At 58.9% G+C, this 57671-nt stretch carries 52 protein-coding genes and 1 tRNA gene (1 of these 53 cut by a window edge); 33 read left to right on the top strand and 20 right to left on the bottom strand.

The features are described from left to right. Window positions 1-117: 117 nt before the first annotated feature. Window positions 118-627, bottom strand: coding sequence for a Spy/CpxP family protein refolding chaperone (locus ASU33_RS03150; RefSeq protein WP_059068024.1), 510 nt, complete (start codon window positions 625-627; stop codon window positions 118-120). Between the two features lie 210 nt (window positions 628-837). On the opposite strand from ASU33_RS03150, the gene ASU33_RS03155 reads away from it, so the two are divergent. Beyond that, the gene (locus tag ASU33_RS03155; protein ID WP_059068026.1) at window positions 838-2391 is read left to right on the top strand and encodes an amino acid permease; all 1554 of its coding nucleotides are present in this window, start codon (window positions 838-840) and stop codon (window positions 2389-2391) included. 62 nt (window positions 2392-2453) lie between these two features. On the opposite strand, the gene ASU33_RS03160 is transcribed toward ASU33_RS03155, so the two are convergent. Continuing rightward, window positions 2454-2666, bottom strand: coding sequence for a hypervirulence associated TUDOR domain-containing protein (locus ASU33_RS03160; protein WP_059068028.1), 213 nt, complete (start codon window positions 2664-2666; stop codon window positions 2454-2456). 148 nt (window positions 2667-2814) lie between these two features. Here ASU33_RS03160 and ASU33_RS03165 point away from each other — a divergent pair, with 148 nt between their 5' ends. The 6 genes from ASU33_RS03165 (at window position 2815) to ASU33_RS03190 (ending at window position 12198) form a co-directional block, all read left to right on the top strand. After that, window positions 2815-5865, top strand: coding sequence for an amidohydrolase family protein (locus tag ASU33_RS03165; protein ID WP_059068030.1), 3051 nt, complete (start codon window positions 2815-2817; stop codon window positions 5863-5865). 58 nt (window positions 5866-5923) lie between these two features. Next, window positions 5924-7240, top strand: a complete 1317-nt coding sequence (locus ASU33_RS03170; RefSeq protein ID WP_059068033.1) for an amidohydrolase family protein — start codon at window positions 5924-5926, stop codon at window positions 7238-7240. Between the two features lie 357 nt (window positions 7241-7597). Continuing rightward, a complete protein-coding gene (locus ASU33_RS03175) occupies window positions 7598-8299 on the top strand; it encodes a response regulator (protein ID WP_059068035.1) in 702 nt (233 codons plus the stop codon). Window positions 8300-8687: 388 nt separating this feature from the next. Further along, window positions 8688-8888: a hypothetical protein gene (locus ASU33_RS03180; RefSeq protein WP_059068037.1), complete on the top strand. Its 201-nt coding sequence runs from the start codon at window positions 8688-8690 to the stop codon at window positions 8886-8888. Window positions 8889-9036: 148 nt separating this feature from the next. After that, on the top strand, window positions 9037-11100 hold the full coding sequence (locus ASU33_RS03185) for an RICIN domain-containing protein (RefSeq protein WP_078062826.1): 2064 nt from the start codon (window positions 9037-9039) through the stop codon (window positions 11098-11100). A 180-nt stretch (window positions 11101-11280) separates the two neighbouring features. Next, the gene (locus ASU33_RS03190; protein WP_059068042.1) at window positions 11281-12198 is read left to right on the top strand and encodes a DUF6929 family protein; all 918 of its coding nucleotides are present in this window, start codon (window positions 11281-11283) and stop codon (window positions 12196-12198) included. A 41-nt stretch (window positions 12199-12239) separates the two neighbouring features. Here ASU33_RS03190 and ASU33_RS03195 read toward each other — a convergent pair whose 3' ends face one another. The 7 genes from ASU33_RS03195 to ASU33_RS03225 all read right to left on the bottom strand — a co-directional run bounded on the left by ASU33_RS03195 (window position 12240) and on the right by ASU33_RS03225 (window position 17497). Continuing rightward, the gene (locus ASU33_RS03195; RefSeq protein WP_059068044.1) at window positions 12240-12461 is read right to left on the bottom strand and encodes a hypothetical protein; all 222 of its coding nucleotides are present in this window, start codon (window positions 12459-12461) and stop codon (window positions 12240-12242) included. A 63-nt stretch (window positions 12462-12524) separates the two neighbouring features. Beyond that, window positions 12525-14030 carry a M28 family metallopeptidase gene (locus ASU33_RS03200; protein WP_059068046.1) on the bottom strand — a complete coding sequence of 502 codons (1506 nt, stop codon included), beginning with the start codon at window positions 14028-14030 and terminating at the stop codon, window positions 12525-12527. Window positions 14031-14173: 143 nt separating this feature from the next. Beyond that, window positions 14174-15502 (bottom strand): carboxylesterase family protein, encoded by a 1329-nt coding sequence (locus ASU33_RS03205; protein WP_059068049.1) that lies wholly within the window; start codon window positions 15500-15502, stop codon window positions 14174-14176. Window positions 15503-15616: 114 nt separating this feature from the next. Continuing rightward, window positions 15617-15698, bottom strand: a tRNA-Leu gene (locus ASU33_RS03210). 18 nt (window positions 15699-15716) lie between these two features. Further along, window positions 15717-16253 carry an iron-sulfur cluster co-chaperone HscB C-terminal domain-containing protein gene (locus tag ASU33_RS03215; RefSeq protein ID WP_059068051.1) on the bottom strand — a complete coding sequence of 179 codons (537 nt, stop codon included), beginning with the start codon at window positions 16251-16253 and terminating at the stop codon, window positions 15717-15719. Window positions 16254-16351: 98 nt separating this feature from the next. Beyond that, on the bottom strand, window positions 16352-16678 hold the full coding sequence (locus ASU33_RS03220; RefSeq protein WP_059068054.1) for a putative quinol monooxygenase: 327 nt from the start codon (window positions 16676-16678) through the stop codon (window positions 16352-16354). 45 nt (window positions 16679-16723) lie between these two features. Continuing rightward, window positions 16724-17497, bottom strand: coding sequence for an SAM hydrolase/SAM-dependent halogenase family protein (locus tag ASU33_RS03225; protein ID WP_059068056.1), 774 nt, complete (start codon window positions 17495-17497; stop codon window positions 16724-16726). Between the two features lie 148 nt (window positions 17498-17645). Between ASU33_RS03225 and ASU33_RS03230 the strand changes: the two genes are divergently transcribed. The 12 genes from ASU33_RS03230 to ASU33_RS03285 all read left to right on the top strand — a co-directional run bounded on the left by ASU33_RS03230 (window position 17646) and on the right by ASU33_RS03285 (window position 30067). After that, window positions 17646-18725: a PhoH family protein gene (locus tag ASU33_RS03230; protein WP_078062828.1), complete on the top strand. Its 1080-nt coding sequence runs from the start codon at window positions 17646-17648 to the stop codon at window positions 18723-18725. A 79-nt stretch (window positions 18726-18804) separates the two neighbouring features. Continuing rightward, window positions 18805-19257: a GNAT family N-acetyltransferase gene (locus tag ASU33_RS03235; protein ID WP_059068058.1), complete on the top strand. Its 453-nt coding sequence runs from the start codon at window positions 18805-18807 to the stop codon at window positions 19255-19257. A gap of 101 nt (window positions 19258-19358) precedes the next feature. Further along, window positions 19359-21632: a ComEC/Rec2 family competence protein gene (locus ASU33_RS03240; protein ID WP_059068059.1), complete on the top strand. Its 2274-nt coding sequence runs from the start codon at window positions 19359-19361 to the stop codon at window positions 21630-21632. Between the two features lie 224 nt (window positions 21633-21856). Beyond that, a complete protein-coding gene (locus tag ASU33_RS03245) occupies window positions 21857-22666 on the top strand; it encodes an enoyl-CoA hydratase/isomerase family protein (protein WP_078062829.1) in 810 nt (269 codons plus the stop codon). Window positions 22667-22875: 209 nt separating this feature from the next. Continuing rightward, a complete protein-coding gene (locus tag ASU33_RS03250) occupies window positions 22876-23373 on the top strand; it encodes a sterol desaturase family protein (RefSeq protein ID WP_059068061.1) in 498 nt (165 codons plus the stop codon). A gap of 29 nt (window positions 23374-23402) precedes the next feature. Continuing rightward, a complete protein-coding gene (locus tag ASU33_RS03255) occupies window positions 23403-24320 on the top strand; it encodes a MerR family transcriptional regulator (protein ID WP_160328122.1) in 918 nt (305 codons plus the stop codon). Between the two features lie 235 nt (window positions 24321-24555). Further along, a complete protein-coding gene (locus ASU33_RS03260; protein WP_059068066.1) occupies window positions 24556-25071 on the top strand; it encodes an RNA polymerase sigma factor in 516 nt (171 codons plus the stop codon). A 171-nt stretch (window positions 25072-25242) separates the two neighbouring features. Further along, window positions 25243-26745 carry a bifunctional phytoene desaturase/3,4-desaturase gene (crtID, locus tag ASU33_RS03265; protein WP_350308174.1) on the top strand — a complete coding sequence of 501 codons (1503 nt, stop codon included), beginning with the start codon at window positions 25243-25245 and terminating at the stop codon, window positions 26743-26745. 101 nt (window positions 26746-26846) lie between these two features. Then, window positions 26847-27728 carry a phytoene/squalene synthase family protein gene (locus ASU33_RS03270; protein ID WP_059068068.1) on the top strand — a complete coding sequence of 294 codons (882 nt, stop codon included), beginning with the start codon at window positions 26847-26849 and terminating at the stop codon, window positions 27726-27728. Between the two features lie 66 nt (window positions 27729-27794). Continuing rightward, window positions 27795-28292 carry a hypothetical protein gene (locus ASU33_RS03275; protein WP_149867009.1) on the top strand — a complete coding sequence of 166 codons (498 nt, stop codon included), beginning with the start codon at window positions 27795-27797 and terminating at the stop codon, window positions 28290-28292. A 104-nt stretch (window positions 28293-28396) separates the two neighbouring features. Next, the gene (locus ASU33_RS03280; protein ID WP_059068072.1) at window positions 28397-29245 is read left to right on the top strand and encodes a 4-hydroxy-3-methylbut-2-enyl diphosphate reductase; all 849 of its coding nucleotides are present in this window, start codon (window positions 28397-28399) and stop codon (window positions 29243-29245) included. Between the two features lie 72 nt (window positions 29246-29317). Next, a complete protein-coding gene (locus ASU33_RS03285) occupies window positions 29318-30067 on the top strand; it encodes a fatty acid desaturase (RefSeq protein WP_078062831.1) in 750 nt (249 codons plus the stop codon). A gap of 45 nt (window positions 30068-30112) precedes the next feature. Here ASU33_RS03285 and ASU33_RS03290 read toward each other — a convergent pair whose 3' ends face one another. Continuing rightward, entirely contained in the window at window positions 30113-30853 is a 741-nt protein-coding gene (locus ASU33_RS03290) for a LytR/AlgR family response regulator transcription factor (RefSeq protein WP_059068074.1), read from the bottom strand. Window positions 30854-31111: 258 nt separating this feature from the next. Between ASU33_RS03290 and ASU33_RS03295 the strand changes: the two genes are divergently transcribed. Continuing rightward, on the top strand, window positions 31112-31681 hold the full coding sequence (locus tag ASU33_RS03295) for a hypothetical protein (RefSeq protein ID WP_059068076.1): 570 nt from the start codon (window positions 31112-31114) through the stop codon (window positions 31679-31681). Between the two features lie 73 nt (window positions 31682-31754). On the opposite strand, the gene ASU33_RS03300 is transcribed toward ASU33_RS03295, so the two are convergent. From ASU33_RS03300 to ASU33_RS03310, 3 genes are all read right to left on the bottom strand, one after another. Beyond that, window positions 31755-32138: a heavy-metal-associated domain-containing protein gene (locus tag ASU33_RS03300; protein ID WP_059068078.1), complete on the bottom strand. Its 384-nt coding sequence runs from the start codon at window positions 32136-32138 to the stop codon at window positions 31755-31757. A 52-nt stretch (window positions 32139-32190) separates the two neighbouring features. After that, window positions 32191-34539, bottom strand: coding sequence for a TonB-dependent receptor (locus ASU33_RS03305; RefSeq protein ID WP_059068081.1), 2349 nt, complete (start codon window positions 34537-34539; stop codon window positions 32191-32193). A 101-nt stretch (window positions 34540-34640) separates the two neighbouring features. Further along, window positions 34641-35102, bottom strand: a complete 462-nt coding sequence (locus ASU33_RS03310; RefSeq protein WP_059068083.1) for an HYC_CC_PP family protein — start codon at window positions 35100-35102, stop codon at window positions 34641-34643. A 318-nt stretch (window positions 35103-35420) separates the two neighbouring features. Here ASU33_RS03310 and mraZ point away from each other — a divergent pair, with 318 nt between their 5' ends. The 13 genes from mraZ to ftsZ all read left to right on the top strand — a co-directional run bounded on the left by mraZ (window position 35421) and on the right by ftsZ (window position 51947). Next, the gene (mraZ, locus tag ASU33_RS03315) at window positions 35421-35894 is read left to right on the top strand and encodes a division/cell wall cluster transcriptional repressor MraZ (RefSeq protein ID WP_059068086.1); all 474 of its coding nucleotides are present in this window, start codon (window positions 35421-35423) and stop codon (window positions 35892-35894) included. Between the two features lie 2 nt (window positions 35895-35896). Then, a complete protein-coding gene (gene rsmH / locus ASU33_RS03320) occupies window positions 35897-36853 on the top strand; it encodes a 16S rRNA (cytosine(1402)-N(4))-methyltransferase RsmH (RefSeq protein WP_059068088.1) in 957 nt (318 codons plus the stop codon). A gap of 6 nt (window positions 36854-36859) precedes the next feature. Then, the gene (locus ASU33_RS21740) at window positions 36860-37486 is read left to right on the top strand and encodes an FtsL-like putative cell division protein (protein WP_286130397.1); all 627 of its coding nucleotides are present in this window, start codon (window positions 36860-36862) and stop codon (window positions 37484-37486) included. Window positions 37487-37495: 9 nt separating this feature from the next. Then, the gene (locus ASU33_RS03330) at window positions 37496-39796 is read left to right on the top strand and encodes a penicillin-binding protein (protein ID WP_078062832.1); all 2301 of its coding nucleotides are present in this window, start codon (window positions 37496-37498) and stop codon (window positions 39794-39796) included. A gap of 58 nt (window positions 39797-39854) precedes the next feature. Continuing rightward, on the top strand, window positions 39855-41345 hold the full coding sequence (locus tag ASU33_RS03335; protein WP_078062833.1) for a UDP-N-acetylmuramoyl-L-alanyl-D-glutamate--2,6-diaminopimelate ligase: 1491 nt from the start codon (window positions 39855-39857) through the stop codon (window positions 41343-41345). A gap of 155 nt (window positions 41346-41500) precedes the next feature. After that, window positions 41501-42721, top strand: a complete 1221-nt coding sequence (mraY, locus tag ASU33_RS03340) for a phospho-N-acetylmuramoyl-pentapeptide-transferase (RefSeq protein WP_059068369.1) — start codon at window positions 41501-41503, stop codon at window positions 42719-42721. Between the two features lie 4 nt (window positions 42722-42725). Next, the gene (gene murD / locus ASU33_RS03345) at window positions 42726-44111 is read left to right on the top strand and encodes a UDP-N-acetylmuramoyl-L-alanine--D-glutamate ligase (protein ID WP_059068092.1); all 1386 of its coding nucleotides are present in this window, start codon (window positions 42726-42728) and stop codon (window positions 44109-44111) included. Window positions 44112-44181: 70 nt separating this feature from the next. Further along, a complete protein-coding gene (locus ASU33_RS03350; RefSeq protein WP_059068093.1) occupies window positions 44182-45363 on the top strand; it encodes an FtsW/RodA/SpoVE family cell cycle protein in 1182 nt (393 codons plus the stop codon). 53 nt (window positions 45364-45416) lie between these two features. After that, window positions 45417-46571: an undecaprenyldiphospho-muramoylpentapeptide beta-N-acetylglucosaminyltransferase gene (murG, locus tag ASU33_RS03355; protein WP_059068096.1), complete on the top strand. Its 1155-nt coding sequence runs from the start codon at window positions 45417-45419 to the stop codon at window positions 46569-46571. Then, entirely contained in the window at window positions 46568-48013 is a 1446-nt protein-coding gene (murC, locus tag ASU33_RS03360; RefSeq protein WP_059068098.1) for a UDP-N-acetylmuramate--L-alanine ligase, read from the top strand. The genes murG and murC overlap by 4 nt, the downstream gene beginning before the upstream one ends. Before the next feature lie 40 nt (window positions 48014-48053). Continuing rightward, entirely contained in the window at window positions 48054-48761 is a 708-nt protein-coding gene (locus tag ASU33_RS03365; RefSeq protein WP_286130398.1) for a cell division protein FtsQ/DivIB, read from the top strand. An 83-nt stretch (window positions 48762-48844) separates the two neighbouring features. Then, entirely contained in the window at window positions 48845-50224 is a 1380-nt protein-coding gene (gene ftsA / locus ASU33_RS03370; protein WP_059068100.1) for a cell division protein FtsA, read from the top strand. A 133-nt stretch (window positions 50225-50357) separates the two neighbouring features. After that, on the top strand, window positions 50358-51947 hold the full coding sequence (gene ftsZ / locus ASU33_RS03375) for a cell division protein FtsZ (protein ID WP_059068102.1): 1590 nt from the start codon (window positions 50358-50360) through the stop codon (window positions 51945-51947). A gap of 95 nt (window positions 51948-52042) precedes the next feature. On the opposite strand, the gene ASU33_RS03380 is transcribed toward ftsZ, so the two are convergent. The 7 genes from ASU33_RS03380 to ASU33_RS03410 all read right to left on the bottom strand — a co-directional run. Next, a complete protein-coding gene (locus ASU33_RS03380) occupies window positions 52043-53149 on the bottom strand; it encodes a cytochrome-c peroxidase (protein WP_286130399.1) in 1107 nt (368 codons plus the stop codon). Between the two features lie 197 nt (window positions 53150-53346). After that, window positions 53347-54339: a hypothetical protein gene (locus ASU33_RS03385; RefSeq protein ID WP_059068106.1), complete on the bottom strand. Its 993-nt coding sequence runs from the start codon at window positions 54337-54339 to the stop codon at window positions 53347-53349. Window positions 54340-54357: 18 nt separating this feature from the next. Beyond that, complete coding sequence (locus tag ASU33_RS03390) at window positions 54358-55413, bottom strand: cytochrome-c peroxidase (protein WP_059068109.1); 1056 nt, start codon at window positions 55411-55413, stop codon at window positions 54358-54360. Window positions 55414-55426: 13 nt separating this feature from the next. Beyond that, window positions 55427-56200 carry an MbnP family protein gene (locus ASU33_RS03395; protein ID WP_059068111.1) on the bottom strand — a complete coding sequence of 258 codons (774 nt, stop codon included), beginning with the start codon at window positions 56198-56200 and terminating at the stop codon, window positions 55427-55429. A gap of 113 nt (window positions 56201-56313) precedes the next feature. Further along, window positions 56314-56688, bottom strand: coding sequence for a hypothetical protein (locus ASU33_RS03400; RefSeq protein ID WP_059068113.1), 375 nt, complete (start codon window positions 56686-56688; stop codon window positions 56314-56316). A 73-nt stretch (window positions 56689-56761) separates the two neighbouring features. Continuing rightward, window positions 56762-57376: an NADPH-dependent FMN reductase gene (locus tag ASU33_RS03405; RefSeq protein ID WP_286130400.1), complete on the bottom strand. Its 615-nt coding sequence runs from the start codon at window positions 57374-57376 to the stop codon at window positions 56762-56764. Between the two features lie 62 nt (window positions 57377-57438). Next, window positions 57439-57671, bottom strand: the final stretch of a protein-coding gene (locus ASU33_RS03410; protein WP_059068375.1) for a succinate dehydrogenase/fumarate reductase iron-sulfur subunit. The gene runs 523 nt beyond the window's last position; only the last 233 of its 756 coding nucleotides appear in the window; its start codon lies off the right edge, out of view; its stop codon occupies window positions 57439-57441.

Consider the following 57671-nt stretch of genomic DNA (forward strand, 5'->3'; position numbering starts at 1 on the left):
GCACCTAGGTGGCGCAATGGCAGAGGTGGCCGCCGATGAGCTGGGTGCGCAAGCAAAAAAGCCGCTCCTAAGATAGGAGCGGCTTTTTGAGGAAGTGGAGATGGGTGGAGCAGTGCCTTAGCTGGCTTTCACCTTGGCCTTATCCTTTTCGCCTTTCACCTTGAGCTTGTCGCCCTTGGCTTTCACTTTGGCTTCTTTCATTTCCTCGCGGCGCTCCATGCGGTTTTCCAGTTGGTCTTCGCGCTTGGCTTGGTACTGCGCAAACTGCTCGGGCGTGAGTACGCCGCGCAATTGCTCATCGGTGCGGGTGCGGGTTTCCTGCATTTTCTGACCTAGGGCCTGGCGCTCGGTGCTGCCGGGCGTCATTTGGCCGCGCAGGGTTTCCATTTCGTTGGCTTGCGCCAGGAAGATGGTGCGTACCTTGGTTTGCTGATCGGCCGTGAGGCTGAGCTGCTTAGTGAGGCGCTGGGTTTGCAGATCGGCGCGCTGCTCGGGCGAAAAGCGGCCTTGGCCACGGCCCATGCCTGGTCCTTGTTGCGCCGAAGCCGGCGCGGTAGCAGTATTTTGGGCTTGAGCGGTGGTAAAGCCGAGGGTAGCAACCGTCAGCAGCAGAAGCATCTTTTTCATGGAAGGAGTGTCTGTAATGAAATCTGCTTGCTTAGAGGGCAAACAGGCTAGGTGGTTTAATCGACCCCAAGTAACCTAGGGCAACTTCCGGGCCAAGCTAGCAGCAAGCCGGATTCTGCCTATATTCGGGCCCCGACGTGTCCGTTTGCGGCCCGGTGCGGTATTCCACGACCAACTTCTCTCTAATATTCTCCCCATTCACTCTCACTAATGGCAAACATTTTCGCCAAAAAACCGCTCGCTCAGCTGTTGGGCGAAGCCAATGCCTCCGGCGAAGGCGCTCTTAAGCGCACCCTGGGCGCGGCTAACCTGGTGGCACTCGGCGTCGGGGCTATCATCGGGGCTGGCCTGTTTGTGCGTACCGCTGCAGCGGCCGCGCAGGCTTCGGGCCCGGGCGTTACCCTAGCATTCATCGTGGCCGCCATTGGTTGCGCATTTGCAGGCCTGTGCTACGCCGAGTTTGCGGCGATGATTCCGATTGCCGGTTCGGCCTACACCTACGCCTACACCACCATGGGCGAGTTTGTGGCTTGGGTTATCGGTTGGGCACTGATTATGGAATACGCCCTAGGTGCGGCCACCGTATCCATTGCCTGGAGCGAATACCTGAACAAGCTCTTACAGGTTTTTGGGACGGAAGTCCCGTACAGCCTGAGCCACTCGCCGTTTGAAGGCGGTATCATCAACCTGCCGGCATTGGCGATTGTAGTGGTGCTGAGCCTGCTGCTCATCAAAGGCACGCAAGAGTCGGCAACCCTGAACGCGTTTCTGGTGGTGCTGAAGGTTGCGGTGGTTCTGGTGTTCATTGCAGTGGGTTGGCAGTACATCAACCCCGCTAACCACACGCCCTACCTGATTCCCGAAAATGCCGAACCCGTAATTAGCGGTGGCAAAATTGTGCGCGAATACACCGAGTGGAACAAGCACGGCCTGGGCGGTATCCTGGGCGGCGCGGCCATCGTGTTCTTTGCTTTCATTGGTTTCGACGCCGTTTCGACGGCTGCACAGGAGGCCAAGAACCCCAAGCGCGACATGCCCATTGGCATCCTTGGCTCGCTGGCTGTCTGCACCATTCTTTACATCCTATTTGGCCACGTGCTTACGGGTGTTGCCAACTGGCGCGAGTTTGCCGACCCGGCCAAGGGCGGCGAGGCATCGGTAACGTATGCCATCGAAACCTACATGACGGACTTCAAGTGGCTGGGCACGGCCGTTACGGGCGCCATTCTGTTTGGCTTTACCTCGGTAATCCTGGTAATGCTCATGGGCCAGTCGCGCGTGTTTTTCTCCATGGCCAACGACGGCCTGATGCCGAAAGCTTTTTCCGAACTGCACCCCAAGTTCCGCACGCCCTACAAGTCTAACCTAGCGCTGCTGGTATTTGTGGGTGCGTTTGCTGCCTTCGTGCCCGGTTCGCTTGCCGGCGACCTTACCTCGTTCGGTACGCTGCTGGCTTTCGTGCTGGTATCGGCTGGTGTGTGGCTGATGCGCCGCTCCAACCCCGAGCAGCCCCGTCCGTTCCGGGCGCCGCTATCCTCGGCTGCGTTTCCGCTGGTGCCTTTCCTGGGTGCGGCTATCTGCCTAGGCATGATTGTGGCCCTGGATTCCAATACCCTGAAGCTAGCTTTGGGCTGGATGATCCTCGGCTTTATCGTGTACTTCATCTACGGCAAGCGCAACTCGAAGCTGCAGCAAGGTATTGTGGTAGTACCCACCGAAATGGAGGAACAAGCCTTCATTGAGCCCGATCCCAAAAACGCCTAGGTTCTTTTCCTAGTCACTTACGAAAAGCCCTGCCGATAACCCGGCGGGGCTTTTTTGTTTGGCTACTTACCGGCCGGCTGCACTTCGCTTTTCAGCTTAAGCACCCGGTCGCCGTTTTCTTGCACAATCAAAAAAGCCGGGTTGTCGGGAGTGCCTTTGCGGGTTATTTCGGAGCCCTTAAAGGTGCGGGAAACCGGTTCTTTGAAGGTTTGCTCGATTTTGCCGGTTGCTGTACCGGTGCCGTATTTCCAGGAAACGCGGGTGCCTTTGCGCATAATTGTCGGGATGAAAGTGAGTTGGCAATGATGTACTTACGCACGGGGCCAAAACTCGGCTTTGCGCGGCTGCAACCCTTGTAATCACAGCAGTTTCTTTGGCTACCTTTAGTGGGTTCACTCACCTCTTTTCCACCGCTTTTTTCGCATGCGAAACCATTTACGCCTGCTGGGCTTGGTGTTCGGGCTGGCAGCAGTTAGTCCGGTCTGGGCGCAGGTAACGTACCCGCGCAACGGCGTGTACGACGAACGCCCCGGCCTCTTTGCCTTCACGCACGCCACCATCTTTACCGACTACAAAACCCGCCTCGACGACGCCACGCTCGTTATCCGCGACGGGAAAGTAGAGGCGGTGGGCAAAAACCTGAAAGTGCCCGCCGGTGCGGTAGTGCAGGACATGCGCGGCCGCCATATCTACCCGGCTTTTGTGGAGGCTTACTCCAACTACGGCCTGCCCGAAGTAAAGCCCGCCGATAACCGTGGCCGCCGTGCGCAGGGGCCGCAGTTCGAAAGCACCAAAGCCGGTGCCTACGACTGGAATCAGGCCGTGCACCCCGAGGTAAACGCCGCCGAGCTGTTTAAGGTGAACGACGAGCAGGCCGAGCAGCTGCGCAAGCTGGGCTTTGGGACTGTGCTCACGCACCAAAACGACGGCATTGCGCGCGGTACGGGCGCACTAGTGGCCCTGAGTTCAGGCCGCAAAGAAGCCGAAGTGCTGCTGCTCGACCGGGCTGCTGCCGCATACTCGTTCGATAAAGGCACCAGCACGCAGGATTACCCTTCGTCGCTCATGGGCAGCATTGCCCTGCTGCGCCAAACCTACCTCGACGCCGACTGGAACCAGCGCAACCCGCAAAAAGAGCAAAACCTCTCGCTGCGGGCCCTAAACGAACAGCGCCGCCTGCCCCAAATTTTTGAGGTGCGTGATAAACAAAGCCTGCTGCGTGCCGACCGCGTGGGCGACGAGTTCGGTCAGCAATACATCGTTAAAGGCCGCGGCGACGAGTACCAGCGCATTGAGGATATAAAAGCCACCAAGGCGCCGCTGATCCTCACGCTGAACTTCCCTGATGCCTACCAGGTAGATGACATTTACGATGCCACGCGCATCGCCCTCGAAGACCTGAAGCACTGGGAAATGGCCCCGGCCAACGCGGCGCTGCTGCAGAAAGCCGGCGTGCGTTTCGCCCTGTCGTCGGCCGACCTGAAGGACAAAAAGAAGTTCTGGACGAACTTGCGCACGGCCGTGCGCTACGGCTTGCCCGAAGAAGAAGCCCTGCGTGCCCTCACGGCCACCCCCGCCGAGCTGCTGAAAGTGCAGGATAGGGTAGGGGCCTTGAAGCCCGGCATGGAAGCTAACTTCCTAGTGACCTCAGCGCGCTTGTTTGCCGACGACAACGTGCTGCTCGACAATTGGGTGCAAGGCCGCCGCTACAAGCTGAGCGAGGTGCCCACCGATTACCGCGGTGTGTACGCGCTACAGATCGGCCAGCAGCCCGAGGTACGCATGCTGGTAGCCGGCAAGCCCGAAGCGCCCGAGCTGAAAGTTGCCTTGGCACCTAAGGATACCGTACGCGGCAGCCTGAGCGTAACCGGCGACCTGGCAACCATTGTGTTCAGCCAGAAGGGCAAAGCCAAAGGCCAAACCGTGCGCCTAAGTGGCTACTACACCGCCGAGGGGCGCGTGTTTCAGGGCGAAGGCCAGATGCCCGATGCCAGCCAGGTGAAATGGACCGCCCGCCGCCTCGAGGAAGCCAGCCGCGCCGCCAAGCGCGACTCGACCAAAGCCCCCGAAGCTCCGCAATTGGGCGGTATGATGTACCCCTTTGTGGCGTACGGTCGCACCGAGGTGCCTAAGCAGGAGGTGGTATTAATCAAAAACGCCACCGTTTGGACCAACGAAAAGGACGGCCGCTTGGAGGGTGCCGACGTGCTCCTGAAAGACGGTAAGATTGCCAAAGTGGGCAAGGGCTTGGTAGCGCCCAGCGGTGCCCGCACCATCGACGGCACCGGCAAACACCTCACGCCCGGCATCATTGATGAACACTCGCACATTGCCATTAGCGAAGGCGTAAACGAAGGCACCCAATCGGTTACCTCCGAGGTGCGCGTGAGCGACGTGGTAGATGCCGAGGACGTAGACGTGTACCGCGACCTGGCCGGTGGGGTAGTAGCGGCGCAGTTGCTGCACGGCTCGGCCAACGCCATTGGCGGCCAATCGGCCGTAATTAAGCTGCGCTGGGGCATGCCCGGTGAGCAGTATAAAATTCAGGGCACGCCGGGCTTCATCAAGTTTGCCCTAGGTGAAAACGTGAAGCAAGCCAACTGGGGCGACCTGAACGTAACGCGCTTCCCCCAATCGCGCATGGGCGTGGAGCAGGTGTTCGTGGATGCCTTTACCCGCGCCAAGGAATACCAGCAGGAGTGGGCCGCCTTCAACAAACTCGGCAAGGGCAAGCAAAAGAAGGTTGGCGCCCCGCGCCGCGACCTGGAGCTGGATGCCTTGGTTGAAATCCTGGAAGGCAAGCGCAACATCACTTGCCACAGCTATGTGCAGAGCGAGATTAACATGCTCCTAAACGTGGCCGAGCGCATGGGTTTCAAAGTGAATACCTTCACGCACATTCTGGAGGGCTACAAAGTGGCCGACAAGATGAAGGCGCACGGGGCTACGGCTTCCACGTTCTCCGACTGGTGGGCCTACAAAAACGAGGTGCGCGATGCCATTCCGTACAACGCCGCTATCATGACGAAGGTGGGCCTGAACGTGTGCATTAACTCCGACGACGCCGAGATGTCGCGCCGCCTCAACCAAGAAGCTGCTAAAACCATTAAATACGGCGGGCTTTCGGAGGAAGAAGCCTTGAAGCTGGTTACGCTGAACCCCGCCCGCGCCCTGAAGCTCGACAAGCAGATGGGCTCGATTAAGGAAGGCAAAGATGCCGACGTGGTGCTCTGGACGGCCAACCCGCTGAGCATTTACGCCAAAGCCGAGCGCACCTTCGTGGATGGCCGGCAGATGTTTGATCTGGAAAGCGACCTGCAACTGCGCCAGCTGATGAAGCAAGAACGCCAGCGCCTGGTGCAGAAGATGATTGATGCCAAGAAAGGCGGTGCGCCCACTCAGATGGGCGTGCAGCGCCAAACCGGCCACTTTCACTGCGACACGGTAGGCGAAGACAAAGACCTGGATCAGTAAGCCCTGGAAGGCGCTCCAGCTCGTGCGGCGCTACCTCAACTTATCAGACAAACAAGCCATGCGCTTTACGCATAAACTCTTTACCCTAGGCGTTGCCCTAGGTGCCACTGCAACTTCAGCCCTGGCGCAGGTGCCCACGCCGGCACCGCCGCAAGCCAAGCCCGTGCTGCTGGTGGGCGGCACGCTGCACGTAGGCAACGGCACCGTAGTGAACGATGCCGCCGTAGCTTTCGATAAAGGCCGCATTACCTACGTAGGTGCCCAAAACGGCTTTGCTGCCGACAAGGCCGCCTACGAGGTAGTGGATGTGAAAGGCCAGCACATTTACCCCGGCCTGATTTTGCCGAACACCACCCTAGGTCTGACGGAAGTGGACGCCGTGCGCGCTACCGTCGACTCGCGCGAGGTGGGCGTGTTCAACCCTAACGTGCGCGCCCTGATTGCCTACAACACCGACTCCGACATCATCCCGACGCTGCGCACCAACGGCGTGCTGCTGGCCCAGGTAACCCCCAGGGGCGGCATGATTTCGGGGCAAAGCTCGGTGGTGCAGCTCGATGCCTGGAACTGGCAGGACGCCGCCGTGAAGGCCGATGACGGCTTGCACCTGAACTGGCCCGGCATGGTGCTGAAGCTCAGTGCTACCGAAGATGCCCAAGCCGTGCAAAAACGCCAGGACACGCGCGAGCAGCAACTCCGCGACCTGGAAAGCCTGTTGAGCGAAGCGGCCGCCTACCAGCAACTACCCAAAGGCCGCAAAGAAAACCTGCGCCTTACGGCCCTGGGTGGCTTGTTCGACGGCTCCAAGACGCTGTTCATCCACGTCGACTACGGCAAGGAGATTATCGAGGCGGTGCGCTTTGCCAAGCGCCTGGGCGTGCAAAAGGTGTCGGTAGTAGGCGCCCGCGACGCTTGGATGGCCCTCGACTTTCTGAAGCAGAACAACGTAGGCGTGGTGCTTTCGCGCATCCATGCCTTGCCGCGCCGCGCCGACGACGACTACGACTTGCCCTACAAGCTGCCGTACATTTTGCAGCAGGCCGGCATTCCGTTCTGCCTCGATTACCAAGGCGACATGGAAATACCCGGCTCGCGCAACTTGGCCTTTATTGCCGGCACGGCGGCCAATTTCGGCCTGAGCAAGGAGGAAGCCCTAACGGCCGTAACCCTGAGCCCCGCCCGTATGATGGGCCTCGATAAGGACTACGGCAGCCTGGAGCAAGGCAAGAGTGCCACCTTGGTGGTAAGCACCGGCGACCTGCTTGATATGCGTTCCAACAACGTAACGCGCGCTTATATCGACGGCCGGTCCTTTAGCCTCGAGAACAAGCAGCTGTACCTCAACCGCAAGTTTAGCGGCAAGTACGGTTTGTAGCGTAGCCCTCCCGCTCGACAGGTATGCCGAGCGGGAGGCTCGCTTGAGCTGAATATCTTCTGCTAATCATACCTGAGCTTGGATCGATCCGCAGCGGTAAGTATTTACCGCTGCGGATTGCGTATTTACCACCTAGGTGACGCGCAAAACTTGCTTGTATATTGTCAGGGTGCAATTGCACTGATAATTTACTGACAGTCAGGTATGGAGTCTGAAGGTCGCATTGCCCGCTATTACTTCCCTACTGTTGCCCTCCCGATTGTATCGTACTTTGCGGTGCTATCCTGCTGAGTCCGCAGCGCAACAAGCTTTCGTATAAATACCCGCATGTTTGGCAATAGCCTAGGTGACCCTTCCATGAGCAACAATTCCGGAGCCGTGAGCCAAGCCTCGACCAATGTTTTGCAGGTGCTCCTGGTCGACGACCACCCATTGGTAATCGAAGGCATAAAAGCCTTGCTGAAAGACATCCCGGATATACAGGTGGTAGCAACAGCCAGCGGGGGCGGCGACGCCCTGCTGCGTTTGCAGGAAAACCCCGCCATCCGGGTGGCAATTATCGATTTGAACATGCCCGGCATGACGGGTGTGGAGTTGATGCGTTCTATCCGGACGGCGCACCCCTCGGTGTGCAGTTTGGCCTTGTCGGTCTTTCACGATCATAGCTCCGTAACCGATGTCATGGAGGCGGGCGGCTCGGGCTACGTGCTCAAGAACACCACCAAGCCCGAACTCACCGATGCCATTCGGCAGGTGGCGGCGGGGCGTACCTTCTTCAGCCCCGAAGTGGGAGCAGCGCTGCTGCAGAACCTGCACCGCAACGGCAACAACCACAGCGAAGCTCGCGAGGAGCGCCCCGTGGAGCTAACCGCCCGCGAGATGGAGATACTGCAGTTGATTGCGCGCGAGTACCCCAATGCCTTAATTGCCGAGAAGCTGTTTATCAGCGAGCGAACGGTGGAGACGCACCGCAAAAACATCCTCACCAAAACCAACTCCAAGTCAGTGGTCGGGCTTATTCAGTACGCACTTAAGCACAAGCTCATCAACAATTCCTAGGTGCGCCTAGGGTCTTTTCGAAAGAGCGAGCGAACCTCCCGGCAGCAGTGCCGGGAGGTTTTTTGCTTTAAGCGAGCTTAAGTAGGATAAAAATAGTTTTTGATCCGAAACTCAACCATAGTCTATGAGGTGCCGTATTGCGTCTGCGAACACTGTCTAGGTATCTACAGCTTGTGTTGTATCCGAGCTGGTACTGAGTCAGTTGGTACGTGCTAATACGGATATTAAATTCCGTAATGCTACGGATGGTGTCGCAACAAAATATTCTGTTATCTTAGCATCGTTCAATTAATTAAAATTTAATTTATACTTGTAAACGACTTCTTGCTTAGCTTACGCTTCTTCACACCCAACCTCTTTTCCAACAACCTTAAACACGAGAACGAACATGGCTTCAAAGATCCTCTCCTTCATCTGCCACGTCCCCGGTGTAATCCCTGGCGCCTACCCGGCTGTTCCTACCTCGAGCAGCGCTCCGGCCAAAACCGCAGAGCGTCAGCCCGTCGACGCCAACAGCGGTGGACACTTCACGGCCATCTATGAGAATGACAAATTTGTGCGCTTCAAGTACATACACAACCAAGCATGAGAACACACTGACGCTATTTGCCTCTGGCAACTCCCACGCGCATCGCCCACTTGGCTAAGCTAGGTGGGCGATGTTGCTTTTGCCCCAAACACCATAGGCACGGATTTCGCCTAACTTGCACACCAGACCAAGTGTGCTGTTTAGCCTTATGCCGATTGCCTCTGTAATGTTGCGTAGCTGTGTGGTGCTGTTGTGGATGTGTGCAATGCTGGGCCACCGCCAAGCGGCTGCGCAAAACGCCCCAACGCCCACCGAGGGTACTTTTTACGGGGTAGTGGCCCGGGCCAGCGGACGGGCGCTCGAGGTAAAAGGTGCTTCGGCCGAAGCCGGGGCAAGCGTGGTGCAGTGGGAGTTTACCCAGGCCCAAAGCCAGCAGTGGCGCTTTGTGCGCATCAGCCCGGGCAGCGAGTGGTACCGCATTGAGGCGCGCCACAGCGGCAAGTGCCTCACCCTCGAACGCCCCGACGAAAACGCCCCCGTGGTGCAGCGCCCCTACACCGGTAGCCTGTATCAGCAATGGAAGCTGGTAGCGGCTGGCCCAGTGGGTTGCGCTCAAATCGTAAGCCGCGGCAACGATTTTTGCCTGGCTGTGCCCAATACCGATAAGCTGAACGGCACCGGCGTGGTGGGCCAGCGCGCCCAAACCAAAGCCACGCAGCAGTGGCGCATGTTTCCGTTGCGGCTGCAAGTGGCCGAAACCGCCCGCACCTTTGGTACGCCCGCGCCCCTAGGTGCCGCCATCAATACGCCGTCGAACGAGCTGCACCCGGTGCTCACGGCCGATGGCAAAACCATGTTTTTCGTGCGTACGCGCTTTGCTGGCAACACCGAAGGCAACACCGAATCGGGCGACGTATGGACAAGCCAAACCACCGACAACGGCCAGACCTGGAGCCAGGCTACCCGCCTCGATGCTCTTAACTCGCCGCAGCACAACGGGGTGCAAGCCGTATTAAGCGGCGGCAATGCCCTGCTGGTGCGCGGCTGGTACCAGTCCGACGGTACTTCCAAGGACGAGGGCGTTTCCAAAGCCCGGCGCATAGGCAATGCCTGGGGCAAAATGGAGTCGGTGGAAATCCTGAACTACTACACCACCGGCACCTCGTCGACGTTTTACATGACGCCCGACGAAAAAGTGCTGCTGATGAGCCTTGAGCGGGCCGATGGGCAAGGCGCCAACGACTTATACATCAGCCAGCCCGACCGCGATGGTGGCTGGACAGAGCCGCGCAGCCTGGGCGGAACGGTGAATTCGCCTGGTTTCGACTTTGCACCCTGGCTCGCGCCCGATGGCAAAACGCTGTACTTCGCCTCGTACGGCCACGCCGGTTACGGCAGCGCCGACATTTTCGTGTGCGAACGACTTGACGACACCTGGACGCGCTGGACGGAGCCCCGCAACCTAGGGCCCGTGGTAAACGGGCCTGGTTTCGATGCCTACTTTCAGCTGGGCCCCGATGGCAAATCGGCTTATTGGGCCGCGGCGCGTACCACCAACGGTCCCGCCGACATAGTACGCGCGGCCGCGGGCCTTACGCCCGCCCCCGATACGGTAGTGGCCCAGGCACCCGTAGCGGCCGTTGTGCCCGTAGCTACTGCCCCGCCGCGCGGCTTTGTGCAAGGCCGCGTGCTCGATGCCCGCACGCGCAAACCCGTGGTGGCCGAGGTAAAAGCCCAGCGCCTAGGTGGCGACATCGTATTCAATGCCACGGGCCGCACCGATGCTTCGGGCGGCAATTACCAGTTTAGCTTGCCCGCGGGCCGCTACCGCGTGGCCGCTACCGCAGGTGGTTTTCTTACCGTAACCGATACCATCACGGTTTCGGGGCCGCTGACGATGGATTTGCTCGTGATGCCTGCTGCCGTAGGCTCACGCCTTGAACTGCCCACCATCATTTTCGCCCAGGGCAAGGCCAACCTGCTGGGTACTTCGTACGCCGAGCTGAACCGCCTGGCTCGCACGCTGCAGGACAACACCTCGGTGGAAATCCGCCTTGAAGGCCACACCGATAATCAAGGCGACGCCAAGCTGAACGTGAAGCTTTCGGAAGAGCGCGTGGCCGAGGTAAAACGTTACCTCGTGACCCGGGGCGTGGCCGCCGAGCGCATCAGCACCGTCGGGTACGGCGGTACCAAGCCCCGCGCCAGCAACGAGCGCGAAGAAACCCGCCGCCTCAACCGTCGCGTGGAGTTCACCATTACCAAGCAGTAGGGTGCTGGTTGTCAGTGGCTAGTTGCCGGTTGTTGGGGCTGATGCAGTAGGTGGCTTGCACGAACAAACGCTGCCGGGCTGTGGAATTGCCAACGGCTCGGCTGCCGCTTGCGTAGCGGCATAAAGCCCCGCGTACCATCGAAGCGTTTGCACTAACCACTGCCATCTGATAACTCCCCCATGAAAGCCACCATTCAGCGCGAAGTGTCGTTGCCGAAGCTGCCTTCTGCCTCGGGTATTGAGGTAGTGGGCGACTTAGCGTACATCATCGGCGACGACGCCCCCTTTCTGTACTGCCTCAGTGCCCGCGACATGGTGGCCGGCAACCCGGTGCAGTTGTTCGAAACGGCGCATTTCAGCTCCGGCCGCATTCCCAAAGACCTCAAGCCCGACCTGGAATGCCTCACGGCTGTGGCGCTGCCCGATGGGCAAAAGGGCCTACTGGTGATGGGTTCAGGCGCTACCACCGCGCGCGAGGTAGGATTTTGGGTTACGCTCGGGGCCGGCACCCCGCCCGCGGCTACGGTGTATCCGCTTTCGCTTACGCCGTTGTACAACGCCTTAAAGCCCTTGCTGCCCAAAGGCATTGCGCTGAACCTGGAAGCCGCCGCAGCTACCGCCGACACGCTCTTTCTGATGCAGCGCAGCGTAGGCACCGATGCTGGCAACCTGGTGTTTCGCTGCTCCCTAGGCGCCGCCATGGATTTTGTGCAGCACCGCACTGCGCAGGTTCCGCGCATCGAGGTGCAGCGCTATGCCTTGCCGCACATCAACGGCAAACCGTCGGGTTTGTCGGGCGCTTCGGTGCACAAAAATTTGCTGTTCGTTTCGGCTTCAGTGGAAGATACCACCGACCCCGTGGCCGACGGCGAGGTGCTCGGCAGCTTCGTGGGCATCATCGACCCGAAGCAGCAGAGCCGCAATGCCGTGCCTACCCGCATGGCGCAGCTGGTGCAGCCCAACGGCAAACCTTACTTGGGCAAAGTTGAGAGCATAACCGTGCGGCGCGAACTCGCCCGCGGCCGCTACGAACTGCTGCTGGTTACCGACGATGACAAAGGCGGCTCCACAGCCGTGGAGGTAGAGCTAACCACCTAGGGTACTAGGCTGGCAACAGGCAAAATCACCTAGGCAGCCGGCTACTCGTCCAGTTTGGATGCAGGGGCCACCTTGCGCAACTGCCGGCCCAGCACCACTGCCGGGCCGCTGGCAAACCGCACTAGCATGGAGCCGTTGCGCCCGCGTATGCACTTGCCGCGGCTATCGAGCACGGGCTGGCACAATTGGCCGATGAGGCCCGAAGCCATGAGGCGGCTAAGCCGGTCGCCTAGGTAACGGTAGGTGGTGAGAGGTGCGCTCATGAATAGCAAAGCCCCCCATCAGCCTGAGGTGCCGATGCGGGGCCTGCTGTGTTTACTGCTGCACTAACGTTCCAGTTTCGCGCCTGGGTCAACGCTTGGGCGCTCCGGAGTGTTGCTGACGGCCCAGCCCGTGGCGTACATCCAGCGCGTCATGCGGGCGAGCTTGGTGATGTCGATGCGCGAGGCTTCGTCGCGGGGCGTGTGGTAATCGGGGTGGAGCAACGTGGTGAAGAACAAGCCCGGAATGCCCGCGCGCACGTAAGGCAAATGGTCGCTGCGGAAGTACCAGCCTTCGGGGTGCTTGGGGTCGTCCCAGGTGTTGTCGAGCTTGAACTTAGTGAACTGGTTGTTGGCTTGCAAGGCCATGTTCACCAAGGCCGTGGAGTTGCGGTGCGGCGGCACCGAGCCCAGCAAAGCTGCCGAGTCGGGCGCGTTGCGGCCAATCATATCGCCGTTCAGCACGGCTACAATCGAGTTTTTGGGCACCGTGGGGTGCTCGGCGTACCAGCGCGAACCCAGCAGGCCGCGCTCTTCGGCGCCGTGCCACACAAACAGCGCCGAGCGACGGCCGGGGTTCTGTTTCCAGGCCCGCCCAATGGCCAGCATGGCCACGCTCACGGTAGCGTTGTCGTCGGCGCCGTTCCAGATAGAGTCGCCCTGCAGGGCCGGGCCTACGCCGTCGTGGTCGTGGTGCCCGCTGAACAACACGTGCTCGGCCCGCAGAGCAGCGTCGGAGCCAGGCGCGCGGGCTATTACGTTGATGGATGGATAGATGTAGCTGTCGACTCCCAAACTCGCCTTAAGCGTGGCTTTCGAGCGAAGCCGCGCACCTAGGGCTTGGCGCACCAGCAGCAGGGGGGCAGCCGGTGGGGTAGCTGGAGTGGTGGTAGCCGGCAGGTTGTAGGTACCGTCTTCGTAGCGGAAGCCTACAAAGCCCAACTGCGGCTCGGCAGTAGCATCGGCCACCAGCACAATGCCCGCTACGCCCTTGCTGCGCAAAGCGGCACCCTGCTGACCTAGGGCCGATAAAATGTACCGAAAGCCCCACAGGCTCATCTTGGGTGCGGGCAGCGGTGTAGGCGGCAGCAGGTTCATGGCCACGATCTTGCCGCGTAAGTCACGCTTGGTGGTGTCGGCCATGGAATTCAGCCACACCACTGGTCCATCGAGGCGCGCCTCCACGGGGTTAGTCACCCAGGCATCCTGCCACAGCGCTATAACTTGCCCGTTGAGCTGCACCCGGCTATCGGCCGATACGGCCACTCGGCGCAACGGGTAAAACTGAAAGTAAGTACCATCGGCACCGGCAGGCTCGAGGCCGGCTTCGCGGGCGCGGTCGGCTACCCACACGGCCGCGCGTAGCTCGTCTTCGCGGCCGGCGCGGCGCCCGCGCAGGCTGTCGCTGGCCAGTTCAAACAAGTCGCGGCGCAGCTCGTCTTCGCGAATGGCACCAAACGCAGGTGGCTCGGTAGGCGAGGTACTAGCCTTGGAAGAGGCACCTGGCGGCCGTGTGCCGCAGGCCGTCAGCAAGCTGAGCGCGGCGGCTAGCAAGAGTAAAAAGTAGTTCATAGGGATGGTGAAGTGGATATGGGGTGTCATCAAAAGGTACCTTAGGTGCCTTAACAGGCATACAGTATAGCCATGCCTAGGCACCAGTGCTGCGTGCCAAGCTACTGCTATAAAGAGTACATAGGGAGCGACGCAGCAGGTTGTTACACGCGCTGTAGCTCTAGTACGCCGGGAACCTCCGTTTTGCTCGGCAGCTCACCGGTGCGGGCAAAGGTGGTCCAGAGCGCGCGCACTTGCCGGCCGGCTTCCGCAACTTCTTCCCACGGCACATCACCTAGCAGTGGCACCGCTTCCCACGTTTCGCGCGTGCCTAGCAGCAAGGGCAAATCGATGGTGTGCGCGGCACCGAACAGGCTGCCGCGGGGGCTGAAGGTTACGTTAAACAGGTACGCGCGGCCACCCGCTTGAGCATGCCGCCGCGCGAAGGCAGCGGCCGGAGCCACGTAGATACGCCGCGAGCCTTCCGCCACGAGTTGGCGAGTGAGGGTTCGGCCGAGCAGCGGCACCCGCTCAATCCGGCGAAACTTCGGATCGATAACGGCAAAAAAGCGCAGTTCCTCCGCCGTCGCCCCGATAAGCACATCGATGTTGGGTGCTGCCAACTGCCATGCTTGCGCTACAGACGCCTCGGGTGGTAGCGGGTAGGCACCGTACTGCGTGCCAAAGGGCATTCCGCTTTTCAGCCCAGCCCACCGTGCCGCCCGCCAAGCTTTTACCTCCATAGCCAACACCTCATCGGCGCTGGCAGTAGCTGCTATGGTGCCCACCGCCGCGGCCATGGCCTGCGTCATGCGGGAGCGGTTGGGAGCTAGACCAAGCGGCGCGCTGTGCAGTATTACGCGCCCGAACAACCCTGCGGCACCCTCCGCAACCATGAGGTGCGCGGCCGCGTCGCCGCCCGATGAGTGGCCCAGCAAGGTTACGCACGCCGGGTTGCCGCCAAAGCCGGCAATGTTGCGTTGCACCCAGCGTAGCGCCGCCATCAGGTCGAGCAGGCCTAGGTTCGCCGGAGTATCAGCCCGACCTAGGAAGCCAAACAAGCCTAGCCGATAGGTAACCGCTACCACCACCACGCGCTGTTCGCTAACGAGCGAAACGGGGTCGTAGAAGGCCAAGTCGCCGGCGCCGCTCACGTATGAGCCGCCGTGTATCCACACGATTACGGGTAGCTGCTCACCCGGGCGCGCATCGGCTGGTGCCGTAACGGTCAGCCGCAGGCAGTCTTCGCTGTAGGTGCGGCCGGCCAGTACCGGACCTAGGGCCTGGTTCAAAAGCGAATCGACTACCTGCGGGCACGCCGGCCCCGGGCTGGTGGCCTGGATAGGCGCAGCGGAAGCCGGCTCGTCAACTGGCGGCTGAAAACGAGTAGCCCGAGCATAGCGGATACCGCTGGCTCGCACCACCGCACCATCGTAATAGCCGACGATGGTGCCGGCTGGCGTATGAAAGTGAGCAGGAGAAAGCGTGGACATGCAGAAAGTGGCAGCAGAGCCAAGCTTTACGTTAGCCCGCGCAGCACGGACGAGCTAGGCCGAGGTATAGAAAAACAAAAAGCCCTTCGGCAGCAGTGCCGAAGGGCTTTTGAGTACCCAGAGCCGGGGTCGAACCGGCACACCTTGCGGTATTGGTGTTTGAGACCAACGCGTCTACCGATTCCGCCATCTGGGCTTGTCTCGTTCCCACGACTCAGGAACGGGTAGCAAACTTAGAGAGACTTTCGCGAATGCGCAAGAGGTAGCGGCGTTTCAAATAATAAGTACGCACCTGCTGCAAGGCCGCTGCGCGTTCCTCTGCGGGCAATCCAGTGTAGCCCTGGAGTACCGGCCGAATGGCGGTTTCTATTTCATTTTCAATTCGATCTACCTCGGTTTGTACCCGCGTGGCTACCTCGGTATCAGGCTCAAATTCCAGCTCCATCAGCTGCTCGTTGAGGTCCATAACTTCCATTAAAAAATCTGCCGGAAGCTCTTGTTTGCCTTCTTCGAGCAGGCCGTGGCGCTGCAAAATGTACTGCAGGCGCTGGTCGTAGCTCGAAAGGGTACGGTAGGCGTTGGTGTTTTGCGTGGAGAGCTCCAGCATTTGCTGCTGCTGCTCGGGCGCAGCCGTGGCATGAAAGTCGGGGTGATACTCGCGGCTGAGGGCGTAGTATTTTGTTTTAAGGGCCTTTTCGTCGGGCAAAAAGCTTTCGGGAAGACCGTAGAAGGCAAAGTAGTCGGGCTGCATAAGGCAAAGCGCACGGCTGCGGCCGCACGAAACGGTGAACGGAAGCCGGTAATGCACCAGCTGTGCCGGGCAACAACGGGCTCCTGGGTTTGGTTTGGCTACAGCACCGAATCGGGGGGTGGGAGCTGGGCGCTGTTGGCCGTTACCGGGTTTACGGAAAACGCGACGGGCGGGGCGGCGAACAGGCGCTTGGTAGCCGGCCACACCTCGCCAAACAGCGCAGATCGGCGGTAGGCATCGAGGTGCTCGGCCGAATCCCAGTGGCTGTGGGTGCAAAACACGTTGGGGGCGTCGGCATCTTGCCACAGCTCCATGTGGCGGCAGCCGGGTTGTTGCCGAATCCGGTCTTCGGAAGCCCGAAACACGTTCAGAAAATCGGTAACGGCTTCGGGCCGAAACGTCATGCGTACAATGCGAACCAGCATAGCTATTACTAGTTGATAAAGGTGGAGCAACCTAGGGCTTGTTAGCTACTCCTGTGCAAACCGCACATCCACCTGCGAATCGAAGTGCAAGCCGAGCAGTTCGGAGGCATTGCCCTGGTTTACGCCGATGCACAAAGCCCCCTCGCTGTTGAACACGCACACTGCGTCGCCGGGGTCGGCGGTTTGGTAGTGCGTGGCAATGTGGCGCACGGTTTCGCGGGCGAAGTGAATGGAGTAGGGGCGGTCGTGGCCGACGGCCTCAATGGCTGCGCGGGTGATGTTGGTAATGAGGTTGCCGTAGTGGTCGACGTGCACCACGTGGCCGGTAATGCGGTGATCTTGCAGGCGCAGCTGGCGGTTGAGCAGCTGGTACAGCTCGGTAGTGAGCGGCCCTAGGTCGGTGAGGGCGCCGCCTTTGGCTAGGTGCGCGGCCGCGGGCACCAGCACCTCGCGGGTGGGGGAGGCGGGCCACTCAGCTGGTTGCGGCAATTGCACCAGGTCGTCGGGGCGGCCGTCGGTGAGCAGCGTCAGGATGCCATTGTCGGCGGCTACAAAGTAGTGCCCGCGCCACGAGGCAGCCAGCCAACCGCGGCGGCCGGCGCCGTGGTCTTCAACACCAATCAGGTGTACCGTACCCTCGGGAAAATCAGCGAAAACCGAACCTAGCACGTGTACGGCTTGCGCGATGTTGAACGGCTCGATGGCGTGCGTAATGTCGAGCACGGGCACGGCCGGCGCTAGGCGCAGTAGCTGCGCTTTTACCGCGGCCACGTAATGGTCGCGGTAGCCAAAGTCCGAAAGGAACGTTATCAGGCCCATTGACCGTTTTTGAGAAGAATGCGTACTATTGTTTAAACCCACTGCGGAGGCGGCAAAAGTAGGCAATCGGCCCCGACTGACCGCTCAGCAAGTTGGCCGCTTTTCTTCTCTCTCCACTGCGCCATCGGCGTTTTCACATCTATCTAGCTTGGTCGAAAAAGTCATTACGCTTGAGAACGTTTCGCTAGTCGACTTCTTAGGCCCCGACAACCAAAATATCCGCCAGCTGGCGGCTGCCTTCCCCGGCAGTAAAATCATTTCGCGCGGAAACGAGATTAAGATTCAGGGCCAAACGGCCGTTATCCAGCGCATCAACGACATCCTATCGTCGCTGCTCGAGCATTACCACCAGTACGGCCAGGTAACGGACAAAACCGTGGCGCAGTACGTGGGCTCGTCGGATGAGGAACTGGAGGACGCCCGCCTTGCCTCGTCGCCCGACGTGATTTTGTTTGGCGCGAAAGGGGGCATCATCAAGGCCAAAACGGCCAACCAGCAGCGCTTGGTTGATGCCGTGAACAAAAACGACCTCGTGTTTGCCCTCGGGCCGGCCGGTACGGGCAAAACGTACATTTCGGTGGCCTTGGCCGTGCGTGCCCTCAAAAACAAAGAGGTCAAGAAAATCATCATTTCGCGCCCCGTGGTGGAAGCCGGTGAGAACCTAGGCTTTTTGCCCGGCGACATGAAGGAGAAAGTTGACCCCTACCTGCGCCCGATTTACGACGCGCTGGAGGACATGCTGCCGCCCGAGAAGTTTAAGTTCTACCTCGAGAACAAGACCATTGAGATTGCGCCGCTGGCGTACATGCGCGGCCGCACGCTCAACCACGCCTTTGTGCTGCTCGACGAAGCCCAGAACACCACGCCTTCGCAGCTGAAGATGTTTCTGACTCGTATGGGCCCGAACGCCAAAGTGATGGTGAACGGCGACCGTAGCCAAGTAGACTTGCCCACGAAGATTAAATCGGGCTTGTTCCAAGCTTTGGATATTCTGCAAGACGTGCCTGGTATTGGTTTCGTGGAAATGTCGGCCGAAGACGTAGTGCGCCACCGCTTGGTGAAGCAGATTGTAATGGCCTACGACAAGCACGACGCCGACCAGCAACGTGCGCAAGCCGAGCGCCCGGTGCGCCCCGCGCGCTACTACCAGCCCGGGCAGCGCCCCGCCGAAGCCGATGGCGACGACCGCCCGGTGCAGGAACTGCCCGTAAACCAAGAGCAGGCCTAGGTAACGCTGGCTAATATTATTCGACGGCGCGGTAGCTTTGCTGCCGCGCCGTTGTGCTTTTCTGAACCTTATCCTCGATATGATTACCGCCCACCGCATTACCGCTCCCGCCGAACTTCAGCAGGCCTTTGCTATTCGTGAAAAGGTGTTTGTGGAAGGTCAGAACGTGCCGCGCGAGCTGGAGCACGACGCGCACGACCAAGCCGGAGCCACGCACTATTTGGCCCAAGCAGCCGATGGCACACCCTGCGGCGCGGCCCGCTGGCGCCGCACCGAAGGCGGCGTGAAGCTCGAACGTTTTGCCGTGCTCGAGGAATACCGCAACCAGCAGGTAGGCAGTGCTATCCTGAAAGCCGTGCTACGCGATGTGCAGGCTATGCACCCCGAAGCCACGGTGTACCTGAACGCGCAACTGCGCGCAGTGCCTTTTTACGAGCGCCACGGCTTTGAGAAAGTAGGCGAGCAGTTTACCGAAGCCGACATTCAGCACTACAAAATGGAGTGGCGCAATGCCGCTGCCGCGGGGTTGTAATACGCAACCGAAGCCATCCTTAGCCACCTCAAGTGTGCCTCGTCCGTACAAACCTGCCTAGGCAAACCGTACGCGTGAGGCATTCTTAGTTAAAGGCAGCTATGGCAGTTCGCTCCACCACCATTTCGTGGGCTACGCACCCTGCGGTGCGGCTGGTATTGGCCCTGGTTTTGGGTATCGTCATCTGGTTTTACTGGGGCGCAAGCTTGCCGGAACTGCTGCCTTGGCTGGCTGCGGCCGAGGTATTGTACCTAGGTGCTAACCTGTGGGCGGCACGGGCCAGCACCCCCGGTGCGCACGATGCTGCGGGGCTGCTGGCCCTAGGCGTGGTGGTACTGGCCGGCACTACCATAGCGCAGCAAGCCACCGAAAGCCGCCGCTCCGAGCACCTCTATCACCAAGGTTCCATCGAGTTTTACCGCGCCGTGGTCGACGACTACACCGTGGTGCGGCCGAATACTTACGCCACCACGCTGCGCGTATCGGCCGTGCGGGTGGCGGGGCAGTGGCGGCATGCCTTAGGTGGCGTGCGGGTATCGGTGCCGCGCTACGAGGCCAACGCCCAGGAGCCTCGTTACGGGCAGGTGTGGCTAGTGCGCGGTGCCCCAACTCCGGCCAAAGCCCCGCTCAACCCCGGCGAGTTCGACTACCGGCGCTACCTCGGCTACCACCAAATCTACCATCAGCAGTTCGTGCACCCCGATCAGTACCGCGTGCTGGCCGTGCAGCCGCCCAACTGGTTGCGTTACTACAGCATGCAGGCCGCCAAACACCTGGAAGGTGTTTTCAGGCGCTACGTTACGGCTAAGCGCGAATTTGCCATTGCCGATGCCTTGGTGCTCGGCCTGAAAGACGAGGTCGACAGCGACACGAAGCAGGCTTATGCCAACACCGGCACCACGCACATTATGGCCGTTTCGGGGCTGCAGGTGGGCTTGCTGTTTGGCGTACTGCAGCTGATCCTAGGCCGGTTTTTCGGCAACACGCGCGGGTTTCGGGTATGGTCGGCAGGGGTGGGGTTGCTGGTCATTTGGGCCTACGCCTTCCTCACGGGATTATCGGCGTCGGTGCTGCGGGCGGCGGTAATGTTTTCGTTTGTGGCGGGCGCGCGGGCCGTAGGCCGGCAAAGCAATATGTACAACACGCTGGCGGTAGCTGCTTTTTGCTTGCTGCTCTACGACCCGTACCTTCTCGTTGATGTGGGTTTTCAGCTCTCGTTTCTGGCCGTGCTCAGCATTGTGTACCTGCAGCCGCGCATTGCTGCCTGGATAGACGCCCAGGAGTGGACCGCGCGCAAAATTCGACCGTGGCAACCGCGCTGGCAGCAAAAGCTCTTAGGTGCCGCGGGTTGGGCACTGGATGCGGTGTGGCAAGCGGTGGCGCTTTCGTTGGCGGCGCAGGTGGCTACGTTTCCGCTGGGTTTATTCTACTTCCATCAGTTCCCGCTCAGCTTCCTGCTCTCCAACCTAGTAGCGGTACCCTTGTCGTCGCTGGCACTTTACGTGGGCCTGGGGCTGCAAGCCGTGGCTTTTCTGGCTGAAGGCGCCGTGCGGCTAACGGGCTTGCAGGCGCTGCTGTGTCTGCCGCGCAGCTTAGGGTGGGTGTTCGAAAAGCTCATCTGGCTGTTCAATGAATACATTGTGTGGGTGGGCCAGGCTATGCCGGGCGCATTGGTGACGGGAATTCACCTCACGCCGCCCCAAACCTGGTTGCTGTATTTGCTTATTGCATTGCTGCTGGCCTTTGTGGCGTGGCGGCGTTTGGTGTGGCTAGGTGCCGCAGCGCTGGTGTTGCTGGTGTTCTCGGGCAGTAGGGTTACGGCGGCGCGGGCTGTGGCAACCGATAAGCGGCTCATTATTTATAGCATACCCAGGCGCTCAGCGTTGGGCTTGCACGATGGTGCCTCGGCCCTCATTATCACCCCCGATTCGATGCCGCTCAACCACACCGAGCAAACCTACCGGGTACTGCCGGGCCTCATCGAGCGTGGCAACCGGCAGGTGCGCTACGTGGCGGGGTGGCCGCCACAACTGGCCGTGCGCCACCTAGGGCAGGGTGGGCCCGTGTTGCTTAGCTGGCACGGCAAGCGCGTGGCCTACGTTAGCCAGCGCCTCTGGAAAGGGCAACAGCCGGTGCCCGTCGATATGGTAGTGCTGCGTCGCAACGCCCGCGTGTGGCCCGAGCAGTTGCTGGCTACCTTCGGACCAAGGGCCTTGGTGGTGTTCGATTCGTCGTGCCGCTCGTGGTATGTAGAGCGTCTGTCGGCGGCGCTGCAAAAGGTTGGCTTGCGCGTGCATGATGTAACAGCGCAAGGTGCTGTGGTACAGCGGGTAGCAAGTGCACCGATGAAAGAGCAAGTTGTACTATCCAACTAAGTTTGGCAGCACCCCGTCCAAACTCATTATTCCTTCGTACATTCTCTCAAAGCGACGCCCCGACATAGTCGATTTTGTTGTCGCATCATTTTTGTTAGGTTTGACCTGAGCCCGTTTGGGCCACCGCCGCGCACCGGGCCTGTATGGCTCCGCTCTTGGGTACCGTGCCTCAGAACAACGCGCCGCCAAGGCCTTCCACCACACCCCATACGCAACGACGACTCATGGAAGATATGGCTACCCAGGAGCTAGAGGCGTTACAGTACATTCGCTACGAGGCGAATGATGCCATTGGCTACATCACGCTCAATCGCCCCGAAAAACGCAACGCCCTCAGCTCGGAGCTCGTAACCGAGCTGAAGCATGCTTTTGAATACGCCGAAAACGACCCCCACTGCAAAGTGGTGGTGCTGCGTGCCGAGGGGCCAGCCTTCTGCGCCGGTGCCGACTTGGCCTACATTCAGGAGCTACAAAATTTTGGCTACACCGATAACCTGGCCGATTCGACGCATCTGATGCAGTTGTTTCACCAGATTTACACGCTCAAGAAAATTGTGATTGCGCAGGTGCAGGGCCATGCCTTGGCAGGCGGCTGCGGCTTGGCTACGCTCTGCGATTTTTCGTTTGCCGTACCCGAAGCCAAGTTCGGCTACACCGAGGTGAAAATTGGTTTCCTGCCAGCCATCGTGAGCGTTTTCTTGCTGCGCAAAATAGGGGAGGCCCGCACCAAGCAGTTGCTGCTTACGGGCGAGGTATTTTCGGCTGAGAAAGCGGCGGCGTACAACCTGATTAACGAAGTAGTGCCTGCCGAGCAGCTCGCCGACCACGTGCACCGTTTTGCTCGCAAGCTGTGCGTCGAAAACTCGGGGCAGAGCATGGAAATCACCAAAGAAATGATTGCCCGCATTCCGGAGCTCCCGCTCGAAGAAAGCTTGCGCTACGCCGCGCGGCTAAATGCTGAAGCGCGTGGTTCCGAAGATTGCCGCCGGGGCATTTCTGCTTTCCTCAACAAAGAAAAAATTACCTGGAACTAGCGCCTAGGTAATCACAGCTACGCGACGCGCGGCATTCTGCTTACGGGCACTCGGGTGTAATTAAGCCTACCACCCGCTTGCCAGCAGAACGCCGCGCGTCGTTGCTGTAGTGGCGGACCTGACATTGGCTTTGAATAGCATACTTTAATGCGGGTTTAATAACCTGGCAGATAAACCAAACAACAACTACCCTCAGCGGTTAGCATACCATGACTCCTTTGGCCGGCGCGGCTCTTGTGGCCCTTACCTTTTTGGGAATGGAATTCGTGGCGTGGTTCATGCACAAATTTGTGCTGCATGGCCCGCTGTGGTTTTTGCACCGCTCGCACCACGTACGGCACCCGCACCATTTTGAGCGCAACGACTTCTTTTTTCTGTTTTACGGCGGGCTGTCGATGCTTTTTATGGTGTACGGCGGCCCCGAAAAAGACTGGCGCTACTGGGTAGGCATGGGCATTGCCGTGTACGGCACGCTGTATTTCTTCGTGCACGATGTGCTCATACATCGGCGGTTGCCTTTCTGGAAACGCACCAACAACGCCTATTTGCGCGCCCTGAACATGGCACACAAAATGCACCACAAAACCACCGGCCGCGATGGTAGCGAGGAGTTTGGCTTGCTGTGGGTTTCGCCCAAATATTTTGCCTTAGCACGCCGCAAGTCGCAAGCCAATCGGCCTGCTGCCTCGCAAAGCCACACCACCTAACCTATTGTCATTTCTATTTCTTCTGTTCCGTGGGCCAGTTTTCAATTAAGGATCTGGAAAGCCTCTCCGGTATTAAGGCACATACCATCCGGATGTGGGAGCAGCGCTACGGGGTGCTGCGCCCCGAACGCACGGCTACCAACATTCGCACGTACTGCGATTCGGATCTGCGGCGGTTGCTGAACGTGGCCACACTGTGCGAAAGGGGGCACCGCATTTCGCAAGTGGCGAGCCTTTCGGAGCAGGAGCTGTGCCAAGCCGTAGCCGCTTGCTGCAGCGACCCGCACCTCTACAACCCACAAATTACCGCTCTGCTCACGGCCACCATGGATATGGACGAGCCCAAGCTAAGCCATGTAATTGCCAAGGCGGCCGAAGAAATTGGCTTCGAGCAAACGATGATGCACATCGTGTATCCGTTTTTGTACCGCATTGGGGTGCTGTGGCAAACTGGCAGCCTCAATCCGGCGCAGGAGCACCTGGCTTCGCACCTGTTGCGGCAAAAGTTGCTGGCCGCAGCCGACGCACTGCCGCCCGTTCAGGCCGAAAACGCTACGCGCTGGGTGCTGTTTTTGCCCGAAGGCGAGCTGCACGAGCTAGCGCTACTGTTTATGAACTACCTGCTGCGGGTGCGACAGCATCATGTGTTGTACCTAGGGCAAAACCTGCCTGTGCGCGAGCTGGGTGCCGTGTGCGGCTGCTACAAGCCCCATTATGTATCCTCGGTGCTGACTACTGTGCCCGAGCGCGACCGGCTGCCGCAGTTTCTGGAGGAGCTTAGCTCATTGTGCCCCAGCTCGGAGTTCGTGCTCTACGGCCCGGTACTGCAGTCCGAGGCCGAAATGCCCCCGCGCTTCCGACGCATGCAGCGCATGACGGATTTCATTGCGTTTGTTCAGCTACTCACTTTAACAGAGTCAGTAGCGGTAAACAGCACTGCCGAATAAAACACATCTTGTTCGTAACTGTTTTGTTTTCAGCTGGTTGCATTAAAGTGGTTTAATGCTGCTTGCTCATCTACTTACCTAAGGGGCGCGATGTTCATCGGGTAAGCAAGTGTGTTCACCGAGTTTTTGAGGCGATTCACCGAAAGCGCGAAAAAAAGGTAGCGCAGGCTCGTATGCTTATGAAGTAGTTTCGTATGTTTGTTTAGCTTTCGGTCATTAAAAGTTAAACAGACGTATGACCTCTTTGGAATTTACAGCCCAAGTACAGAAGATATCCTACTCGCTTCGGCCCGTGGCGATGAACCTCACCCGCGATGCCGATGATGCCAAGGACTTGGTGCAAGAGACGCTGCTCAAGGCCCTGCTGAACAAAGAGAAGTTCAAGGCAGGAACCAACCTGAAGGCGTGGCTCTACACCATAATGCGCAACACGTTTATCAACAACTACAATAAGATAACGAAGCGCAACAGTCACATTGACACCACCGAGTACTTCCAGTACTTCAATACCGATGAGAACTACATCACGCACAACGGCGCACAGTCGGACTTCGTGGTGACGGACATCAACGAAGCCATTGCGCACCTCGGCCACGAGTATCGCACGCCCTTCATGATGTACTACATCGGCTACAAATACCAGGAAATTGCGGAGAAGCTGCAGATTCCGATTGGTACCGTTAAAAACCGCATTCACATAGCCCGCAAGGAGCTTAAGAGTGCGCTTAAGGTCTACGCTCCCGGCGCGTAGGGGGAAGGAGTAATCGAGTCGGGAGCGTGCACGGGCCGCAAGCTGCAACCCCAAACGGGGGTCGTAGCTTGCGGCCTTTACCGTGTGCGCGGGCTGCCAATAACCCGCCTCCTAAACAAAGTGGGCACACATTCGGTAGCTTGCTACCATCCATCAACATCTACATACCGTTTGAGTACCTCTGCCCAACCCAGTAAGAAAGTAATCGTGATAGGGGCTGGCTTTGCCGGTTTGGCTGCTGCGGCCTCGTTGGCGCAGCGCGGCTACCGCGTAACGGTGCTCGAAAAAAACGACGGCCCCGGCGGGCGGGCGCGCGTTTTCAAAACCCAGGGTTTCACCTTTGATATGGGCCCCAGCTGGTACTGGATGCCCGATGTGTTTGAGCAGTTTTTTGCCCGCTTTGGCCACACACCAGCCGATTACTACAACCTTGTTCGCCTCGATCCGTCGTACCGTGTGGTGTTCGGCCACAACGACTACCTCGATGTGCCGGCCAACATGGAGGCGCTGCGCCGCATGTTTGAGCAGCTTGAGCCCGGCGCTGGCCGTCGCCTCGACGACTTCCTGAGTCAGGCGGGCTATAAGTACCAGGTTGGCATGAGCAAGTTCGTGAACAAGCCCGGCCGCTCGGTGCTGGAGTTTGCCGATCCGCGCCTGCTGGTTGATGCCGTGCGGCTCGATTTGCTCCAGAACATGCACACCCACGTGCGGCGCTTTTTCCGGCACCCCAAGCTGGTAGAGCTGATGGAATTTCCGGTTCTGTTTTTGGGTGCTACGCCCCAAAACACGCCCGCACTGTACTCGCTCATGAACTACGCCGACTTGGCCCTAGGTACTTGGTACCCCATGGGCGGCATGCACGAAATAGTGCGCGGCATGGTGCGCGTGGCCGAGGAGCAGGGCGTAGAGTTCCGGTACAACCAAGAGGTAGAACAAATTGAGGTACAAAACGGCCGCGCCACTGGCGTGCGCACCAGCAGCGGCCTGGTAGCAGCCGATGTGGTAGTAGCCGGCGCCGATTACCACCACGTGGAGCAGCACCTGCTGGCGCCCGAGCACCGGCACTACTCGCCCAAGTACTGGGATACGCGCACCATGGCGCCGTCGTCGTTACTGTTTTACGTAGGCCTGAACAAGCGCCTACAAAACGTGCGGCACCACAACCTGTTCTTCGACGAAGACTTTAACCACCACGCCCACGAGATTTACGAAGCGCCGCGCTGGCCCACCAAACCGCTGTTCTACGCCTCGGTGCCGAGCGTAACCGACCCCTCGGTAGCGCCTGAGGGCTGCGAAAACCTCTTCTTGCTGATACCCGTGGCCCCCGGCCTAGGTGGCGACGACGAGGCCACCCGCCAGCGGTACTACGATATCGTGATGACGCGCCTCGAGCAACACACCGGCCAGAGCGTGCGCGATGCCGTGGTGTACTGCCGCAGCTACGCCCACCGCGACTTCATCGACGATTACCATGCTTTCAAGGGCAACGCCTACGGGCTGGCCAACACCTTACGCCAAACCGCCATTCTGAAGCCTACGCTCAAAAGCCCCAAAGTCAGCAACCTCTACTTCACGGGGCAGCTTACGGTGCCCGGCCCAGGTGTGCCGCCTTCGCTTATTTCGGGGCAGGTAGTGGCTGGCGAAGTTGAAAAAGAAAATGCGCTTGTGAGTTGATAATAAGTAAATTACTAAGAAAAGAAGCTTGCCGCGTAGGCGCCAATCCTGCCGATGAGGCTCTTCTTGCGTAGTGCCAAGTACCACACCATATCCAAACCATGGCCACTCTTCCACCCGCTGTTTCGCCGCCGCCCGTTGCGGATCACGTGGCCCTCTTCGACCAGGCCAGCCTAGGTTGTAGCAAGCTCATCACCAAGCGCTACAGCACCTCGTTTACGCTGGGCATTCGCAGCCTCGATGCCCGCTTTCACGAAGCCATTTATGCCGTATATGGCTTCGTGCGCTGGGCCGATGAAATCGTGGACACCTTCCACGACCGCGACAAAGCTGCCTTGTTGCGCGAGTTTCGCGCCGAAACTCACCGCGCCATCGACGAGCAATTCAGCATGAACCCCGTGCTGCACGCCTTTCAGCTGGCCGTGCGCCGCTACGGCATCGACCGCGAGTTTATCGATGCGTTTTTGCACAGCATGGCCATGGACCTCGAGGACATCTGCTACAACGAGCAGCTCTACAACGAGTACATCTACGGCTCGGCCGAGGTGGTAGGCCTGATGTGCCTGCGCGTATTTTGCGAGGGCGACGATGCCTTATTCGAGCGCCTACGCAACCCCGCCCGCCGCCTAGGGGCTGCGTTTCAGAAGATCAACTTCCTGCGCGATTTGCGCTCCGACTACGAGGACCGCGGCCGCGTGTACTTCCCGGATGTATGCTACGAGCAGTTCGACAATGCTTGCAAGCGCCGCATCGAGGCCGATATCAAAGCCGATTTCGATGCCGGTTACGCGGGCATTGTGCAACTGCCGCGTTCGGCCCGCTTAGGGGTGTACTTGGCCTACGTGTACTACCTCAAGCTATTTTCCACCATTCGGGAGCTGCCGGCCCAGCGCATTTTGGCCGGGCGCGTGCGCGTGCCCGATAACACGAAACTTCTGCTGCTGCTTGGGTCGTACTTTCGGTACCGCCTGCGGGCCATCTAAGGCCCCGGAGCCAGTGCCCCGCCCGTGAAACTGCTGTTCTGCCTGCTCCTAACCTTGCTTGCCACTGTGCTTCCAGCTACCGATACCGACGCCCAATCGCCGTACGCTTTGCCCGCATTGCGCCGCCACTACCGCCAGGCAGCCAACGACGAAGAGGCCAGCCGCCGGTTTCATTTGCTGATGCGCAATTACACCGGGCGCGACGCCGTGGTGCTGGCCTACAAGGCCGCTTCCGAAGCCATTATGGCCAAGCATACGGGAGGTGTGTTCGACAAGCTCGATCGGGTGAAAGCAGCCAGCCAGCAGTTTGATGCCGCCGTGGCCCTCAATCCCAAGCACCCCGAAGTTCGTTTTCTGCGCTTCAGCATCGAGAGCAACTTGCCCAAGTTCCTCGGTGCCAGCAAGCACCTCGACGAAGACCGCATCTTGCTGGTGCAGGCTTTGCTTCGCCATCCTAAGTCGGGCCTCGATGCCGAAGCGTTTCGCATCGTGCGCGATTTCATGCTTACCCACAACCACATTGGTGGTCAGGAAGCCGATAGATTGCGACAGCTGCCCGAATAACCCGCGCAGTACCAGGAGTATGCTATATTAATGCAGGATTCCACACCTTCTGCAGCATACTCCGCCGCAACCTTCTGCCCGGATCATTGGTTACCGAGACAGATATGCCGCTCAACCTAAGTGTACGCATCGACCCTAACTCCGGCTTCTGCTTCGGGGTGATCTACGCCATTCAGATGGCCGAAGACATTCTCGACGAGCAGGGCTACTTGTATTGCCTTGGCGACATCGTGCACAACGATGAAGAAGTAGAGCGCCTCGAAAAGCGCGGCCTACGCATCATCGACTACGAAACCCTAGGGGGCCTGCACGACGAAAAGGTGCTGATACGCGCCCACGGCGAGCCGCCCAGCACCTACCAAACGGCGCTGCAAAACAATCTCACGCTCATCGATGCCTCGTGCCCGGTGGTGCTGAAGCTGCAAAACCGCATCAAGAGCAGCTACGACCGTAAGGAGCGAATATTTATCTATGGCAAGCACGGCCACGCCGAGGTGCGCGGGCTGCTGGGCCAAACCCGCGGCGATGCCGTGGTGTTTGAAAACCTGGATGAACTGCTGCGCCACGAGTTGCCGCCGAACATCACGCTTTACAGCCAAACCACCAAGAGCACCGACAGCTTCTACCGCATCAAAGGCGAGTTGGAGGGCAGGGGATACCAGGTAGCCGCCAACGATACCATTTGCCGCCAGGTATCGAACCGCGACCAGGAGCTGCGCCGCTTTGCCGCCGAGTACGACCAAATTGTGTTTGTATCGGGCACGAAGAGCTCGAACGGCAAGGTGCTGTACCAGGTGTGCAAAAACACCAACGACAACACGCATTTCATATCCAAAGTAGAGGAGCTGCGGCCCGAGTGGTTTAAGCCGGGCCAAACCGTAGGCATTTGCGGCGCCACCAGCACGCCCATGTGGCTGATGGAGGACGTGCGCGACGCCCTGCTGCGGTTGTAAGCACCTAGGGGCTTGGCCCGGGTGCAGCAACGCGCTCGGCCAGCCTAGGTAGCTTTTCGTTGTATTACAGTTATGAACCAGCCCCAAGCGCAACATTTCGCAGTGTCGACCGCTTACCAGCGTGTTCGGCCCAAACCGTTGGGCTACAAGGGCGTGGCCATGGCAGTGCTAATTGTGGCAACGTGGGCGGCGTTGCTGACGTACCTGCTGGCCTACTACGAGCCCGATTGGCACACGCCGTGGCCGTACTTGCTGGCCTTGGTGCAAACGCACCTCTACACCGGGCTGTTTATTACTGCGCACGATGCCATGCACGGAGTGGTCAGCAGCAACCGCCGCCTCAACAACACCCTAGGTACCGTAGCCGCGTTGTTGTTTGCCTACAACTGGTTTCCGAGGCTGCTGCCGCGGCACCACGCGCACCACCGGCACGTAGCCACCCCCGACGACCCTGATTTTCACGACGGCAAGCACCCCAGCTTTGTGCTGTGGCTGCTGCGCTTTGCGCGTAATTACATTACGGTTTGGCAGGTGCTGCTAATGGCCGCCACATTCAACGTGCTGAAGCTGTTTTTTCCGGCAGCCAACGTTATTGCCTTCTGGATGCTGCCCTCGGTGCTGGCTACGGTGCAGCTATTTTACTTTGGCACATACTTGCCCCACCGTGGCGAGCATGCCCCCGACAACGTGCACAAATCGCGCAGCCAGTTGCCGCACCACGTGTGGGCGTTTGTGAGCTGCTACTTTTTTGGCTACCACTACGAGCATCACGATCAGCCGTATTTGCCGTGGTGGCGGTTGTGGCGGGCCAAGCAAGCCTAGGTGCTGCGCTGGTGCAGGCAAGTAGGCACCTAGGGAACTAATGGGCTAGTGCTGCCGCCGAATAAGGGCGCGGTTTACAATGCGCTCCGTAACCTTGTCGCGGTACGTTTGGCCTAGGGGCAGCGCGTGGCCACCCACCCGTACTTCCTGGTTGCTCACCGACTCGATGCGCGCCGAGTTGACGAGGTAGGAGCGGTGCGTGCGCACAAACATGCCGGGCGGCAGCTGCTCCTCAATGTTTTTGAGGTTGACAAGCGTAAGGTGCGTACGGCCGTCGACGGTATTGATTTTGGTGAAATCTTTCAGGGCCTCGATGTACAGCACCTCGCGGTAGTGCAAGCGTACAAACTGCGAATCGGTACGGATGAAGAACGAGCCCCAGCCCGATAGTGCATCGCCCGACTCAACGGCTGCAGGCACCTGCGCGGTGCGCAGCAATCCGGCAATCTTGTTCACGGCTTTCAGAAACCGATCGAGCGAGATGGGCTTCAGCAGAAAGTCGCACACATCGAGGTTAAAGCCCTCCATGGCGTACTGCGGGTACGAGGTCATGAGCACCACCAGCGGCGGCTCGCGTAACGAGCGCACCAGGTCGAGGCCCGAGAGGTGTGGCATCGTCACGTCAGAAAACAGCACTTGCACCTGATGATCGAGCAGATACCGGTGGGCTTCGAGCGGATCGGTAAAGGTGGCTTTCACCTCCAGCACCTCCGTCATGGCCGCATAGGCCTGTAGCAAATCCAACACCAGCGGGTCGTCGTCGAGAAGCAAGCAGGTAATCTTCATGACTTGGTTGGGTAGGGGTGTTGGGGTGAATATAGCGAGTTGAAATATTGTGTGCTAAAAATTATTGAAAGAAAACAATGCTGGCATACTCCAACTGCATCCTGATCTACCACCATTGCGGTTTCCTCTATTTTAATAATTAGATAGCTCGTGCGGGTGCAACCTTTTGCGGGATTACTGCAGGTTTGTGCCAACTACTCGGCTGAAAGTGTGTACATTACTGTATGCCGCTTACTGCTCTCTTTCACACCTGTTGCTATGTCTCGTTTTGTTGCTGCCACACCGCTGGCCCAGCCCCTTGTGCTGGGAGTGGCCTTTACCATTCCGCGCCACGATCGTGCGCGTAGCATGCGAACGGGCGTAAGCGCCCGATCCATCAAGTTGCGTATCGATCCAGCTCTGGACTTACTGTTTGTCTCTGAAATAACCCTACCCTCCAACCTTGATTGTTTAGCCGCGCTTACCTCGCCCAACGTGGTAGCCGTGAGCCTGCGTAGCGCCAGTCTCGAGCTGTTGCCCGAAGCGCCTTGTACCGGCCCGCACCGCGGGCCTACGCTGAACGCGCTTTCCAGCGGTCATTGCTTTGTAACCGCTCACGACCGCAAAGCGCACATTGCCTCTTTCGGCGAGCGGCAAGTGCACCCCGATTGGATTGACATGCAGGTGCAAGGCCACATCAACCTCCTCGATTACCTCCGCGCCGATTGGTTTACCGTGGAGCTTTCGGGAACACACCGCCGGCGCCTGAGCAAACCGTTGCCCCTGCGCTTGCTGCTAACCTTCGATGTGGAGGAGCTGACCCACTCCAACCCGCCACTTGCCGCCTAGGCCCGCTGCCCACAAAAAAGGCGGCCTAGGTACCTAGGCCGCCTTTTTTGTGGGCTGTTACTGCGTGCTGAGCTTACTCGGTGGTATGCACGCTGTTGGTTTTTTTGCAGCACTCGGGCAGGCGCTCGTACGCCTTGGCATTGGCGGTTTTCGTGTCGGCGTCGTAGCCGGTTGCCACTACGGCCGAGCGCAACGCATCGGCGTTGGTTTTATCGGTGCGGTAGGTAACCGTAAGCATTTGCGTGGGCACGTTGAGCACGGCAGCTTGCACACCTTTTTCGTAGGCCAAGGCCTTTTCGAGGCGGGCCTTGCACATATCGCACACGGCCGAGGTTTTGATGTTCACCTGCTCGGTGCCGGCTTTTTGCTTGGCCTTGGGCTTGGTGTCCTGGGCTTGCGAAAACTTGGTGCCAACTAGGGCCAGCAGGCCAAAGGAAAGTGCGCGGAGGGTTTTCATGATCAGAGAAGGAAGAGAGGAGGAGAGAAGTTTCAATGGTATTCGAGTAGCGCTACTCGAGGCGGAAGCGCATGCCTAGGTAAGTCAAACGCCCGTAAATAGGACCCCAGTTCATGGCAGCATCAAACATGGGGCCGAAAGGTTGAGCGGCGGCATCGATGGGGTTGCGCTGGCGGTAGTTGGTCAGGTTCTCGACGCCGGCATACACATCGAAGCGCTTGAAGGCGCGGGTAAGCTGCGCATTTAGCGTGGCAAAGCGCGGCGAGTAGCGTAGCACCGGACCGGCGGCGCTCCCGCCATCGTGCTGGTGCGCTAAGCCGGGCGCGTAGGGTCGCTTGCCGTACCATTGAGCCGTGAGGTCGGCGCGCCACTTGTCGTAGGCGCTGGCGTAGCCCACGTTGGCAAACAAGCGGTGCTGCGGCGTAAGCGGCTTGGGCAATAAGCGGTTGCCGTAGTTGGTTTTCACATCAAGCCACTTGTAAGCTGCTTTGGCGTGCAGTCCTTTCACGGGCTCTACCTGCACCTCGGCCTGGAAGCTGCGCGAAAACGAGCGGCCGCCCGGCGCCAGGTTGCCGATGATGAGCATCGAAGGCAGCGAGTACGGGTCGGCTACCACCTGGTTTTGGAAGGTTGTGTAGTAGTAATCGGCCACGAAGGTTGCCTGCCGCCCAGCCACCGTGAAGTACTGCGACAACGAGCCGCCCACGTTCCAGGCCCGTTCGGGCTGCAGGTTGTCGGCAATGCTGAAGGGGCGGCTGCTTACCAGCATGCCCGAGTTTTCGGCAATGGGGTTGGCCACACGGTAGCCGCGGCCAGCGGCCAAACGCAGCACGGTGCTGGTGGTGGGGTCGTATTTTACGTTCAGGCGCGGCGTCAGGAACCAGCCGTACAGGTTGTGGTAATCGGCACGGGCACCGGCTACTACCGTGAGGTTACGCGAGTTCTGGTAGGTGTACTCGGCAAAAGCGCCGGGCACGCGCTCGGTGCGGGCCCGCAGTTCGCGTTGGCGGGTTTGCGCGGGCGTTTCGGCCGCGTTCGGGCCGGTGCGCAGGTACTCCTGGTAGTCGTCGTAGAGGTAGCTGGCACCTAGGCGGTACACGTGCGAGGTGTTGCCAATGGCGCTCTGAAACAGCAGCGTAGCCAAGCCGGTGCGCTGCGTACCATCATACTGGCGCTGCGGGCGGAACAAGTTGCCCTCTTGCAGCACCACATCGAACGGCAAGCCGTAGGTGCTGCCCCCAAACGTGGAGTTGAACTTGTGGCTAGTGCCCGAAAGCAGCAGGCCGAGGCTCTGATAGGGCTTGCTAGGCCAGGTGTACGAGGTTTTGTTGTAGGCCGTGTAGCGGTTGGTTTCCTGCGTGATGCCGTAGTTGGGGTTGCCCACTTCTCCTTCCCGAAAACCAACCTGGCCACCTAGGCGGGTTTCGCGCAGTGCGCCCACGCCCAACTCGCTCACAATGGCTTTGCCCGACTTATACTTCCACTTGTTCATCACGTTGTACTGCGTGGCCAAGGGCAAGTCCATGAAACCGTCTTTGTTGCGGTCGATGCGGTTGCCTAGGTGGTCGGCGTGCAGCAGCAGCGCGGTGCTCAGCTTGGGGTTGATGCGAGCCGAGGTGTTGAGGTTCAGGTCGAATTTGCCAAAGTCGTTGACGTAGGCATTGAACAGCAGGCGGTCGGTAGCGTCGGGCTCCTTCAGCCGCACGTTCACTTGCCCCGAAATCGATTCGTAACCGTTCACCACCGAGCCCATGCCCTTGATGATGTCGATGTTCTCGATCCAAGGGCCGGCTAGGTAGTTTAGGCGGTATGGCGACGACAAACCGCGCAGCGCCGGCAGGTTATCTACCGTCAGCAGCGAGTACGAGCCATCTAGGCCTAGCATCTGAATCTGCTTGGCACCCGATGCCGCGTCGGTGGTCGATACTTCTACCGAAGCATTGGTCTCGAAGCTTTCGGCCAGGTTGCAGCACGCCGATTTAGTTAGGTCTTGCGCGCTGATTACCTGCGTGTTGGTGGGCGTGAGCGAGGAATAGCTAGGAGCACGCTCCGTAATTACCACTTCCTGCAGCTCGGCGCTGCCTTTGAGGGGCACGCGTACGTAGCCAGCCGCCTGCACCGTGTCGGGGCGGTAGCCCAGGGCATTTACTACCAAGCGGCCTGAGGTGGCCTTGGTAGAGTAGGGCAGCACGAACAAGCCTTTGTTGTCGGTGGTGGTGGCTTGGTCGGTACCGAGCCAGCGCACAATGGCGCCGGGCAACGCGGCGCGGGTGGCGCTGTCGGTTACCTCGCCGCGCACGGGTTGCGGCGCGGCAGATGATTGGGCGAAAGCGGCCGGCGCAGTACCCAGCACTAGCACGGGTACAACGCGCAGGGCGCGGCTTCGCAACAAAGCAAACATAAAGTCAGGAGGTTAGGCCTTCGGGAAAGATGGTAAACGGCCGCGCAGGGCCATACCCGCAAGCACCGCACGGTGCCAGCATTGCCGAAAAAGAGCCTAACCTAGACGTTGAGCGTGCACTTGAAGGCCAGTAGGGCCCTGCCCGTTCGAAGGGGGGGAGATGAATCGGCCGCGTGCCAGGTAAGCTGGGGCGCTACGACTGCTGCCGGCGCCTGTGGTGCCCACACGGGCTGCGGCAGCACGGCCAGCAAGGCCGGCGCCACCACCTTCAGCAGCGGACCCGAAGATGCCGAGGTATCTACCTTGTGGTGGTGAGCACTGAAGTCGCAGCAGCCGTCCTCCACTGCGGCTTTGGCAACGGCTGCTGGTTTGTCGCAGCCGGGAGCCTTTGCTACCGCTTCTTTGGGGGCGCACACGTGGTGCGGCGTCAGTACAACGGCCCGTTGGGTTTGGCCACTAGCAAAGCAGGTGTGCTGCTGCACCGTGAGACCCACCGACGAGGTGAGCACCAGCAGGGCCAGCCACAAGCTAGTAAGGCGCAGCAACAACGAGCGTTTCTTCACAGCACAAAGATACGCAGTTAGCCCGAGCTTGGGCCGTACACATTAATGCTTGGGCAGTACATGATTTAGGCCTTGCCCTAGGTGTTATTGGTACTCGGCTGCCAATTTGGCAAGCAGCTGTAGCTGCTACCACCTTTTGTCCCAACCGCAGCTCAGATGCTAAAAAAAAGCCCTTGACTAGCTCTAAATGGGGTTTTTTACCGGTGGTAGAAAATGGTAAATGGTGGTTGCCTTTTCAAGGGGCTTGCGTACTTTTGCTTACCGACCTCGTGCGCTTACCCCACCTTCAAAGCTACGGCTTCTTTTTGCACCTAATCTATGAACCTGCTCTCCGGCGAATACGAATGCAAGCTCGACCCGAAAGGGCGGCTCGTGTTGCCGGCGAAGGTAAAGGCTAACTTGCCCGAGCAGTCGGGCAACCAACTGGTGCTGGTGCGAGGGTTTGAGCCGTGCCTGGTGCTGTACCCTAGGTCGGCGTGGCGCGTGATTCACGAGAAGGTGATGGCCCTCGACGAGTTCAACGAAGAGTACCGCCAGTTTCAGCGTAACTTCTTCCGGGGCATGACGGAGGTGGAGCTCGACAACATCGGGCGCTTTGGCTTGCCGCGCACTATGCTGCGCTATGCCGGCATCGAGAAGGAGGCCATTATTGTGGGCCTGGGCAACCGATGCGAAATCTGGGACCCTACCCGCTACGACGAGTACCTGATTAAAGACCAGCAGAGCTTCTCAAAGCTGGCGCAGAAATTTCTTACCAATGAAACCCCGCCGGCGGGCGGATTGGCCGCATAAGCATGGAAACTCCCAACGCGACCTACCACCGCCCCGTGATGCTGCAGGAGTGCCTCGATGGCCTCGATCTGCAGCTCAATGGCCGCTACGTCGATGTTACTTTCGGCGGTGGCGGGCACTCGTGGGCTATTCTGGAGCGCCTAGGTCCGGAAGGCCATTTGTACTCTTTCGACCAGGATGCCGACGCCGAGCGCCAGGCCCAGCGCCTGCTCGCGGGCCCACGGGCCGATCGGTTCACGTTCATTCGCGCCAATTTTGGCGAGCTGCAAGCCGAGCTGGAGCGCCGCAGCGCTGCCCCCGTCGATGGGCTGCTCGCCGACCTAGGCGTGTCGTCGTATCAGTTCGATACGCCGGAGCGCGGCTTTAGCACCCGTTTCGATGGCCCGCTCGATATGCGCATGAACCCCGACGAAGGCCCCACCGCCGCCGACGTGGTAAACGAATACGGCGAAGCCGAACTGCACCGCATTTTTGGCATGTACGGCGAGGTAACCAACGCCCGCACCTTGGCCAAAGCCGTGGTACAGAGCCGGGGCGGCCGGGGTATCGAAACCATTGCTGACCTGAAAAAGGCCATTGCCAGCTGCACCCCGCGCGGCAAGGAAAACAAGTACTTGGCGCAGGTATTTCAGGCTTTGCGCATCGAAGTAAACAACGAGCTGACGGTGCTGGAGGCCATGCTGGAGCAAGCCGCCCAAGTGCTGCGGCCGGGCGGGCGCCTGGTGGTCATGTCGTACCACTCGCTCGAAGACCGGCTGGTGAAGAATTACCTAGGCACGGGCAAGTTCTTCGGGGAGGTAGATAAAGACCTTTTCGGCAACCCGCAGAAACCCTTTGAGGTGCTCATGCGCAAACCCGTCACGGCTTCGGAAGAGGAACTGCAGCTGAACAACCGCGCCCGCAGCGCCAAGCTGCGCGTGGGCGTGCGCAACGACTTCGTTATCAAACCTAAGCACTAATCCGGCGTGGCTGTTAATACTATTCGTCCGACTACGCACCAACCGCGGCAAAACACGCCGCGCGAGGTAGTGCCGCCGGTGCTCGAGCCCGAGGAGCTGCCCGAGCCGGAGCCCACGCCCGAACCCAAGCGTACGCGCCCGGAGCGGGAACCTGAGCCGCGTCGGCAATCGACGTGGAGCATTTTTTCGGTAGTTGAGAAAGTAGTAAACGTCGACGGGCTGTTCCGCGACGGCGTGCCCGTGCGCTTCTTGCCGCACATGCTGTTCGTAATGTTCCTGATTTTGGTGTACATCGGCAACACGCACTACGCCACACGCATGAACCGCAGCATTCAGAAGCTGAAGGTCGAAACCGAGGACCTGCGCGCCGATTACACCACCCTGAAATCGGATTACATGGAGGCCAGCAAGCAAAGCGAAGTGGCGCGCAAAGTGGCCGCTTACGGCTTGGTTGAAAGCTCGTCGCCGCCCTTCCGCATTACCGTGCCGGCCGGTGGCCTCGACGAAGCCGAACTCGACCGCTTGCCGGTACTAACCGCCGATTCGTTGGCTGCCCGCGCCGCGCGCGACTCGGCCGCTGCCAACACGGCGACCCCGCCACCCACTCCGCCCACCGAAGAAGAGCAACACTAGCGCACAGGCATGAGCAAGCAGGGTAGCGTTAAGAAATCCATCGTTACAAGAGTACGGCTCGCCTTTTTGGGCGTGCTGTTGTTTTCGTGCGCCATCGTCTGGAAAATTCAGCGCATTCAGTACCAGGAAGGGGAGCGGTGGCGTGCCCTGGAGCAGGAGCGCCGCATTGTGTACCAGCCAGTATTTGCCACGCGCGGCAACATTTTCTCCGATAACGAAAGCATCATGGCTACCTCGCTGCCCTTCTACCGGGTGGCTTGGGACCCCTCGGTGGTAAGCGACGAGCTGTTCAACCGCAAAGCCGATTCGCTGGCTTTGCTGCTGTCGCGCTTTTTCGGCGACCGTAGCAAGGACGAATACCTGCGCAAGCTGAAAAACGCGCACAACCCCAAAGCGCGGGTCCGTTACGTACGCCTCAACTCGCGGCAGATCAACTTTCAGGAAAAGAAGCTGCTGGCGACCTGGCCCATCTTCCGGGCTGGCAAAAACCGCGGCGGTGTAATCTTTGAGAAGGTGGATAAGCGTTTCCGTCCGTTTGGCGGCCTGGCGCAGCGCACCATTGGCTTTATCAACGAAGAAAAGCACGGCGCTGGCCTCGAGTACACTTTCAACAAGCAACTGGCCGGCAAGGATGGTGAGGCACTGTTCGAGCGCCTACCCGGTGGCCTGAAACCCGTGTACGACGCGGCCGAGGTAAAGCCGCTCGATGGTTACGACATCAAGACCACCATCGACATCAACTTGCAGGACGTAGCCGAAAACGCCCTGCTGCGCAGCCTGATGGATAACAACGCGCAGTATGGTACGGTAATTCTGATGGAGGTGAAAACCGGCGAAATCAAGGCCGTGGCCAACCTAGGGAAAGTAGCCGATGGCGTGTACCGCGAGGATTACAATTACGCCATTGCCGACCAAGGCCGTACCGAGCCGGGCTCTACCTTTAAGCTGGCCTCGATGATGGCCCTGTTTGAAGACAACCCCGAGCTCGACCTGAACGACTCCGTAAACACCGGCCGCACGGGCTCGATGAAAATTGCCGGCGCCGTGAAAACTGACTCGCATCCCTACGGTAAGATTTCGGTGCAGCAGGTGTTCGAGAAGTCGTCGAACATTGGCGTGGCGAAGTTGGTGAACGACCACTTCAGCCCCGAGCCCAACAAGTACACCGACTACCTAAAGAAGTTTGGCCTGCACCAGCCCCTAGGTTTTCAAATGAGCGGGGAGGCCCGACCATACATCAAAGACCCCCAGGACCGTTCATGGAGCCGTACCTCGCTCTCTACGATGAGCATTGGCTACGAGCTTAAACTGGCGCCGCTGCAAACGTTGGCTTTCTACAACGCCGTGGCCAACAACGGCGTGAAGGTGCAGCCCATTATTGTGCGCGAGATAAAGCAGGCCGATCAGGTACTGGAGCACTTCGAAACCAAGGTGCTGAACCCCAAAATCTGCTCCGATGCTACGCTAGCTAAAGTTAAGGCTATGATGGAAGGCGTGGTGGAAAACGGTACGGCCCGCGGCATTCGCACGCTCGATTACAAAATTGCCGGCAAAACCGGCACGGCTTGGAAGTTTAAGAACGGGCGCTATACCAAAACCTATTCCACGAGCTTCTGCGGCTACTTCCCGGCCGATAAGCCCAAGTACTCTTGCATTGTGGTGGTCGATTCGCCCAAGAACGGCCGCATTTACGGTGCCGACGTAGCCGCGCCGGTGTTCCGCGAAGTAGCCGATAAAGCCATGGCCCGCGACCAAGCCAGCCAGCGCCCCTTGCTGGCCCGTGCGCCGCTGCGCAAAGCCTTGGTGCCTGCCGCTCATACGGGCCTGCAAGAAGACCTGCAATTGGTTTGCAGCCGCCTAGGTGTCAGCAACCACGCCGAGGGCTCCTCGGCCGATGAGTGGGTGCGGGCCGATACGCAGCAAGGCATTAAGGCACTGCAATGGCAGCCCATGTCGGTGCGCCGGGGCCGGGTGCCCAATGTGGCTGGCCTAACCCGCCGCGACGCGCTCTTTATGCTCGAAAACCGCGGCCTGCGTGTGCGCACAATAGGCACGGGCCGCGTTACCCGGCAATCGTTGCCGGCTGGTGCTCCGGTGCAACGCGGCGCCACAATCATCCTGGAACTCAAAGACCCGACCTTGGTAGCCAAGGCTGCCTTGCCAGTGCTGCCTTATGCGCCACCTAGGCCTACCGTGGCCCCCGAGCCCACGGTAATACCCGAACCGGTTTCGGCCAGCGGCCAACCCATTGCCCGGCCCGAGGGCCAAGGCACGCTGTACCCTGGCCTAAAGCCTGCGCGCTCCCGCTAATTGCTAGCCTCGAACGCGCCAAACTAACTCCGTCGAACCTCCCGCCGCTCCACTGCTCTTGACTCCGCTAACCTCCGCTCCCCAACATCAGCTTCGCGATTTACTCACCAACGTAAACGTGCTCGAACAGCACGGTTCGGTTGATGTGCTCGTCGCCAACCTTACGCTCGATTCGCGCCAGGCGGCAGCCGGTACAGCCTTTTTTGCGCTGCGCGGCGTGCAGGCCGATGGTCATCAGTTTATCGGCAAGGCAGTTGACCTAGGCGCAGCCGTGGTGGTATGCGAAGAATTGCCGGCCGAGTTGAGCGAGCAGGTAACGTATGTGCGGGTAGCAGACAGCGCCGAGGCCATGGGCTACATGGCAGCCGCTTTCTACGGGCATCCTTCGAAGCAGCTGAAGCTGGTAGGTGTAACGGGTACCAACGGCAAAACCACTACCGCTACGCTGCTACACAAGCTATTTACGGCGCGTGGTTACAAGGCGGGCATGCTCTCGACGGTGCAAAACCAGATTGGCGAGGAGGTAATCCCCGCTACGCACACCACGCCCGATGCCATTCGGCTGAATGAGTTGCTGGCCCGCATGGTAGCGGCTCGGTGCACGCATGCCTTTATGGAGGTAAGCTCGCACTCGGTGGTGCAGCACCGCGTAACGGGCCTGCACTTTGCCGGTGGCATTTTCACCAACCTCACCCACGACCACCTCGATTACCACGGCACTTTCGACAACTACATAAAGGCTAAAAAGGGCTTCTTCGACATGCTGCCCGCTTCGGCCTTCGCCCTCACCAACGCCGACGACAAGCGCGGCATGGTGATGCTGCAGAATACCAAGGCCAGCAAAGCCACTTACTCCATGCGCAGCCTTGCCACCGTGCGCGGCCGCCTGATCGAGAACAGCGTGGAAGGGCTTCTGCTCGAAGTAGACAGCCACGAAGTGCAGTTCCGCCTGATTGGGGTGTTCAACGCCTACAACCTGCTGGCCGTGTATGGTGCAGCTACGCTGCTGGGCGAAGACCCCGAAGAAACCCTGACGGTGCTTTCGGGCCTTACCTCAGCGCCGGGCCGCTTCGAGCCGATTGTATCGCCCCGCAAGCGCGTGGTAGGCATCGTTGATTACGCCCATACGCCCGACGCCCTGGAAAACGTGTTGACCACCATTGCCGAAATCCGTCGGCCCGACCAGCAGGTGATTACGGTGGTGGGCTGCGGCGGCAACCGCGATGCGGCCAAGCGCCCCGTAATGGCCGATCTAGCCTGTCGCTTGTCCGACCGGGCTGTGCTCACCTCCGACAACCCACGTTTCGAAGACCCGAACGAAATCCTAAAGCAAATGCAAGCGGGCGTACGGCCCTCCGACGCGGGCAAGTACCTCACTGTGCCCGACCGCCGCGAGGCTATCAAGACTGCTTGCGCCATTGCGCGCCCCAACGACATTGTGCTGGTAGCCGGCAAAGGGCACGAAACCTATCAGGAGATACAAGGCCAGCGCACCGCTTTCGACGACCGCGAAGTACTGCGCGAAGCATACGAACTGCTGAGCTTGTAATTGCAGATTAGAAGCAACCAGCTAGTAAAGTAGGGTTTTCAGCCTGCTCCGATTAGCACAAAATCACTACAAACGCAACGTTTGACCGCACCCGAAAAAGCCGAAATTTTGCTGCTTCACCGCGATTGAACTGGCTGCCGCTCCAGCCCCCACTAATGCTCTACTACCTCTTCGATTTTTTGCACCGTCATTACAACGTTCCGGGTACGGGTGTATTCCAGTATACTTCGTTCCGGGCTGCAATGGCAGTGGTTACATCGCTCATCATCGCGCAGCTGTTCGGCAAACGGCTTATTGCCATTCTGCGCCGCAAGCAAATCGGCGAAACCGTGCGCGACCTAGGTCTGCAGGGCCAGTTGGAAAAAAAGGGTACCCCAACCATGGGCGGCCTAATCATTCTGTTGGCGATTCTGGTACCCACGCTGCTATTCGCCAAGCTCGATAATATTTACGTTATCCTGATGATCCTGAGCACGGTGTGGCTTGGCTTGATCGGCTTCGTGGACGACTACATCAAAGTAGTAAAGAAGGACAAGGAGGGTTTGGCTGGTCGTTTTAAGTTGCTGGGCCAACTCGGCCTGGGTCTCACGGTGGGTTGGGTGCTGTTCTTCAGCCACGACGTGACAGTGCGCCAGTACCTGCTATCGAACGGACAGATTTCGGCCGTGGACGCCAGCCGCGTGTACCAGGACGTGAAGCTGATGATTACCACTATTCCGTTTGCTAAAAACAACGAGCTGAACTACGGCGACTTGTTTGCAACGGCCGGTGACTTCTTCAACGAGTACTACGCCTTCTTCTACATACCCATCGTGATAATCATCATCATGGCGGTATCAAACGGCGCCAACATTACCGACGGCCTCGACGGCCTCGCAGCGGGTACTTCGGCCATTATCGGCACCACGCTGGGTATCTTCGCCTTCGTATCGGGTAACGCCGTGCTGGCCGATTACCTCGACATCATGTTCATTCCGAACGTGGGCGAGCTGACAATTTTCTGTACGGCTTTCGTGGGGGCGTGCGTGGGTTTTTTGTGGTACAACTCGTACCCGGCGCAGGTATTTATGGGCGACACCGGCTCGTTGGCCATTGGCGGAATCATCGCGGTGCTGGCCCTTATCGTGCGCAAGGAATTGCTCATCCCGGTGCTCTGCGGCATCTTCCTAGTCGAAAACTTATCGGTGATGGTGCAGGTGAGCTACTTCAAATACACCAAGCGCAAGTACGGCGAAGGCCGCCGCTTGCTGCGCATGTCGCCGTTGCACCACCACTACCAAAAGTTGGGCTACCACGAGTCAAAAATCGTGTCGCGCTTCTGGATTGTCGGCATTATGCTGGCCGTGCTCACGCTGGTAACCCTCAAACTGCGCTAACGCAATGGCTACATCAGGCGAAGGTAAAAAGCTGGTTGTCCTAGGTTCGGGCGAGAGCGGGGTAGGGGCTGCACTGCTGGCGCAAGCCAAAGGCTATGACGTGTTCGTATCGGATGGCGGTGCGCTGAAACCGCAGTACCGCGAAAAGCTGCAGGCAGCTGGTATTCGGTTTGAGGAAGGCACGCACACCATGGAGGAAGTGCTGTCGGCTACGGAAATCGTGAAGAGCCCGGGCATACCGGAGAAAGCGCCGATAATGAAAGCCGTGCGCGAAAAAGGCATTAGTGTCATTTCCGAAATTGACCTAGCCAGCCGTTACACCAAAGCCAAAAGCATTGGTATTACGGGCACCAACGGCAAAACCACTACCACGCTGCTTACCTACCACCTGCTAAAAGAGGCTGGCTACAGAGTAGGCCTGGCGGGCAACGTGGGGCATTCGTTTGCCGAGCAGGTAATCAAGGATGAGTTCGATTGGTACGTGCTGGAGTTAAGCTCTTTTCAGCTCGACGACACCTACGACTACACGCCTACCGTAGCGGTGCTGATGAACATTACGCCCGACCACCTCGACCGCTACGATTACTCGCTGGAAAAGTACGCCCAATCGAAGCTGCGCCTCACGCGCAACTTGGATAGCAGCAGCTATTTCATCTTCAACGCCGACGACCGCATAATCGAACAGGAATACCAATCGGTGTTTGTCGAAACTAACGATTTGCCGTTTACCCTTGCCCAGCACTCCGAGCGGCCTTGCGCAGCCTTCTTCACCTCCGAAACTACCCTGCGTCTCACTTTGCCGCACGTGCAGGAAGAGGGCTACGAGGAAGTAAGCATTGCCCGCTCCCCACTGATTGGCCAGCACAACCGTCAAAACCAGGCGGCCGCCATTATGGCCGCGCGCGTGGCGGGCGTTTCGGTAGAGCAGATTGAAACTGCACTGCCTAGGTTTCACAACGCCGACCACCGCCTGCAGCCCGTGGGCGAAATCAACGGTGCGCGTTTCATCAACGACTCCAAAGCCACCAATGTGGAGGCGGCTTGGTACGCGCTCGACGGCGTAAAGGCGCCACTGATTTGGATTGCAGGTGGTACCGATAAGGGCAACGATTACAGCACGCTTGTGCCGCTAGCCCGCGACAAAGTAAAAACGCTCATTTGCCTAGGTGTGGATAACGCCAAGCTGCGCCAGGTGTTCGAGGAGGTGGTGCCGCAGGTAGAGGAAACACAGGATGTTCGGGAAGCCGTGCGTCGCGCTGCTGAGCTAGCTTCTCCCGGTGATGTGGTGCTGCTTTCGCCGGCCTGCGCTTCGTTCGATTTGTTTAAGAATTACGAGGACCGCGGACGGCAATTCGCGCAAGCGGTAGCTGAGTTGGAGGCCAAAGCATAAAAGCTGTAACAGAAGGCATTCAAGCAAGACTCCGCACCACGCACTTAGTCAAAATCAAACGTAACCACCCATGGAACCCATCAAAAACTGGCTGCAGCGCAACCTGAAGGGCGACCCAATCTTGTGGGCCATTGTGCTGATGTTTTCAGTCATCAGCATTTTGGTGGTGTACTCGGCTACGGGTACGTTGGCTTACAAGAAGATGGGCGGTAATACCGAGTACTTTCTAATCAAACACGCAGGTTTGATTTTCGTGGGGCTATTCTCTGCTTGGGTGGCGCACCTCGTCGATTACCGCCACTACTCGCGGTTGTCGCTGTGGGCGCTGCTGGCATCTGTGCCGTTGCTCTTGTTCACCTATTTCTTCGGCGGTACTACTGTAAACGACGCCTCGCGTTGGCTTACTATTCCGGTAATCAACCAAACGTTCCAACCTTCCGACTTGGCCAAACTGGCGCTCATTTCGCACTTGGCCAGCATGCTTTCGCGCCGGCAGCAGTACATCGAGAACTTCAAAACTACGCTGCTGCCCGTAATGATTTGGGTGGGGGTTATCTGCGGCATCATTGTGCTGTCGAACGCCTCTACGGCCCTACTGCTGTTCTTCACCTGCTTGCTGCTGATGTTTATCGGCCGCGTGCCCATGAAGCACATGCTGCTGACGGTGGTAATCGTGGTATCCCTAGGTGGCGTGGCGCTTACGGCTGGCCAGCGCTGGGGCACGGTGCAGAAACGTATCGAGTCGTTTACCGATAAGTCGAAGCCGGTGCCGTTTCAGCTCGAGCATAGCTACATCGCCATTGCTACGGGCGGCCTCACCGGCAAAGGTCCCGGCCAAAGCACCGAACGCAACATCCTGCCACACCCCTACTCCGACTTTATCTACGCCGTGATTATCGAAGAGTACGGCTTCCTTGGAGGTATCGGGATTTTGTTTCTGTACTTGGCTTTTTTGTACCGGGGGCTGATTACCGTAATGCGCAGTTACGGCGCTTTCGGAGGACTTCTTTCGGCAGGGCTGAGCTTTAGCTTGGTGCTGCAGGCCATGGTAAACATGGGCGTAGCCGTGGGCCTAGGTCCGATTACGGGCTTGCCGCTGCCCATGCTCAGTATGGGTGGTACTTCGCTTATTTTCACCGGTATTAGCATCGGTATTATCTTGAGCGTGAGCCGAGGCGAGCGGGAGCTTCGGCCCATGACCGGGGAGCCCGAAGACGCGCCCCGCATTCCGAAACAAACCGCAATGGCGTAACCGGTTCGCTTACCCAAACCGTTGCCAGTCTCGGCTAATTTCCGCAGAACACCATGCCAAATTCGGCTGCCCATATCGAGCCCAATCTGAATGCCTCTTGCCGCGTCATCATCAGCGGTGGGGGTACGGGTGGGCATATTTTTCCGGCTGTAGCCATTGCCAATGAGTTGCGCCTCCGCCGCCCCGATGCCGACATCCTGTTTGTGGGCGCCAATGGCCGCATGGAAATGACGCGCGTACCCGAAGCCGGCTACCGTATTGTTGGCCTCGACATTTCGGGGCTGCAGCGCCGCCTCACGCCACAAAACCTGCTGTTCCCGGTAAAGGTATTTCGGGCGGTGCGCAAGGCAGGCAAGCTGCTCGAGCGTTTCCGGCCCGATGCCGTGGTAGGTGTGGGTGGTTACGCCTCGGCACCGGTGCTGTTGGCCGCTACCTCACGCGCTATTCCGGCACTAATTCAGGAGCAAAACTCCTATGCTGGCCTCGTGAATAAGCTACTTGCTCGGCGTGTTGATAAGATTTGCGTGGCCTACGAAGGCATGGAGCGTTTCTTCCCGCAAGATCGGCTGGTGCTCACGGGCAACCCCGTACGCAGCGAAATAGCCGGTGGCAGCCGTGAGGAGGCTTTTAAGTTCTTCGGGCTCGACCCCGCGCGGCCGGTGCTGCTGGTGGTAGGCGGCAGCCTAGGTGCCCGCACGCTCAACCAAGCTACGGCAGCAGCGTTGCCGCGCCTGCGCGAGGCCGGCGTGCAGCTACTCTGGCAAACGGGCAAGCTGTACTACCCCAATGCGCAGCAAGAAGCCGCGCCTTTCGCCGCCGCTGGCCTGCATGCGCTGGAGTTCATCAAGCGCATGGACCTGGCCTACGCCGCCGCCGATGTAGTTATTAGCCGCGCCGGTGCGCTGTCGGTTTCGGAGTTGTGCCTTACGGGGAAGCCATGCGTGCTGGTGCCTTCGCCGAACGTAGCCGAAGACCACCAAACAAAAAATGCGCAGGCATTGTCCTCGCGCTCTGCGGCTTTGCTGGTAACCGATGCCGAGGCCCCGCAAAAGCTCTACGATGTGGCCTTGGATTTGCTGCGCGACCACGCCCGGCAAGCCGAGTTGCGCCGCAACATTCAGCCCTTGGCTCGTCCCGATGCAACCACAACCATCGTCGATGAGCTGGAAATCTTAATCGACCGCCAACGCGCCCTCGCAACCCGATGAACCCTGTAGCTCAGTTTCCCTACGTCTATTTCCTAGGTATAGGAGGCATCGGCATGTCGGCGCTGGCGCGCTGGTTCCGGGCCAACGGCCACATCGTGTGGGGCTATGATAAAACGCGTACGCCGCTCACCGAGGCACTGCAGCACGAGGGCATTCACGTGCACTACAACGACGATCCGCTGAGCATCCCGACCGAAGTTCGGGTGAATCCCGACAAAACGTTAGTGATTCTGACCCCAGCCATGCCTAAAAACCACCAGGAGTGGGCATGGCTGCGCGAGAACAACTTCAATATTCAGAAGCGAAGCCAGGTGTTGGGCCTGCTCACGCAGGGCCGTCGCACGGTAGCTGTGGCGGGTACACACGGCAAAACCACCACTAGCAGCATGGTGGCGCATCTGCTGCACTATGCGCAAGTACCGGCTGGCGCGTTCCTAGGTGGCATTTCCGTTAACCTTGATTCGAACTTGCTGCTCCCGCCCGCCCAGGCTGGGCCTGAGGTTCCGGTGGTGGTAGAGGCCGACGAGTACGACCGTTCGTTTCTGACGCTGCACCCCGATGTGGCCATTGTAACGAGCACCGACGCTGACCACCTCGATATTTACGGGGAGCAATCGGCTCTAGTCGAGTCGTTTAGGCAGTTCGTTAGCCAAATAAAACCCGGGGGCACGCTGTTGCTCAACCACACCGCCGACCAAAGCCTGTCGACGGCCGTGCAGCCCGGTGTGCGGGTGCTGCGCTACGGCCTCACGCCCGAGCAAGGCCCTGATCTGCACACCGGCCACATTCAGGCGCAAGGCCACAAGTTTCACTTCGATTTGCTGGCGCCTGGCCTAGGTGATGTAAGCGTACCTGGGCTTGAGCTGCCAGTGCCTGGTTACCACAACGTTGAGAACCTACTGGCTGCCTCCGCCGCCGCAAGCATGGTAGGCTTGCCATGGGGAAAATTGCCCGAAGCTGTGGCTGCCTACCGCGGGGTGCATCGCCGCTTCGAGTTCGTGCTGACGAAAGGGGAGGAGCACGCTTTTATCGACGATTACGCGCACCACCCGCGCGAAATCGAGGCGCTCCTACGCTCGGTGCGTGCCCTGTATCCGGGCAAGCGCATTCGGGCGGTTTTCCAGCCGCACCTCTATACCCGCACCCGCGACTTTGCCGATGGGTTTGCGCAAAGCTTAAGCCTGGCCGACGAGGTTATCCTGCTGCCCATTTACCCCGCGCGCGAGTTGCCCATCGAAGGCGTCGAGTCCGATATCATCTTCGAAAAGCTCACGACCGCCCGCAAAGCGCTGCTGTCGAAGGAACGCCTGCTGCAAGTAGAAAGCGCCTACGGCGACGACGATTTTGAGGTGCTGGCTACCATTGGCGCGGGCGACATCGACCAGCTTGTCCCGGAATTGAAAAAAATTCTGAAGAAAAAGTGGTATGGCGCTGAAGCGTAAGGCAAAAAATGTACTTTTCGTTATTGGTAGTCTTCTGCTAATGACGGCTTTAACGGTGTTTGCGTCGGTGCGGCAGTCAAACCGACCAGTGGGCTCCGTCATCGTTACAATCGGCAACGAGTTCAATAATTTCTTCATAAGCGAACAGCAAGTGACGGCACTGCTCACGCGCAACGGTAATCAGCAGCTAGAAGGCGCCGAGCCGCAGAATCTCGATCTGCGTGCGCTAGAAGGCCGTCTGAAAACCCATCCGTTTGTGAAGGATGCCCAAGTGTACCGCGACCTAGGCGGCAACCTCCACGCCGATGTGCGGCAAAATCGTCCGATTGCCCGCTTGGTGCACCCCGATTCCGACAAAGACCTGTACGTGGATGCCGATGGCCAAACCTTGCCGTTGTCGGCGCTTTACTCGGCCCGTGTGGTGCCTATTGCCCGCGTAGGAGGTGCCCCGCTAAATGCCCAGTTCTTTCAGGATTCTACCGGATACCGTTACCTCGAGTTCCTTCGCTACGTCGATGAGCATCCGTTTTGGCGTGCTCAGGTGGCCGAAGTATTTGTGTCGCCAAATGGCAAGCTGGTTTTCACGCAGCAAGTCGGCGACCAGCGCGTAGAATTTGGATATCCTGAGAATATTTCGGAAAAATTCGCGAAACTCATGGTATTTTACCGCCAAATTCCGCCAGCTTTAGGATGGGATACGTACCACCGGGTTAATGTGGAATTTCAGAACCAAATAATTTGCGAATAGCTTGCTGTTGAAACTCTCTGATTTTCCGGCATTTTGCTTTCTACTGTCCCTCAACACCGCTTTACCCGCCAGCCTTTACCTCCATGCAGCACGATAAAATAGTTGTAGGCCTCGACATTGGCACCACCAAAATTTGCGCCTTGGTGGGCCGAAAAAATGAATTCGGTAAACTCGAAATTCTCGGCATGGGTAAAGCCGTGTCGGAAGGCGTGGTACGGGGTATTGTTTCGAATATTGATAAAACTGTTGACGCAATTAAACGTGCAATTCGGCAGGCCGAAGAACAATCCGGAATTAACATCGGAATTGTTAATGTAGGTATTGCTGGCCAGCACATTAAGTCGCTGCAACACAACGGCTCTATTACGCGTGCCTCGGCTGATAGCGAGATTACGCAGGAAGACGTGATGCGCCTTACCAACGATATGTATCGTTTGGTGACGCCTCCCGGCTCGGAGATTATTCACGTAATGCCCCAAGATTACAAGGTGGATTACGAGGAGAATATCATGGATCCGGTAGGAATGTCGGGTGTGCGTTTGGAAGGCAACTTCCACATCATCACAGCCCAGAGCACGGCCATCAACAACATTAACAAGTGCGTTACCAAGGCTGGTCTCGAAATCGATAATCTGATTCTGGAGCCGCTGGCATCGTCGATGTCGGTGCTGTCGGATGAAGAGAAGGAGGCTGGCGTGGCCCTGATCGATATTGGCGGTGGTACTACCGACCTGGCCATCTTCAAGGACGGTATTATCCGCCACGCGGCCGTGCTGCCGTTTGGGGGCAACATCATCACCTCCGACATCAAGCAAGGCTGCTTGGTAATGCAAAATCAGGCCGAGCAGCTGAAGGTGAAGTTCGGCAAAGCCATTGCCGAAGAAGCCTCGGAATACGAAATTGTGAGCATTCCGGGCCTGCGCGACCGTGCACCAAAGGAAATCAGCCTGAAGAACCTGGCCTACATCATCGAGGCTCGTATGGAGGAGATTCTGGAGCTGGTGTATGCCGAAATCCAACGCACGGGCTACGAGAAGAGCTTGGCTGCTGGTATTGTGCTGACGGGTGGCGGCTCGCAGTTGCAAAATCTGGTGCAGCTGACGGAGTACATCACCGGCATGGATACCCGCATTGGATATCCCAACGAGCACCTTGGCAAGTCGCGCATCGAGGCGGTGAAGTCGCCGATGTACGCTACCACCGTTGGCTTGGTATTGTCTGGCTACCGCTCCCTCGATGAGCGGGGCTCGCGCCAGCAGTACGACGAGTACACCATGACGCGCCCCCACGAGGCTCCGGTTCGGCAGAACACCACGCCGGCAGCCCAAGCGGGCCAGCCTCAGCCGCAGGCCAAGCAGCCGGAGCAACCCAAGCAGCCAAGCAAGGCCGCTGGTTTCTTCCGCGACATTCTGACCAAGACAAAAGGTCTGCTGATTGACGATTTTGACGACAAACAGTACTAAGTCAGTGAACAATGATCAATTGACAATGAGCAAAGTAGAAGCGAGCTTGCGGTAGCTGCCGAGTTCGTGCGTAAATTGCTCTCCGCTCAATTGCTCATTGATCATTGTGAATTGATCATTGACCCAACCTGCCATGGATTTCAAATTTGATATCACGCCCCAAAGCAAGTCCATCATCAAGGTGATTGGTGTGGGTGGCGGCGGCTCCAATGCCGTCAACCACATGTACTCGCAGGGGATAAAAGATGTAGAGTTCGTTATCTGCAACACCGATAAGCAGGCGTTGCAGAGCTCATCCGTACCGAACCGCCTGCAAATTGGCGTTGATCTGACGGAAGGCCTAGGTGCCGGTGCCAACCCCGAGCGTGGCAAGCAAGCTGCTATCGAAAGCCGCGAGCAAATTCGGGAGCTGCTGAGCAACGGCACCAAAATGGTATTTATTACGGCTGGTATGGGCGGTGGCACCGGCACGGGTGCCGCGCCGGTAATTGCCAAGGTTGCCAAGGAGCTGGGTATTCTGACGGTAGGCATTGTAACGGCCCCGTTCATGTTTGAGGGCCGCAAAAAGCGCCAGCAAGCCGAAATGGGTATCCGCGACCTGAGCGATAACTGCGACACGGTACTGGTTATCCTCAACGATAAGCTGCGCGAGATGTACGGCAACTTGCCCATCCGTTCGGCTTTCGCCAAGGCCGATAACGTGTTGAGTACCGCTGCTAAGTCGATTGCCGAGATTATTACCGTAACGGCCGACGTGAACGTGGACTTTGAAGACGTGAAAACCGTCATGAAGGACTCGGGTGCAGCTGTAATGGGCTCGAGCATTACCGAAGGCGAGAACCGCGCCCGCCGCGCCGCCGAGGAGGCTTTGGCTTCGCCGTTGCTGAACAACACCGACATCCACGGCGCACAGAAAATTCTGCTCTCCATCATGTCGGGCGACCAAGCCGAACTGGAAATGGACGAACTGACCGAAATCACGGAGTACATCCAAGCCAAAGCCGGCCAGGATGCCGAGGTTATCTTCGGTCACGGCATCGACGGTACATTGGGCCAGAGCATCCGCGTGACGGTAATTGCCACGGGCTTTGCCCGCGAAGCGCACAGCATTACCATCATGAACAGCTTGTCGCGTGAGGTTGAGCCCTTCGCTAAGCCTGAGCCGGTAGTGGTGCCCGATCCGCAGATTAACCTGTTCGACAAAGACCGCCACGAGCCCATCGGCATGCGCCCGGTAGTGCCTACTCCCGCTCCGGTTGTAGTGCCGCCCGCCCCGATTGTGCCTACACCGGTAGCTACCGTAGAGTACCCGCCCGTAACGCCGCCTGCGGCTCCTGAGCCGCCGCAAGCTCGCTTCGATCTGGAGCAGTCGCCTTCGCCGTTTGTCCCGCCCGTGGTATACCCAACGTCTTCGGCGCCTGAGCCGCTGCAGGTGGTGCAGCACGTGCCCGCCGCACCGGCCGAGCCGTTGACGCAAGCAGTGCCGGCTCGTCCGTCGTTGGATGCCCGCGCCGAAGAGCGCCGCCGCCGCCTCATGGAGCTAAGCAATGGCTTGTCGTCGGACGCGGTGAAAGAGCAACTGGAAGTACCTGCATACCTGCGCCGTCAGGTTAAGCTGGAGCCGGTGCAGCCGTCGTCGGAGCGCAACATTTCGCGTTTCAACCTCTCCGACGACAACGAACTGCTCGGCGACAACCGCTTCTTGCACGATAACGTGGACTAACCTAGGTACTGCACCTAGTTTAAAGCAAAAGCCCCGCTGGTATGCCATCGGGGCTTTTGCTTTATTGTGCCTTCTCGTTAGTATGCGCACGGCACCTAGGGCGTGGGCGGCGAAAACTGCGGGTTGTTGACGAACGTGGAATCCGTCAGGGTTTTCAAAAAGGCAATGATCTGACGCTTTTCGGTAGTCGAAAGAATCATGCGGCCCGACGGGTGATTGGGGCTGTTGCCTAGGTTCGGATCAATGTTTGGGCTGTTCAGCTGAACATGGTCGCTGTAGTGGTCGAGCACCTGCTCCAAAGTGTTGAAGCGGCCATCGTGCATGTAGGGCGCCGTAAGGGCAATATTGCGCAGGGTAGGGGCTTTGAAGCGGCCCATATCGATGGGTAACCCGGTAACGCCGCCGCGCCCTAGGTCGGTAAATGCCTGATCGAGGCCGTTATTGAAAAACGTGTTGTAAGGCCCTGAAAACGTAGGCGGCACGTGGCAGTGAAAGCACTCGGCACCGCGGGTAGTGCCCGTGGCATGCGTGCGGAACAAGGCGAAACCCTGCACCTCATCAGGGCTAAATACTGACGGATTGGTCAGGAATCGGTCGTACTTAGAGCCGGCCGAAATAAGGGTGCGCTGAAACTGCGCCAAGGCTTTCAGCACGTTGTCTTCGGTGATAGTGGCCGAACCGAATGCCTTGCGGAATAGTGGCGGGTAGGTGCTGGTTTGCTGCAGCTTACGCACGCCATCGGCCAACGACTGGTGCATCTCCACCGGGTTTTCGATGGGGATGCGAGCTTGTTGCTCCAGCCCCGAGGCGGCGCCATCCCACATCAGATCCTTCTCCCAGAGCACGTTGGCTAGCGACATGCTGCTTCGGCGGTTGCGTTGCCCGCCTATACCTACGGCCAAGGCCTGATCGTCGGCAAATGCCTTGCTTTGCTGGTGGCACGAGCCGCACGACACAGTGCCGTTGCCGGAGAGTTGCTTTTCGTAGAACAGTGCCCGCCCCAACGCCACGCCTTCTTCGGTGAGCGGGTTGTCGGGTGTTGCAGGAATGCGCGGAAAGCCCCTAGGTGCCGTAAGCTCCAGCGGAGTTGGGGCACCTAGGGGCTCTTCTGCATCTTTATCGGGCTTGCAGTTGGCAGCAATCAGCAGCAACCCTGCCCAAAGCAGTTGGCGGTAGTAACGATGCAACGCGGCGAGGTGCACAATGCGTAGGCTGAAGGTGGTAGCTGAAATTACGCCTTTTCAGCCGAAGAACCGTTTGCCCAGGAGCTTAGTTCGAGGCTGGAGGCTGCTGTTGCTAACTGCTGTAGGTACTCCGCTAGGATGCTCACGAATACTCTGCCGCAGTTCGAGCCGAAGGTTTAACGCCTAACCTGCGCACTTGGTACCCGCCAGTAGGGCTACTTTATCAAATAGCGCTGCTGCCGGAAGCTGTAGCCAACGGCCACCACCAGTCGTCCGGCACTGGCGGGGTGGTCGGTGGTAGCGGTGTACACCGGAAACTGCGCACTGGCATTAAGCGACACGTTTTTGTAGTATACATCGAGCCCAGGGCCAAGGAGAGCATTGTTCATGGCATGCTCGCCGGTAAGCACGCCTTCGAAAGTTTCGCCGCGGGTTTTCTCGTAGTAGAATTGCGCCGATGGGTACAACTGCCAGTTTTCGCCCATAGGCAGGCGGTAGAACAAGTTGGCGAACGAGGCCACACTAGGTGAGAAGCCCTCGGCATAGCGGTTGCGTGTGGCCCGGCGGTAGCTGCTGTTCAAGCTCAGTCCTAGGTTGCGGTAGCTGCCAATATAGTTGAGGTACACAAAGCCATCGGTGGTGCCCGAGCCTGGCTGCGTAAGCGAATCGTAGCGGCGGCCGCGGCTGTCGCGGCGGGTGTTGTCGCCAGTAGGCAGCTTGGCTCCACCGCCTATAATGAGCCGACTTTGTACCCCCGCCGTTTCAATGTTGCGGATGAGGTGATACCCGACAAATACCGTTACGTCGCCTACCCCCGAAAGCGTGAGTTGCCGGCCGTTGCTTTGGCTGGTATTCATCACGTAGGGTACAAAGGCATTCAGCTCGAGGCGTTGCGCCAAAAAGTGCTTGGCGCGCAGCTCCACCACCCGAAAGGCCTCGAAGTCGGTAGCATCGCCGAGGTGCGAGTGGCGGTAGTTGTCGTCGGTGTTGAGCGTGCTCGGGAAAAGTGGCCGGGCGCCATCGGGAAAGAAGCGAGGCTGCTGCCCTAGGTGCTGATAGCCGTTGAACACGCGGTAGCGGTGCATCAGCGACACGCTACTCTGGTTATCGTAGGGCGTAATGCCCATAAAACAGCCGCAGATGTCGCAGGCCGCGGCATCGAATGCCAGCGCGCCAGCCAACCCGGCGGTGGCTAGTAGTTTTTTCATCAACTAAGAAAGGCGAGCTTAACGGGGCTCGGCCAGTTGAGGGTTCTTAAGAAATTGCTCGTCGGTGAGCGTCAGCAGAAAGGCCTGCAGCTCGCTCTTCTGCTGGGCCGTAAGCGGTATACCCAGGCGGCCATTGGGGCGACGGAACTGCGGATCGAGCGTAGCCGATTCGACCATGCCGGTGTCGTAATGATCGAGCACCTGCTCCAAAGTGTTGAAGCGGCCATCGTGCATGTAGGGTGCCGTGCGGGCCACGTTGCGCAAGCTGGGCACCTTAAACAAGCCCCGATCGGCGGGGCGGCTGGTAATGTGCGCCCGGCCAGAGTCGGCTGCGAATTGGCGGTCGAGGCCGTTGTTGCGAAACGACTCATCCGTAAACAAATCCGTAGCGTGGCAGCTGGCGCAGTTAGCTTTGAACACCGATAGCCCGCGCAGCTCTTGCGCCGTGAGCGTGCCGCCACTTTCGCCGCGCACGTAATGGTCGTAGCGTGAGTTGGCCGAAGTAAAGCCCGCCATAAACTGCGCCAGCGCCTTCAGGAACTGCTGCGAGCCAATGGTCCCAGTGCCGTACACCTTGGCAAACCGCTGGCGGTAGTCGGCATCGTCGTTCAGTTTTCGCAGCACGTTAGGCAGCGTCTCGTCCATCTCCACGGGGTTGGTGATGGGCGCCAACGGCAGCACCTCAAGGTTCGATACGCCGCCATCCCACATCAGCGAGCGGCGCCACCGCAAGTTCTGCAGCGCCGGGGCGTTGCGGGTACCTAGGCGGTTGTCGACGCCGTGGCTGAGCGTGTGACCCGAGTGGGCAAACGCCACAAACTGCTGGTGGCACGAGCCGCACGATACGCTGCCATCGCGCGAAAGGCGCGGATCGTAGAACAGCTTGCGACCCAGCTCAAAGGCCTCGCGGTTGGGCGGGTTCTGATCGAGTGCGTACGCCGGCGCCGAAAAATTACCGGGCAAGGTGCTTCCGGGCAACCCGGGGGTGGGCTGCACATCAGCGTCGGGTTGGCAACTGGCCACAAGCAGCCCCGCCAGCACGGCGGCCAACGGAGCTGCAACCAAGCGTTTCATAACAGCCTGCGGGTTAGTCGGCGTGCACGTGGTCGATGCGGAACATGCCCGCGGCGTAGTTGTTGGCCACCTTCACCGAGCTAGGCCCGCCCATGGTGTTCGATAACTCCGCGAAACGAATCACATTAGGTCCGGTAAAGAGCTTCAGTACGTCGGCTTTGTAGTGCACGGCGGGCGCTTTCTCGGCTCGCACCTTCAGCACCGTGCCTTGGGGCAGCGGCGGCGACACCGAGCGGATGGTGTTATTGGGCGACTTAAACCCGCCGATATGAAACACCAGTTGCCCGTTGGCGGCCTGCGGCGAAGTGCCTTCCAGCTTTAGGAAAATGTAGCCCGAGTTCCACGTCCAGAACATGTCGTTCAGCGGGTCGAGGGCTCCGGTTTGTGCGCCCGATACGTTGCGGGTACTATCAACACCAATGGTGAAGGTAATCTTGGTGTAGTCGCCGGTAGGTACTTCTTGCAGCGTAAAGGTGCGCGTGCTGGTTTGGTCGTGCTTTACGAGGTGGTAGCTTTCGGGCTCGGCCCACTCGCTGCCATCGGCTTTCGTGAGCTTAATGTTGCTGATGTAGTAGTTCAGCTTGCTCAAGGTAAACGCGTCGCCGTTGGTGCTGGTGTACGCCTGACCTAGGGTAAGGGCCTGTGTGCCCACTACGTTTTCAAACTCCAAATCCAACTCTCCTTTGTTGGGCTGGGCTTTGTCGTCGTCGTCGCAGGCGGTAAAAGATAGCGTAGCAATGCCGAGTAACAGAGCTAACAGGGCAGAAGAAAGGGTACGGAAAAGCATGTAACAGTGCGGCTGTTAAGTACTGATTGAAGAAGCCATGAAGGCACAAATAGCTTTACCACGTAGCTGCTCCACCTCGGAGCGCAACGCGGCAGTGCTTACTGTAAATTCAATCAGCCCAGCAGCGGCGGATGAAAAATGCTCCCCGACCACGTGTAGGAGTAAGCCGCAACCAAGCGAGGCCATGCTATGCGCACGGCCAGCGGCAATACCGCTGACTCAGCCGCGAAGCAGGGTAGGGGCAGCACGGCGTCGTACTTTACCTTGCCGGTGCTACCCGGGGCTTTGCTCTCCTGATCGGTGGTTTTAGCTAACTGCTTGCGCAAGTGGCATTGCCCATGGCAACGCATCTGCGGCTTATCCTTGTTGACGCAGAATAGCTGCGTAATGCGTTCCTTGTGCAGAGCATAATCCAGCACCAACACCTCCCGGCTGAACGACTGCAGCAGGATGAGCCCAGTGAGGAATATGGCCAGGAGCTTGTGCACAATGGGTAGCGGCTTGGGCCAAAGGTACGGAACGCGGCTAGCTTCGGGTGCTCAACTGCAACGCACAACCTGCCTAAAATCGGATAAGCTCCTCGGCTTGTTGGCGCAATAATTCTTGGAATAGTGGGTGCTTCAGCTCACCCTCACGGGTTAAGTGCTCATCTATGTTGGGCAGGCGCACGCGCAGCGGCAGCACCGCCGTGCCTAGGTACATCAGTACGTCGCTCAGGTGCGTGAGGGCCAACAAACCACCCTGCGTACCCGACGATAAGCCTACCAGCGCCGCTTTCTTGTTGCGTATGCCACCAGGGTAGGGCAGCCCGTCGATAAACGCCTTCAGCACGCCGGGGAAAGAGCAGTTGTACTCGGGCACCACAAACACCAGTTTTTCGGCCTGGCTGGCCATGTTAGCCAGCCGGTTGAACTCGTCGTTGCGGCCAGCATGATCGTATAGCGCCGTGGAAATGAAATCGACGGGCAGCTCGGCTAAGTCGAGTACCTGCGCTTCAGCGCCTAGGCTCTGTAGGGTGGCAGTGTACAAATCACACAGGCGGCGCGCCCGCGAACGGGGCCGGTTGGTACCGGCGACAATGGTAATCATCCGATCAGAAGCAAAACGGTAGCGCCGGGCGCTGCTGCGCCCTAGGTTGAGGGGCGCGGCCGCGTAGGGCAGGCAGGGTAAGAACAAAAGAAAAGCGAAACGGATGGCCGTTTCGCTTTTCCGCTTTCGCAGCACTTAACTATTAAGTGCTACGCAAGGTTATTCGAAGTTGCTTTTGCGTTCAGGAACTCGCGGTTCAGAATGGCAATGTTCTCGAGGGAGATGCCTACCGGGCATTCAGCCGCGCACGAACCGATGTTCGAGCAAGCGCCGAAGCCTTCCTTGTCCATCTGAGCCACCATGTTCTCAACGCGGGTTTTGCGCTCCACCTGGCCTTGGGGCAGCAGTGCTAGCTGCGACACCTTAGCCGACACGAACAGCA

Source organism: Solirubrum puertoriconensis (assembly GCF_001483135.1).
GTDB lineage: Bacteria > Bacteroidota > Bacteroidia > Cytophagales > Hymenobacteraceae > Solirubrum > Solirubrum puertoriconensis.

Bases quoted from the DNA above. Each gene is read 5' to 3' on its own strand.
- ASU33_RS03150 (WP_059068024.1), bottom strand. From the start codon at position 627: ATGAAAAAGATGCTTCTGCTGCTGACGGTTGCTACCCTCGGCTTTACC.
- ASU33_RS03155 (WP_059068026.1), top strand. From the start codon at position 838: ATGGCAAACATTTTCGCCAAAAAACCGCTCGCTCAGCTGTTGGGCGAA.
- ASU33_RS03160 (WP_059068028.1), bottom strand. From the start codon at position 2,666: ATGCGCAAAGGCACCCGCGTTTCCTGGAAATACGGCACCGGTACAGCA.
- ASU33_RS03165 (WP_059068030.1), top strand. From the start codon at position 2,815: ATGCGAAACCATTTACGCCTGCTGGGCTTGGTGTTCGGGCTGGCAGCA.
- ASU33_RS03170 (WP_059068033.1), top strand. From the start codon at position 5,924: ATGCGCTTTACGCATAAACTCTTTACCCTAGGCGTTGCCCTAGGTGCC.
- ASU33_RS03175 (WP_059068035.1), top strand. From the start codon at position 7,598: ATGAGCAACAATTCCGGAGCCGTGAGCCAAGCCTCGACCAATGTTTTG.
- ASU33_RS03180 (WP_059068037.1), top strand. From the start codon at position 8,688: ATGGCTTCAAAGATCCTCTCCTTCATCTGCCACGTCCCCGGTGTAATC.
- ASU33_RS03185 (WP_078062826.1), top strand. From the start codon at position 9,037: ATGCCGATTGCCTCTGTAATGTTGCGTAGCTGTGTGGTGCTGTTGTGG.
- ASU33_RS03190 (WP_059068042.1), top strand. From the start codon at position 11,281: ATGAAAGCCACCATTCAGCGCGAAGTGTCGTTGCCGAAGCTGCCTTCT.
- ASU33_RS03195 (WP_059068044.1), bottom strand. From the start codon at position 12,461: ATGAGCGCACCTCTCACCACCTACCGTTACCTAGGCGACCGGCTTAGC.
- ASU33_RS03200 (WP_059068046.1), bottom strand. From the start codon at position 14,030: ATGAACTACTTTTTACTCTTGCTAGCCGCCGCGCTCAGCTTGCTGACG.
- ASU33_RS03205 (WP_059068049.1), bottom strand. From the start codon at position 15,502: ATGTCCACGCTTTCTCCTGCTCACTTTCATACGCCAGCCGGCACCATC.
- ASU33_RS03215 (WP_059068051.1), bottom strand. From the start codon at position 16,253: ATGCAGCCCGACTACTTTGCCTTCTACGGTCTTCCCGAAAGCTTTTTG.
- ASU33_RS03220 (WP_059068054.1), bottom strand. From the start codon at position 16,678: ATGCTGGTTCGCATTGTACGCATGACGTTTCGGCCCGAAGCCGTTACC.
- ASU33_RS03225 (WP_059068056.1), bottom strand. From the start codon at position 17,497: ATGGGCCTGATAACGTTCCTTTCGGACTTTGGCTACCGCGACCATTAC.
- ASU33_RS03235 (WP_059068058.1), top strand. From the start codon at position 18,805: ATGATTACCGCCCACCGCATTACCGCTCCCGCCGAACTTCAGCAGGCC.
- ASU33_RS03240 (WP_059068059.1), top strand. From the start codon at position 19,359: ATGGCAGTTCGCTCCACCACCATTTCGTGGGCTACGCACCCTGCGGTG.
- ASU33_RS03245 (WP_078062829.1), top strand. From the start codon at position 21,857: ATGGAAGATATGGCTACCCAGGAGCTAGAGGCGTTACAGTACATTCGC.
- ASU33_RS03250 (WP_059068061.1), top strand. From the start codon at position 22,876: ATGACTCCTTTGGCCGGCGCGGCTCTTGTGGCCCTTACCTTTTTGGGA.
- ASU33_RS03260 (WP_059068066.1), top strand. From the start codon at position 24,556: ATGACCTCTTTGGAATTTACAGCCCAAGTACAGAAGATATCCTACTCG.
- ASU33_RS03270 (WP_059068068.1), top strand. From the start codon at position 26,847: ATGGCCACTCTTCCACCCGCTGTTTCGCCGCCGCCCGTTGCGGATCAC.
- ASU33_RS03280 (WP_059068072.1), top strand. From the start codon at position 28,397: ATGCCGCTCAACCTAAGTGTACGCATCGACCCTAACTCCGGCTTCTGC.
- ASU33_RS03285 (WP_078062831.1), top strand. From the start codon at position 29,318: ATGAACCAGCCCCAAGCGCAACATTTCGCAGTGTCGACCGCTTACCAG.
- ASU33_RS03290 (WP_059068074.1), bottom strand. From the start codon at position 30,853: ATGAAGATTACCTGCTTGCTTCTCGACGACGACCCGCTGGTGTTGGAT.
- ASU33_RS03295 (WP_059068076.1), top strand. From the start codon at position 31,112: ATGTCTCGTTTTGTTGCTGCCACACCGCTGGCCCAGCCCCTTGTGCTG.
- ASU33_RS03300 (WP_059068078.1), bottom strand. From the start codon at position 32,138: ATGAAAACCCTCCGCGCACTTTCCTTTGGCCTGCTGGCCCTAGTTGGC.
- ASU33_RS03305 (WP_059068081.1), bottom strand. From the start codon at position 34,539: ATGTTTGCTTTGTTGCGAAGCCGCGCCCTGCGCGTTGTACCCGTGCTA.
- mraZ (WP_059068086.1), top strand. From the start codon at position 35,421: ATGAACCTGCTCTCCGGCGAATACGAATGCAAGCTCGACCCGAAAGGG.
- rsmH (WP_059068088.1), top strand. From the start codon at position 35,897: ATGGAAACTCCCAACGCGACCTACCACCGCCCCGTGATGCTGCAGGAG.
- ASU33_RS03330 (WP_078062832.1), top strand. From the start codon at position 37,496: ATGAGCAAGCAGGGTAGCGTTAAGAAATCCATCGTTACAAGAGTACGG.
- mraY (WP_059068369.1), top strand. From the start codon at position 41,501: ATGCTCTACTACCTCTTCGATTTTTTGCACCGTCATTACAACGTTCCG.
- murD (WP_059068092.1), top strand. From the start codon at position 42,726: ATGGCTACATCAGGCGAAGGTAAAAAGCTGGTTGTCCTAGGTTCGGGC.
- ASU33_RS03350 (WP_059068093.1), top strand. From the start codon at position 44,182: ATGGAACCCATCAAAAACTGGCTGCAGCGCAACCTGAAGGGCGACCCA.
- murG (WP_059068096.1), top strand. From the start codon at position 45,417: ATGCCAAATTCGGCTGCCCATATCGAGCCCAATCTGAATGCCTCTTGC.
- murC (WP_059068098.1), top strand. From the start codon at position 46,568: ATGAACCCTGTAGCTCAGTTTCCCTACGTCTATTTCCTAGGTATAGGA.
- ASU33_RS03365 (WP_286130398.1), top strand. From the start codon at position 48,054: ATGACGGCTTTAACGGTGTTTGCGTCGGTGCGGCAGTCAAACCGACCA.
- ftsA (WP_059068100.1), top strand. From the start codon at position 48,845: ATGCAGCACGATAAAATAGTTGTAGGCCTCGACATTGGCACCACCAAA.
- ftsZ (WP_059068102.1), top strand. From the start codon at position 50,358: ATGGATTTCAAATTTGATATCACGCCCCAAAGCAAGTCCATCATCAAG.
- ASU33_RS03385 (WP_059068106.1), bottom strand. From the start codon at position 54,339: ATGAAAAAACTACTAGCCACCGCCGGGTTGGCTGGCGCGCTGGCATTC.
- ASU33_RS03390 (WP_059068109.1), bottom strand. From the start codon at position 55,413: ATGAAACGCTTGGTTGCAGCTCCGTTGGCCGCCGTGCTGGCGGGGCTG.
- ASU33_RS03395 (WP_059068111.1), bottom strand. From the start codon at position 56,200: ATGCTTTTCCGTACCCTTTCTTCTGCCCTGTTAGCTCTGTTACTCGGC.